Genomic DNA, 56,203 nt, shown 5'->3' with positions numbered 1-56,203 from the left:
GGCCTTCTACGTCTATCCGTCCTTCGCCCCGCTGATCGGCAAGACCACGCCCTCGGGCCGGCTGATCGACAGCGACGAGGCGTTCGTCGGCTATCTGCTCGACGATGCGAAGGTGGCGGCGGTGCAGGGCGCGGCGTTTGGCCTCTCGCCCGCGATGCGGATCAGCTATGCGACCTCTGACGCGCTGCTCAAGGAAGCCTGCACCCGTATCCAGACGGCCTGCGCCGCGCTGAAATAATCACGCTCCCAATTGGAGCGCGAAGCCAGTCGGTCCGGGCCCCGGATCGGCTGGCTTTTTCCTTTGCGGCCATCGCCGCGCCGTAATGTGACTAAACTGTGACCTGAATGACACGCTCACGTGCCGTTAATGCAGTGTTTCTATAATCACCATTGTCGGAACGGAGTCGATCGACCAGATGGCACCGGGAAGATCGCCAGCCCCTTTTGGATGGCGACCCATTTGAACAGGTGAAGACGATGCGCGCCCTCCTCAAGTCCAGCTTCGTATGGCAGTTCGCCGGCGGATTTGCGCTTGGTGCCCTGGGGCTCGTGATGCTTCACCCGGCCGAAGCCACCAGCCACGCCCCCCAGACCGCGCCGATCGAGGCCGTCCGCTAAAGAGGAAACGGGCGAGTCCGGCTCGCCCCCAGCGCGCTCTTCTTCAAGAGCATGCGTTTCTTCAGGCCGCAGGCACCGTCTTCGGCCCGACCTCCTGCAACAGCAGATCACGACACGCCCGGTTATAGGCGTGCGCGCGCCACCAGAACCAGCCGCCATTGCCCACGCTCCACGCCGCGACGCCCAGCGCCGCCCAGGGCAGGGCACGCGTCGCCCGGCCACCCCGCGCTGCAATCCGCCCGGCCTTGAGGCCACCCTGCCCGATCACCCGTGCGGTCTTCGCCAGCCGCCCCGCCGCCCGCGCCTGCGACAACAGGCCCGAACCGCCGCGCAGATCGCCCAGGATCGCCACGGGACCGACAAAGCCCTTGAGCTTGCCGACCACTTCCTGCGCCTCGATCGCCATGGCGGGCTCCAGCTCGCGCCGCTGCGCGCCGTTCAGCGCATAGGCATCGGCGATCTCGTCGATCGTCTCGGCCAGACTCTCGGTCCCGATGGTCAGCGCCTTCGCCCCGGCCTTCAGCGCGCGGCGACGGATCAGCTTTTCATTGGTTTCAAAAATCGATTCGATCGCGGCGCGGTCCATGGGCAGTCCTTGTTCGTTCCTATGCCGTTGAAGCCGCGAAACGGCCCCCGGGTTCCCTCAGCGTTCGCGCGTGGCGAGGAAGCGGACCTTGGGATAGCGATCGGCGACATAGCCGACTTCCCACGCGCTCTTGGCGAGGAAGACGGGGTTGTCGTCGCGGTCCTTGGCCATGGCGGCACGGTTCAGGTCCATGAACGCCTTGAGGTCGGCCGCATCGTCCGCCGCGATCCAGCGCGCGGTGTCAAACGGCGCCGGCTCCAGCCCGGCGGCGACCTTATATTCGGCATCGAGCCGCGACAGCAGCACGTCGAGCTGCAACTGCCCCACCACGCCGATGATCCAGTTCGAGCCGATCTCGGGATAGAAGACCTGCGTCACCCCCTCCTCGGCCATGTCGTCCAGCGCCTTGCGGAGCTGCTTGGTCTTGGTCGGGTCCTTCAGCGCGACGCGACGCAGGATTTCGGGCGCGAAATTGGGCAGGCCGGTGAAGCGGACATCCGCCCGCTCCGACAGGGTATCGCCGACGCGCAGCGTGCCGTGATTGGGGATGCCGATGATGTCGCCCGGAAACGCCTCGTCCGCGACTTCGCGGTTCTGCGCGAAGAACAGGATCGGCGAATGGACCGCGATCGGCTTGCCATGGCCGGTGGGGGTCAGCTTCATGCCGCGCTTGAAGGTGCCCGAGCAGAGCCGCATGAACGCGATCCGGTCGCGATGCTGCGGGTCCATATTGGCCTGCACCTTGAAGACGAAGCCGGTGACTTCCTTGTTGTCCGGCGACACCGGCGCAGGCTCGGCGGGCTGGGGACGCGGCGGCGGCGCATGGCGGCTGAGCGCGTCGATCAGCTCGGCGACCCCGAAATCCTTGAGCGCCGATCCGAAATAAACCGGGGTCAGGTCGCCGTTGCGATAGGCGTCGGCATCGAACGCCGCATAGCCCGCCTGCGCCAGCTCGACCTCTTCGGCGACCTCGGGCGGCAGGGTTGGCGCATCGTCCACCTTGCCCAGAAAGGCGCGGCTGTCACCCTCGGGACGGCTGACCTTGCCGGTGGTCAGGTCGAGCACCCCCTCGAACAGCCCGCCCATGCCGACCGGCCAGCTCATCGGCGCGACGTCGAGCGCCAGGATGTCGGCGATCTCGTCGAGCAGCTCGAAGGCGGGGCGGCCTTCGCGGTCGACCTTGTTGACGAAGGTGATGATCGGCACCGAGCGCAGGCGGCACACCTCGAACAGCTTGCGCGTCTGCGCCTCGATACCGCGCGCCGCGTCGATCACCATCACCGCCGAGTCGACGGCGGTCAGGGTGCGATAGGTGTCCTCCGAAAAGTCCTCGTGGCCCGGCGTGTCGAGCAGGTTGAAGGTCACGCCGTCCTTCTCGAACGTCATCACCGAGGAGGTGACCGAGATGCCGCGCTGCTGCTCGATCTTCATCCAGTCCGACCGTGCGCGCCGGTTTGCCCCGCGCGCCTTGACCTCGCCCGCCAGATGGATCGCACCGCCGAAATACAACAGCTTTTCGGTCAGCGTCGTCTTGCCGGCGTCAGGGTGCGAGATGATCGCGAAGGTACGGCGGGGGGAGGTCATGGGCGGCTCTGTCAGATAGGAAGAGCGGGCATCGAACGGCCCGCCATGCGGCGCCTGTTACAGCAAATTGTGGCACAAGACAGGCCCCGCTTTGCGGTCGCCATATCCGCTTGGCGGCTGAGATGCGCGCCCTCCCCTTCACCCTGTCTGTACCATCCCGGCGAAGGCCGGGGTCCAGTTGGGAAGGCATTCAAGATAGCACGACACCTTCGCCCCAGACCGCATGGCCCCTGGACCCCGGCCTTCGCCGGGGTCGTGCAGGAGAGGAGGGGCAGAAAGCGTCTTACCCCGCCAGCGTCACCGTCGTCCGGATCAGCTTCTCGCCCCCGACCGGCACGACGAACACACCGGGCTTCTCGGCGAAATCACCGTCGAATCCTTCCGGGTCGGCAATGCCGTGCCAAGGCTCGACACAGACATAGGCCGCGCCGGGCTTGGTCCAGATGCCGAGCTTGTCGGTATCGGGGAAGGCGATGCGCAACTGCGGCGCGCCATCCGCGCCATAGGTCAGGCTGCGGCTCTCGACCGGGTCCCAGACCAGCGCGTCCTGGGTGAACAGATCATCCGCCAGATGCAGCACACGGCCGTCGAGCGGACTGTCGCGGAGCCCTTGGGCGATCTGCCCATCCGGCGCGATGACGCGCAGCTTCGACGGCTCTTCGCGTTCAAAGGTGATGCGATGATCGGCCCGCGCGCGGCCATAGGGCAGCGGCCAGGCGAAGGCAGGATGGAAGCCGAAGCTGGCGGGCATCACCACCTCGCCCCGGTTGAGGATGCGAACGTCCATCACCAGGGTCGCGTCCTCCAGCCGGAACTCCGCCTCCAGCCGGAAGGCGAAGGGGTAGGAGGCACGTGTCTCCTCGCTATCCCCCAGCGAGAAGACCGCCCGGGTCGGCTCGACCGTCACCACCTCGAACATCGCGTGACGGGCGAAGCCATGCTTGGCCATCGGATAATGCCGCCCGTTCAGGCGGATGCCGTCGCGGGTCACGCCGATGACCGGAAAGAGCAACGGCGCGCGGCCGGTCCAGAACGCCGGGTCCGCATCGGTCATCAACTCGCGCCCCGCGGCGTCGCAGAGCGAGGACAGCTCCGCACCGAGCGGGTTGATCGCCGCCGACAGATGATCGTTGCCGATCCGGACCCAGTTTTCCGGTTGTTCAGCCACGCAATTGCGCTCCCTGCTTGGCGGCGGCGGCGACGATCCTGTCGGCCACGGCCTTCAACTCCTCGTCGGTGAAGCTCTTCTGCCCTGGCTGGAGCAGAACCTCGACCGCGACCGACTTATGGCCTTCGGGCACGCCGGTCCCGGCGAACACGTCGAAGACGCGCGCGGCGGTGATCGCGGCCTTGTCCGCCCCCCGCACCGCACGGATCAGCATGTCGGCGGCGAGGCTGTCGGGCACCAGAAAGGCGAAGTCGCGGCGGACCGATTGCAGCGCGGGCGGGGTGTAGGCGGGCCGCATGAAACCGGTCGCGCGCTTGGGCGGAATCGCGTCGAGATAGATTTCCACCGCCGCCACCGCGCCGTCCAGGTCGAACGCCTTCAACACCGACGGATGAACCATGCCGAACGCCCCCAGCACCGTCTTCGGCCCCAGCCGCAGCGTGCCCGACTGGCCGGGATGCCAGGCGTCGCCCGCCTCGCCCATCACTTGCAGGTTATCCACCGGCGCACCGGCCTGCGCGAGCAGCGCGATCGCCTCGGCCTTGGCGTCATAGGCGTCGAACGCCTGCGCCTTGCCCGAGCGCCAGTTGCGCAGGCGTTTGTCGCCCGCCAGCACCACGCCCAAGGTCGGCCGCTCAGCCTCCGCCAGATAGCGGCGGCCGATCTCGAACAGGCGGACGGCGGTCGCGCCGCGCTTGATATTGCGCTCGGTCGCGGCGAGCAGGCCGGGGAGGAGCGAGGGCCGCATGACCTTCAAATCCTCGCTGATCGGATTGGCAAGGGTGAAGGCGCCGCCGCCGAACGGCGCGGCCTGCGCCTCGCTGATGAAGCTCCACGTCACCGCTTCGTCGAGGCCACGCGCGGCAGCGGCGCGGCGGGCGCGGCGCTCCAGCTTCTGCTGCGGCGTGGCGGTGGGACGCGCGACGCCGGGCGCGCGGGGGAGCGCGACCGGGGGAACCTGGTCGATCCCCTCGATGCGGATGACCTCCTCGACCAGATCGGCGGGGCCGTCGATATCGCGACGCCAACTCGGCGCGCTCACCTGCCAGTCGGCGGTGACGGCGAAGCCCAGCGACTCGAGGATCGCCTTCTGCCGCGCAGGATCGACGGCGAGGCCACCCAGCGTCTCGGCGAGGTTAGGGTCATAGGCGATGGTCTTGCCGACAACCGGCGGCTGGCCCGCGCGCGTCACATTGCTGGCGGTACCGCCGCAATATTCCAGGACCAGCGCGGTCGCGATGGCGAGGCCGTCGTCGAGGAAGTCCGGGTCCACGCCGCGCTCGAACCGCTGGCGCGCGTCGGAGGTCAGGGCCAGCGCCTGGCCGGTGCGCGCGATCGCGTCAGGCGCGAAATAGGCGCATTCGATGATGACGTCGGTGGTCGCCTCCGACACGCCCGAATGCTCGCCGCCCATGATGCCGCCGATGTCGTGAACACCCGCATCGTCGGCGATGACGGTCATGCCCTCGGACAGGCTATAGGTCCTGCCGTTGAGCGCCGCGACCGTCTCGCCGTCACGGGCTTTCCGCGCGACCAGACCGCCCGAGAGCTTGCCCTTGTCATAGACGTGGAGCGGACGCCCCAGATCGACCGTCATGTAATTGGTGATGTCGACCAGCGCCGAGATCGGCTTCTGCCCGATCGCGGTCAGCCGCTGGCGCATCCATTCGGGGGCCTCGCCATTGGTCAGGCCCGTCACCCCTTGGGCATAGAAAGCCGGGCAGCCTTCAGCATCCTCGATCCGCACATCGGGACCGGCCCCCTCGCCCGCCACCGGCGGCACGGTCGGCGCGATCAGCGTGCCCAGCCCGGCCGCGGCAAGGTCGCGCGCGATGCCGTGGACGCCCATGCAATCCTGCCGGTTGGGGGTGATCGACACGTCGATGACCGGATCGTTGAGACCCGCATAATCGGGGAAGGAGGTGCCAATGACCGCATCCTCGGGCAGTTCGATGATGCCCTCATGCCCCTCGCCGATCTCCAGCTCGCGCGCCGAGCACATCATGCCGCTCGACTCGACGCCGCGGATCGCCGCGACCTTGAGGGTCACGTCGAGGCCGGGGACATAGGCACCCGGCGCGCCAAACACGCCGACCAGCCCGGCGCGGGCGTTGGGCGCACCGCACACCACCTGCATCGGCCCGTCGCCGGCATCGACCGACAGGACCTGCAATTTGTCGGCCTGCGGATGCCGCTCCGCCGACAGGATGCGCGCGACGCGGAACGGCGCCAGCGCCTCGCCCGGATTGTGGACGCCCTCGACCTCCAGCCCGATACGGGTCAGCCCCTCGACGATGGCGTCGAGCGAGGCGTCGGTGTCCAGATGGCTCTTCAGCCAGCCCAGGGTGAACTTCATGCGCCGACTCCTCCCGACAGCGTGGGTACGTCGAGGCTCGCGAACCCGTAATGCTTCAACCAGCGAATATCGCCGTCGAAGAAGGCGCGCAGATCGTCCATCCCGTATTTCAGCATGGCGAGGCGATCGATGCCGCAGCCAAAGGCGAAGCCCTGCCATTCATTGGGATCGAGCCCGCACGCCTCGATGACCTTGGGGTGGACCATGCCGCTGCCCAGCACCTCCATCCAGCCGCCGCCGGACCCGCCAATGACGCGCTTGCCCTTCTCGATCGTGTAGCCGACATCGACCTCGGCGCTCGGTTCGGTGAAGGGAAAATAGCTGGGGCGCAGGCGCAGCACGATGTCGTCACGCTCGAAGAACGCCTTGAGGAAGGTCTCCAGCGTCCATTTCAGATGGCCGAGCGTGATCCCCTTGTCGATCACCAGCCCCTCGACCTGATGGAACATCGGCGTATGGGTCGCGTCCGAGTCGGAGCGATAGGTGCGGCCCGGCGCGATGATGCGGATCGGCGGCTTGCTGTCCAGCATGGTGCGGATCTGCACCGGCGAAGTGTGGGTGCGCAGCACGCGGCGCACCGTGCGCTCGTCGCCCCCGGCCTCGACCCCCGCCAGATAGAAGGTGTCGTGCATGGCGCGCGCCGGATGCGTCTCCGGGATGTTGAGCGCGGTGAAATTGTGCCAGTCGGTCTCCACCTCCGGCCCGGTCGCGACCGCGAAGCCCAGATCGGCGAAGATCTCGGCCAGTTCGTCCATGACCTGGGAAACCGGGTGGACGGTGCCGAAGCTGGTGGTTTCGACCGGCAGGGTCATATCCAGCCGCTCGGACGACAGCCGCGCGTCGAGCGCCGCCTGCTCCAGCCCGGCCTTGCGCGCGGACAGCGCCTCGGTGACGGCTTCGCGCAAGCCATGGATACGCGGCCCTTCGACCTGACGCTCTTCCGGGCTCATCTTGCCCAGCGTCTTGAGCAGTTGCGTGATCCGCCCCTGCTTGCCCAGCGCGTCGACGCGGACCGTCTCCAACGCGTCCAGCGCGGAGGCATCGGCGATGGCGGCGAGCAGATGCCCGCGCATTTGTTCGAGTTCGTTACTCACATGTCACTCCGTCGGCCGTATCCACGGCCCCGCCGGGACCCGGCCCGTTGGCGGGATTGTGCCCGCCGTAGCGGCTGGGTGCCCATGGGATCAATCCTCCTCGCATATCCCCGCCCGCCGGCGGCCGCCGCAACCCGGCATTCCTGCCGAATGAGCAAAGACCGCCGCGGAAACAGGCCGGAGCAAACTTTTCCTAAACCTCTCGCCCGTTACGGGGAAGGATGCGGCCCCGTGCAGTCGGGGCCGGTCGCCCCCATGGAAACGCCATTTTGATCCTCGATGTTGTCACCGTCCAGATCGTTGCCGCCATCAGCCATTTCCTGATCGGGGCGCTGCACCTGATCCCTGGCCTGACGCGCGAAGGGAAACATGGATGGGCGCGGTCCTGGGGATGGGGAAAGATCCTGATCGGCCTGGCGAACGGCCTGACCCTGTTCTTCGACGGGTCGAACGTCGCGTTGGTCGAGCGCCTGCTCAACCTGATGCTCATCGTCGGAATGGCGCTCTGCGTTCGCAGCGTCGCGCTATTCGGCAGGCGGTCGCCGCCCCGCATCCTCCTCGCCATGATGGGCGCGACGGGCCTGGGCCTGATCGCGCTGATGCTGTTGCAGACGACCGATGTCCGCTGGACCGTGGCGATGCTGGGGTCGGCGCGCAACCTGTGCCTCATTGCCATCACCTGGCTGATGCTCGGCATCGCCAGGCGCGAAAAACTGTTCACCGCATGGGTCATGGGTGGCTTTTTCATCGCCGCCACGCCGCTGTTCGTGCTCCACATGCTGTTCAGCCTGCTGGCGTTCAGCGCGCCCGCCTGGGAACAGGAGGCGCAGTGGATCGCCGATTGGGCAGCGGGCGTCGGCATCATCGTGGTGACGCTGACGCATTTCTCGCTGCTGCTGGTCGAGGCGGAGCGCAACCAGCGCGAATTGCGGCAGCAGGCCTGCATCGATGGCCTGACGGGTGCGCTCAATCGCTTCGGGCTGGATCGGGTCGAGGAATCGCTGCACGGCGACGTCACGGTACTGCTGATCGATATCGACCGCTTCAAGGCGTTGAACGACCAGCATGGCCATGCCGCGGGCGACATGGTGCTGCGCCTGCTGACCGATCTGGCGCTGAGCGAGCTGGGCCAGCGCGGCCGGGTCGCGCGGATCGGCGGCGACGAATTCCTCTGCGTCCTGCCGAGCGGCACGGCGGCGGAGGCGGAGGCGCTGCGCAAGGCGCTGTCGCACCGGTTCGATCGCGCGGTGATCGCCGCGATCGATGTCAGCCCGCCGCCGACGCTCAGCATCGGCATCGCCGCCGGATCGATCGAGGACGGGCTGGACCGGCTGGTCCATCAGGCGGACGAGGCGATGTACAGGGTCAAGCGCGGCCGCCAGAGCCGGGATGCGCGCGCGGCGGTCGCCTGACCGGACAGACGCGGCGGTCCGCACACCACCGCGCCCGTCGCGATCAAGACCTCACGATCATAGGGCCTTGCCGCCCGCCGGCATGTTGACGCCCATGGATTGCAGGTAGCGCTTCACGTTGCGCGCCGCCTGGCGAAGCCGCTGTTCGTTCTCGACCAGCGCGATGCGGACATAGCCCTCGCCATTCTCGCCATATCCGACGCCCGGCGCGACCGCGACCTTGGCCTCGGTCAGCAACTGCTTGGAGAATTCCAGGCTGCCCAGATGCGCGAGCGCGGGCGGCAGCGGGGCCCAGGCGAACATCGAGGCACGGGGGCTGGGGATATCCCATCCGGCGCGGCCGAAGCTCTCGACCAGCACGTCGCGCCGCTTGTGATAAAGCTGCCGGTTCTTCTCGACAATGTCCTGCGGGCCGTTGAGCGCGGCGCAGGCCGCCGCCTGGATCGGCGTGAACGCGCCGTAATCGAGATACGACTTCACCCGCGTCATCGCCGCGATCAGCCTCTTGTTGCCGACCGCAAAGCCGATTCGCCACCCCGCCATCGAATAGGTCTTGGACAGCGAGGTGAACTCGACAGCGACGTCCTTGCCCCCCTTTACCTGAAGGATAGAAGGGGTCGGATTGCCGTCATAATAAAGTTCGGAATAGGCCAGGTCGCTCAGGATCCACAGCTGATGCTCCTTCGCGAACGCCACGAGCCGTTCGTAAAAGGCGAGGTCGACCGTCTCGGCGGTCGGGTTGGACGGATAATTGACCACCAGTACCGAGGGACGGGGCACGGTGAAGTGCATCGCGCGCTCGAGGCTCTCGAAATAGGCCTCGTCGGGCGTGGTCGGCACCGCGCGGATCGTCGCGCCCGCGATGATGAAGCCGAAGGTGTGGATCGGATAGGACGGATTGGGCGCCAGGATCACGTCGCCCGGCGCGGTGATCGCGGTGGCGAGGCTGGCCAGTCCTTCCTTCGACCCCATGGTGACGACCACCTCGGTCTCCGGGTCCAGATCGACGCCGAAGCGGCGGGCGTAGTAATTCGCCTGCGCGCGGCGGAGGCCGGGAATCCCCTTGGACTGGGAATAGCCATGCGCGTCGGGCTTCTTCGCGACCTCGACCAGCTTGTCGAGGACATGCTCGGGGGGCGGCAGGTCGGGATTGCCCATGCCCAGATCGATGATGTCCTCGCCGCCCGCGCGCGCCGCCGCCCGCATCGCATTGACTTCGGCGATGACATAGGGCGGCAGGCGCTTGATGCGGTAGAACTCTTCGGACATCGGTCCCTCTGTTGTAAAGATATGGGATACGAACCTTAGCGCCTTTCGTTTGCGGACGCGACCCGACATGACGGCGCAATATTCGGACACCAGAAGGGGCCACGTTGAACGAGAGGACGCGATGATGGACGCCGATGCGAAATCTCAGGACAAGACGCGGGATTCCGGGCCCGCCCGTCCCGCGACCGGCCTGCCGACGCTGGAGGAATTGCAGCACTGGACCTGGGTGATCGGCCGCGCGCAGCAGATGATGATGCAGGCCGCGCTCAGCACGCCGCCCGAGGGGATGCCGGTGGTGCCCGGGTTGAACGATCCCGCGACGCTGGGCCGGGTGCGCGATTTCTGGTCCGATTCGATGGCGCTGTGGCAGCGTTTCGTCGACCCCGCCGCCGAGCCCGGCATCGCCGCCAAGCCCGATCGCCGGTTCCGCGCCGAGCAATGGCAGTCCCCGCTCTTCGACTGGATCCGACAGAGCTATCAGGTAATCGCCGACCATCTGCTGCGCGGCGTCGATGCGCTGGAGGGCGTCGCGCCGAAGCAGAAGGAGCAGATCCGCTTCGCCGCGCAAGGGTTCATCGACGCGATGAGCCCGACCAACTTCCCCGCGACCAACCCCGAGGTGCTGGACAGGATCGTCGAGACGCGCGGCGAGAATCTGCTGAAAGGCTTGCAGAACATGCTGGCGGACATGGGCCGCGGGCAGTTGACGCACAGCGATGCGACCTCGTTCGAGGTCGGGCGCAACCTGGCCACGACGCCGGGCAAGGTGGTCAAGCGCACCGAACTGTACGAGTTGATCCACTATACCCCGACGACCGAGACGGTCGCCAGCGTGCCGATCCTGATCTTCCCGCCCTGGATCAACCGCTTCTACATCCTGGACCTAGCGCCCGAGAAAAGCCTGATCCGCTGGCTGGTCGACCAGGGATTCAGCGTGTTCATGGTGTCGTGGAAATCTGCCGACGCCGCGATGAAGGACGTGATCTGGGACGATTATGTCGCCGCACAGATCGATGCGACCGACACGGTGCGCGCGCTGCTGTCGGTCGAGTCGGTCCACGCCGTCGGCTATTGCGTGGCGGGCACCACATTGGCCGCGACGCTGGCGCTGCTGGCCGCGCGCGGCGACTCGGCCAAGGTCGCCAGCGCCACCTTCTTCACCGCACAGGTCGATTTCAGCGAGGCGGGCGAACTGCTCCATTTCGTAGACGACGAACAGTTGAAGCTGATCGCCACCCTGTCGCCCGACGGCTTTCTCGACGGGCGCTATCTGGCGGCGACGTTCAACCTGTTGCGCGGGCGCGATCTGATCTGGAATTACGTCACCAACAACTATCTGCTGGGGCGCGACTATGTGCCGTTCGACCTGCTCCACTGGAATGGCGACGTCACCAACCTGCCCGCCAAATGGCATCTGAGCTATCTGACCGACCTGTATCGCGACAATCTGCTGGTGAAACCGGGGGCGCTAGCGGTGGCGGGCGTGCCGCTCGACCTGACCAGGGTGACGACGCCCGCCTATGTCCAGGCGGGGCGCGAGGATCATATCGCCCCACCCGAAAGCGTCTGGAAGATCACCGAAACCTTTGCCGGCCCCTTGCGCTTCGTGCTCGCTGGATCGGGGCATATCGCGGGCGTGGTGAACCCGCCCGCCGCGGGCAAATATCAATATTGGACCAATGACGCCCCCGCCGCGACGCTGCAGGACTTCGTGGCGGGCGCGACCGAGACCAAGGGCAGCTGGTGGCCCGACTGGACCGCCTGGCTGATCGGCCGCGACTCGAATCGCGTCCCCGCCATGGGTGCGCGCATCCCCGGCGCCGGGGCGCTGCCCGCATTGGACGAAGCGCCCGGACAATACGTCCGGCAGCGGTGAAATCGATTGCCGGATGCCACAATGGCTGTTGATAACTTTGCCGGAAATGGCTATTGTGCAGCGCAGCAAAACGGGAGAGCGCTGGTGGACACGAACAAGCAGGTCACCCCCGCCGCAAAGTCGGCGGCCAAGACGCGTGGCATCGCCAAGCCCGCCCCTGCCCAGCCAGTGTCCCAGCCATTGAAGGGCCTTCCGTCCGAGCCCAAGCCGGTCGCGGCCGCCGCCAAGCCGGCCGTTGCGAAGGCGACTCCGCTGACGCCGGCGGTGGCCAAGCCGGTCAAGCCCGCCGCCGTGAAAGCCTCCGCCCCGGTCGTCGCGCAGCCCGTGAACCCGACCGCCGCGCCAGCACCCAAGCCGGCCAAGCCCGCGCCCGCGCCGGTGGCCAAGGCGAGCAGCCCCGCCGCCCCGGCCCCGAAGCCGCGCGCGGCCAAGGCTCCGGTCGCTCCGACCAGGCCCCTTTCTCCGACCGCCGCGGTTCCGGCGGAACCCAAGCCCAAGGAAATCACCATGGAAGCCACCAGCACCGTCGAGAACGCCGCCCACGACACCGCCGCCAAGACCCAGGCGCTGTTCGGCGAGGCCCAGGCCCGCACCCAGGCGACGATGGAAAAGAGCGCCAAGCTGTTCGAAGAGGCCGTCGCCTTCAGCAAGGAAAACCTGGAAGCGGTCGTCGAATCGTCGAAGATCGCCGCCAAGGGCGCCGAAACCCTGGGCCAGGGTGCGGCGGACTATGCCAAGCGCTCGTTCGAAACCGCGACCCAGACGCTGAAGACGCTGTCGTCGGTCAAGTCGCCGACCGAATTCATGAAGCTGCAGTCGGACTTCGCCCGCTCGGCGTTCGACTCGCTGGTCGCCGAGACCTCGCGTTCGACCGAGACCGTGATGAAGCTGGCCGGCGAGATCGCGCAGCCGATCAGCAATCGCTTCGCCGTCGCCGCCGAGAAGATGAAGACCGTCGCGTAATACGCCTCGGTTTCCATCGCGGAACAGGGAAAGGGCGGCCGCCGATGCGGTCGCCCTTTCTCGTTCGGGCTGCTATCGCCGGATACCCGCGCCCTCCGGCGGAGGCGCGATGGCGCGATGGTCCAATTCGATCCCCACTGGCATCCGGGACGCGTCACGCCTATCTTGCCCGCCATGTCGTTCTTCGGCCGCTTCTCCCCCGTCCGCGCCTATCGCGACCTGCGGTTCTTCCTGTCGCAGCGGCATCCCTATGAACTGGTCTTCCTGATGATCGCGATCGGGATCACGGGCTTCTTCGTCTACGCCTTTGCGCGCGACGATTATGTGCCCGCGCCGTACCGGCCCGACATCATCTATGTCGAACAATGGCCGGCCGACCGCACCGATGCCGAGATCCGCGCGCAGCAGAAGATCGACTATGTGAAGAAGAAGCGACAGCTGGCGGAGGAAAAGGCCGCGGAGGACGAACGCCGGGCGGAATTCAGGAAGGTCGACGAAGCGCTGAGCAAGTGGGGCATCTGACCGACCAGCGCTGGATGGATGCCGCGCTCGGGCTGGCGGGTCGGGGCGTGGGGCGAACCGCGCCCAATCCCAATGTCGGCTGCGTGCTGGTGCGCGAGGGCCGCGTCGTCGGGCGCGGCTGGACCCAGGCCGGTGGTCGCCCCCATGCGGAAGCCATGGCGCTGGCCCAGGCGGGCGACGCCGCGCGCGGTGCCACCGCCTATGTCACGCTGGAACCCTGCGCGCATGTCTCGCCCCGTGGCCCCGCCTGCACCGACCTGCTGATCGCCGCCGGGATCGCCCGGATCGTGGCGGCGATGGGCGATCCCGATCCGCGCACCGACGGGCTGGGCTTTGCCCGCGCGCGCGCCGCCGGGATCGCGGTCACGACCGGCGTGCGCGAGGCTGCGGCGCGCGCGATGATCGCCGGCTTCCTGACGCGCCGCGCGCAGGGCCGCCCCTTCGTCACGCTCAAGCTCGCCACCTCGCTCGACGGGCGGATCGCCCGGCCCGATGGCGAAAGTCGCTGGATCACCGGACCACAGGCCCGCGCGCATGCCCATCTGGCGCGCAGCCGCCATGAGGCGATCCTGGTCGGACGCGGCACGCTGGAGACCGATGCGCCCCGACTCGATGTCCGCCTGCCCGGTCTCGAAGATCGCGCGCCGCGCCGTATCCTGCTGTCGCGCAGTCCCGAGCCCGGCTGGGAGACCATCGCCTCGCCCCACGCGATCGCCGATCTGACCGGCATCGACCGACTGATGGTCGAGGGCGGCGCGCGGACGGCTTCGGCCTTCCTCGCCACCGATCTGGTCGACCAGCTGCTGCTCTACCGCGCACCGATCCTGATCGGCGAGGGCCACCCGGCGCTGCACGCCATCGGACTGACCGCGCTGGCCCAGGCGCATGGCCGCTGGCGGCTTGCGGATTCGCGAATGCTTGGCAGCGACCGGATGGAGGTCTACGAGCGCAACTGATATGTTTACCGGGATCGTCACCGACATCGGCTCCGTCACCGCCGTGGAAACCCGCGGCGACACGCGAGTCGTCATCGCCACCGCCTATGACACGGGCACCATCGACCTGGGCGCATCGATCGCCTGTTCGGGCGTCTGCCTGACCGTCGTCGAGAAGGGCCCCGACTGGTTCGCGGTCGACGTCTCGGCCGAAACGATCGGGCGCACCGCCGAGCAGTGGCATCCGGGTCGCCCGCTCAACCTCGAACGCGCGATGAAACTGGGCGACGAACTTGGCGGGCATATCGTCACCGGGCATGTCGACGGCGTCGGCACCGTCCTGTCGGTCGCCGAGGAAGGCGGGTCGCACCGCGTGTTCGTGACGGTGCCCGCCGACCTCGCCCCGTTCATGGCGACCAAGGGATCGGTAACGATCGACGGCGTCTCGCTGACCGTCAACAGCGTCGAGGACTCGGCCGAGGCCACCGTCATCGGACTCAACATCATCCCCCACACCGCCGCCGTCACCACGCTGGGCGGCATCGCGGGCGGGCAGCGCGTCAATATCGAGATCGACGTGCTGGCCCGTTACCTGCAACGCATGGAGCATTATCGTGGCCGCTAATCCCGACGCGCTTTCCGATCTGCGGCGCGGCTTTCTGTCCAGCCCCGAAGAGATCATCGACGAGGCGCGCAACGGCCGGATGTTCATCCTGGTCGATGACGAGGACCGGGAAAATGAGGGCGACCTGGTCATCCCCGCGCAGATGGCGACGCCGGAAAAGGTGAACTTCATGGCGCGGCACGGGCGCGGGCTGATCTGCCTCGCCATGACGCGCGAGCGGGTCGACACGCTCGGCCTGCCGCTGATGAGCCCCAAGAACGGGACGCGGCACGAAACCGCCTTCACCATCTCGATCGAGGCAAAGGAGGGCGTGACCACCGGCATCTCGGCGGCCGACCGCGCGCGGACGATCGCGGTGGCGATCGATTCCGCGCAGGGGCCCGATTCGCTGGTGACGCCGGGCCATGTCTTCCCGCTGGTCGCGCGTGACGGCGGCGTGCTGGTGCGCGCGGGCCATACCGAGGCGGCAGTCGATGTCGCGCGGCTGGCCGGGCTCAACCCCTCGGGCGTGATCTGCGAGATCATGAACGAGGACGGCACGATGGCGCGGATGGACAATCTGGTGTCCTTCGCGCAGTTCCACAATCTCAAGATCGGCACGATCCGCGACCTGATCGCCTATCGCCGCCGCTACGACCATCTGGTCGAATTGCAGTCGGAGGCGCATTTCGAGAGCGAATGGGGCGGTACCTGGACCGCGCGCGCCTATCGCAACAAGGCCACCGGGACCGAGCAGGTCGCGCTGGTCAAGGGCAAGCTCGATACCGCCAAGCCGGTGCTGGTGCGGATGCACGCCATGTCGCCCTTTGCCGACATGTTCGGCGAGGCGGGCCCGCGCGGCCATCTGCTCGCCAAGTCGATGGAGATGATCGCGCGCGAGGGATCGGGCGTGATCGTCGTCATCAACCGCCCGCGCGCGGACGCCTTCACCACCGCCGTTCGGCTGAAGGCGGGCGAGGAAGTGCAACTCGATATGGAGGAACTGCGCGACTATGGCGTCGGCGCGATGATCCTGGCCGAAATGGGGGTGCAGGACATGGTGCTCCTGACCAACACCCATCACACGCTGATCGGGCTGGACGGCTATGGCCTGTCGATCGTCGGCGAGCGGCGGATCGAGAATAGCGAGGGAGACGCCTGATGGCGCATGTGCTGATCGTCGAGGCCCGGTTCTACGAGCATCTGAACGACCTGCTGCTATCGGGCGCACGCGCCGCGATCGAGGAGGCGGGCCACAGCCATGAGACGATCACCGTCCCCGGCGCGCTGGAGATTCCCGGCGCAGTGGCGATGGCGGCGGACACCGGGCGCTATGACGCCTTTGTCGCGATCGGCGTGGTGATCCGCGGCGAAACCTATCATTTCGAGATCGTCTCGAATGAAAGCGCGCGCGGGCTGATGGCGCTGACCATGGACGGGCTGCCCATCGGCAACGGCATCATCACCACCGAGAACGAGGCGCAGGCGCTGACCCGCGCCAGGCCGACCGAGAAGGACAAGGGCGGCGAGGCGGCCAAGGCCGCGCTCGCCATGCTAGCGCTGAAGAGCCGGTTCGGGTGACGTCCCCCGTCCTCCACACCGAGCGGCTGATCCTCCGGGTCCCCTCGGCGGAGGATTTCGAGGCATGGGCGGCCTTCCATGCCGAGGAAGACACGATGCGCTTCCTGGGCGGGATACAGGCGCGTGGGACAGCGTGGCGTGGGCTCTGCACCATGGTCGGCGCGTGGCACGTGCGCGGCTTCGCGATGTTCTCGGTGATCGAGCGCGAGACGGACCGCTGGGTCGGCCGGATTGGGCCGTGGCAGCCCGAGGGCTGGCCGGGGCGCGAGATCGGCTGGGGCGTGGCGCGGGAATTTGCCGGGCGCGGCTATGCGCAGGAGGCGGCAGGCGCAGCGATGGACTATGCCGTCGATGTGCTCGGCTGGGACCATGTGATCCACACCATCGACCCGGAGAATGCGGGCTCGATTCGGCTGGCGCAAAGGCTGGGCGCGGTGAATCAGGGGCCGGTGAGCCTACCCGCCCCGCTGGAGTCGTTCCGTGTCGATGCCTGGGGCCAGAGCGCCGATCAGTGGCGCGCGCGGCGGGGGCGCCCGACGTCGTGACCGACATGCCGCCCACCCGCTTTCGTGTCGTGGAACGCGGTCGGCGGCTGGAGGTGATCGACACCCAGGCGGGACAAGCCGTCACCCGGCGCCCCGACACCCCCTCTTTCGTCGCCGATCGCAAGGCGCGGGAGGCGCGGCCTGCCTGGCTGGCGCGCAACGCCCGTCCCGGCGACGGCGTGGTCTGGACGACCCATCGCTTCTATGATGACAAGGGGCCGCGTCGCCTGACGCTGGATGCAGGCGCGATGCAGCAGTTGCAGATCATGGGCGCGGCGTTGGTGGTGGGGGCGGTCCTGTGGGTGGCCCTGGCGCTGGCCGTCCCGGCGCTCTGGGCGTTGCCGTTCATCCTCGCCTCGGGCAAGTCGCGTGCGGGTCTGCGTGGTCCGATCACCCGATGGCTGGACCGGATCGAGGCGGCGGGCTCCTGAACCCGCCGCGCCGATGCGAAGGCCAGGCATCACCGCTCGGGCGGCAAACGCTCCAGCACCCAGTCCTGGTTCACCATGATGATCGATCGGACCGGCCGGCCATCGGCGTCACGCGACGGATCGTAGCGATAGCGTTTCTCGATCAGCCGACAGGTGACTTCGTCCAGCGCGGCATTCCCGCTGCTCCGGGTCACCACGCACCCGCTGACCCGCCCGTCGATGTTGACGAAGTAGCGCACCTGCACCGTGCCGCTCGCCCCGGCATCGGCCGCCGCGGCGGGATAGTCCGAATCCTTGATCCGGCCCCGGATGCGGCGGGGCGGGGTCTCCTCGCCATAGCCGTCCCCGTCCCCCGATCCGCCGCTGCCCGTGCCATTGCCGATCCCGCCCGCGCCGGTGCCCGGCCCCGGCCGGTCCGATGCGCCCTGGCTGGCCTGCGTCCCCGTGCCCGCCACCGGCGCGGCGACGACGGGCGAGACGGGGGGCAGCACGACGACCGGCGGCGGTGCGACGACCGGGGTCGCCTGCGACCGGAGATTGGGCGGCGCGGCGGCCCCGCGCGGACGGTGGCTGGGAATCTTCTTCGGCTGGATGCGCGGCGCCGGGGTGGGCGTCGGCAAGGGCACGTCGAACGTCTCCAGCCCCTCTTTGGTCTCGGTCAGGAAGGACATGCTCAGACCGATCACCAGAAAGACACCCAGCCCCAGGACCATGATGCCGGTCAGGATCGCCGCGAACAGGCGGCCGCGCCAATCGGATCGGGCGAACGTCATGGAGAGACAGGTGGGAAGCCCGCGCCGCCATCGCAAGGCGCGACAATCCCCTGTCCCAACCTCCCGAACCGTGCCAGAGGGTATCGATTCCATCCCTCCACCGCGCCTGAAGGAGCCCGCATATGACCGAATCCGATATCCTGATCGTCGGGTCGGGCGCGGCCGGGCTGACCGCCGCGCTGAACCTGGCGGACCGGTTCAAGGTGACGGTGCTGGCCAAGGGCAAGCTGAACGAAGGCTCGACCGCCTGGGCCCAGGGGGGGATCGCCGCCGTGCTCGAACCCGGCGACACGTTCGAGAGCCATATCGAGGATACGATGATCGCGGGCGCGGGGTTGAACGACCGCGCCACCGTCGAGTTCGTCGTGGAGAACGCCCCCGCCGCGATCGAGCGGTTGCAGAAGCTGGGCGTTCCCTTCGCGACCGAGGGCAATATGCTGCACCTGACGCGCGAGGGCGGCCATTCGCATCGCCGCATCGTCCATGTCGCCGATGCCACCGGCTGGGCGGTGCTGGACGCGCTGCTGCGCGCGGCGAACGCGCACCCCAACATCACCATGGTGCCCGACCAGGTGGTGATCGACCTGGCGACCAGCCGCCACGAGATGCGCTATTCGGGCGCGGGCCATGTCTGGGGCGTCTATGCGGTTGATCGCCGCACCGGCCGGGTCCAGTTGCACAAGGCGCGCGCGACCATCCTGGCGACTGGCGGCGCAGGACGCACCTATCAATTCTCCACCGCGCCCAAGGGGGCGACGGGCGACGGCATCGCCATGGCGTGGCGGGCCGGTGCCCGTGTGTCCAACATGGAATTCATGCAATTCCACCCGACCTGCCTGTACAACACCCAGGTCAAGAATTTCCTGATTACCGAGGCGGTTCGCGGCGAAGGCGGCCAGTTGAAGATTCCCGAAACCGGGCACCGCTTCATGCCCGATTTCGACGCCCGCGCCGAACTCGCCCCGCGCGATATCGTCGCGCGCGCGATCGATCATGAGATCAAGCGGCTGGGCCTCGATTATGTCCATCTCGACATCAGCCATCAGTCGCCCGCTTTTATCCGCGAACATTTCCCCAACATCCACGAAAAGCTGCTGTCGCTCGGCATCGACATGACGGTGCAACCGATCCCGGTGGTCCCCGCGCAGCATTATACCTGTGGCGGCGTGATCGTGGATCGTGACGGACGCACCGACCTGCCCGGCCTGTACGCGGCGGGCGAAGTCACCCAGTCGGGGCTGCACGGCGCCAACCGCCTCGCCTCCAACTCGCTGCTCGAATGCTTCGTCTATGGCGAGGCGTGCGCCAGCCATATCGCGCGGCACTGGGACGACCTGCCGCCGCCGCCCGCCATCCAGGTCTGGGACGAAAGCCGCGTCACCGACTCGGACGAAGAGGTGGTCATCAAGCAGAACTGGACCGAAATCCGCCGCTTCATGTGGAATTATGTCGGCATCGTGCGCACCACCAAGCGGCTGGAGCGCGCGCAGCATCGCATCCGCATGCTGACCGACGAGATCAACGATTATTACGGCCATTTCCGGGTGACGCCCGACCTGATCGAGCTGCGCAACCTGCTCCAGACCGCCGAACTGATCGTCCGCTGCGCGCTGCACCGCAAGGAAAGCCGCGGGCTGCACTATACACGCGACTATCCCGACACGCTGCCCGAGGCGGTCGACACCATCCTGATCCCGTAAAGCCCCGATCCCAAAAGGGCCTGTTCCATAGGAGGTTGCGCATTCCATCGCGCGATCACGGCCATTCGTCGCAACGCCCCATGCCGGGGATTTCGCCAATCGAACCAGTGCGTAAGGGTTTTCCGGTGCAGCGGGGTATGGCGGTGACGAAGCGAGTATCGAGCGTTTTGCAAAGGGCGTTGCCGACGGGAGTCCTGCTGATGGCGCTGGCGGCGTGCGGCACCGATACGCGCCCCAGTTCCAGCCCGCGCGCGCCCTATCGCAACCCGCCCGAAGCACCGGCGGTGATTTCCATGCCCTTGCCCCCGCCCCGCCCCATCCATGCGACCGCCGCACCGGCCGGGCTGGTCAGCGCGATCAACAGCCTGTCGGCCAGTTTTTCGGGCAAGAAGGGCATTGCGGTTCGCGCGGTCGATGACGGCTGGACCGTCGAAGTCGGCGGGCGCCAGCGCCTGCCGCAGCAATCCGTCTCCAAGCTATGGGTCGCGATCACCCTGCTCGACCTGCGCGACCGGGGCCGCGCGCGGCTGGACGATCCGATCGTCGTACGGCGCGAGGACCTGACGCTGTTTCACCAGCCGATCGCGATGCTGGTCAAGGGCGATGGCTATCATACCACGGTCGGCGAATTGATGACCCGTGCGCTGACCCAAAGCGACAACACCGCCAATGACCGGTTGCTGACCTATGTCGGCGGTCCGCAGGCCGTCCGCGCGATGATCGCGGCCAAGCGGCTGGGCGATATCCGGTTCGGCCCCGGCGAGCGGCTGCTCCAGTCGAAGACGGCGGGCCTGACCTGGCAACCCGCCTTCGCGGCGGCGGGCGCGTTCCAGGCGGCCCGCGCGCGGCTCGATCCGGCGGCGCGCACGGCGGCGCTCAACGCCTATGTCAACGATCCGCCCGATGGCGCGGCACCGATCGCGATCGCCGATGCGATTGCGCGGCTGGCGCGCGGCGAATTGCTGTCGGAAACCTCGACCCGGATCCTGGTCGACACGATGGAGGCCTCGCGCACCGGCCATGCCCGCCTGCGCGCCGCCGTCCCCGCCGGGTGGCAGATCGCGCACAAGACCGGCACCGGACAGGATCTGGGTCGCCGCAACGCCGGCTTCAACGATGTCGGCCTGCTGACCGCCCCCGACGGCCGCCGCTTCGCCATCGCGGTGATGATCGGCGACACCACCGAGGATATCCGCAAGCGGCAACAACTGATCCAGAATGTCGCGGCGGCGGTGGCGCATTATGCCGGGCCGCCACGCGGACCGGTGGCGGTGGCGAACTGACCGGGGAGCGATAGGCGAAGGGGTGGAGCCGGTGTTTGGCAGGTGCCGCCTGTCCGGCGGCGGCATGTGCCAGGAGACATGACCGCAGCCGGAGGATATGAGCTCGGCATGGCCCGGCTGCTCCTGTTCAACAAACCCTTTGGGGTCCTGTCGCAATTCACGGATCGCGGATCGCCGACGGTCCGGTCGACATTGTCGGACTTCATCGAGGTGAAGGGCGTTTATCCCGCCGGGAGACTCGATCGGGACAGCGAGGGGCTGCTGCTGCTCTGCGATGACGGGCGGCTGCAGGCGCGCATTGCCGATCCACGCTTCAAAATGCCCAAGACCTATCTTGTTCAGGTCGAAGGCGATCCGCAGGAGCAGGACCTGGAGCGCTTGCGACGGGGGGTCCAACTGAAGGATGGCATGACCCTGCCGGCCGATGTCGCCCGGATCGACGCGCCGGACCTGTGGCCGCGCGATCCGCCGATCCGCCAGCGCAGGTTCATTCCCGACAGTTGGCTGAAGATCACCATCCGCGAAGGGCGCAACCGGCAAGTGCGCCGAATGACGGCGGCGGTCGGCTTGCCTACGCTGAGGCTGGTCCGCTGGTCGATCGGCGACTGGTCGGTCGCCGGGATCGCGCCGGGCCAGTTCGAGACCTTCTCTGGCCTCGGCACGGATGCCGGCGGCATGTCGGACCGATGACGCAGTTTGGCGCAGGATTGTAAAACGCCGGCGCGATTGCGGATAAGCGCTGCACCTGCGGCCGGTTGCCGTCGACCGCGAAAGCTGGTTTGAGGCGTCGCTCGGAGCCGCTTTGACACTATCCGCCCGCTTCTCATACCAGCGCCGGATTAATGGCTTCGCCCGTCTCGCGATCGGCGCCCTCGCCCGGTAGCGCCGGACGTGGCCCGGCCAAGCGCAAATCGGCAGGATTTTGGATTTCAATGAATTATCGTCATTCCTTCCATGCCGGCAACAGCGCCGATGTCGTGAAGCACAGCCTGCTGATCGCGCTTGTCCGCGCCCTGCAGCAGAAACAGGGCGCGTTGACCCTGATCGACACCCATGCCGGCTGCGGGCTCTACGATCTTGGCGGCGAGCAGGCCCAACGCACCGGCGAGGCCGCACAGGGCGTGATAAGGGCCCTTGCCGACCCGACCCCCTTGCTGGACGATTATCGCGCCGCCGTGGAGGCGGTGAATATCGGGGCAGAGCCGCACCTCTATCCCGGCTCGCCGCAGGTCCTGGCACAGCTCCTGCGCCCGCAGGACTTGCTGATCCTCAATGAAAAGCACCCCGAAGACGCACGCGCCCTGCGCGGCGCGATGCGCGGCACGCCTGCCGCCGTGCATCAGCGCGATGCCTATGAGCTTTGGCTGGCGATGCTTCCGACCCGCACCGGTCGCGGCGTGGTGGTGGTCGATCCGCCCTATGAGCAGACGGACGAACGCGCGCGCATCACCGCCACCCTCGCCGCGGCGCACCGCAAATGGGCGCATGGCGTGACGGTCATCTGGTATCCGCTGAAAGACCGCGAGACGCATGACCGGTGGAAGGACACACTGCGAAAGCTCGGCATCCCGAAATTCCTGTCGGTGGAGCATTGGCTGTATGATGCCGACCGCCCCGGCCTTTATAACGGCGCGGGTCTTTTCATCGTCAATCCGCCCTTTGCGTTCACGCAGGCGCTCCCGCCTCTGCTGGAAGCCCTGCGCGCCGCCCTGGCACCGGAAGGGCATAGGGGCGAGATCACCGCCGATTGGTTGGATGGTCACGGATGATCCTGGCACCTGATCCCGTCATCCCGGCCCGGGGGTGACGCTGGTCGGCTTTCAGGTGATCGGGGGGCGCTGCACTGGCGGACCCCAGGGCGCAATGCCGACCGGCGGCACCCACGTTGCCTCACCCGAGAGCAGTCCGGCAAGAACCGCCCGCGTTTCACGCCGCCACCGTCACCCCCGCCCCGGCGTGGCCCATCGGCCACAGGGCGGAAAAAGCGATAGCATCAGGGGCTGTTTAGCCTCCCCCGCTTCCGCTAAACCGCGCGCACCATGCCCCATCTCTATCTTGTCGACGGCTCCGGCTATATTTTCCGCGCCTATCACCGCCTGCCGCCGCTGACCAACACGCATGGCGAGCCGGTGGGGGCGGTCTATGGCTATACCACCATGCTCTGGAAGCTGGTGGACGAGGTCAACGCCGCCGATGGCCCGACCCATATGGCGGTGGTCCTCGACAAGTCGTCGAAGACGTTCCGCAACGCGATGTACGACCAGTATAAGGCGCACCGGCCCCCGCCCCCGCCCGATCTGGTCCCGCAATTCCCGATGATCCGCGACGCTACGCGCGCCTTCTCGCTGCCCTGCATTGAGGAAGAGGGGCTGGAGGCCGACGACCTGATCGCCTGCTACGCCCGCGCCGCGCGCGAACAGGGCTGGCAGGTCACGATCGTGTCGGGCGACAAGGACCTGATGCAGCTGGTCGAGGACGGGCATCTCGACATGCTCGACACGATGAACAACCGGCGGCTGGGCGAATCCTATGTCCAGGAGAAGTTCGGCGTCGGCCCGAAACAGCTGGGCGACGTGCTCGCCCTGATGGGCGACAGCGTCGACAATGTGCCGGGCGTCCCCGGTGTCGGGCCGAAGACCGCCTCCAAGCTGATCGTCGAGCATGGCGACCTCGAATCGGTGCTCGCCGCCGCGCCCGATATGAAGAAGGGCAAGCTTCGCGACAATCTGATCGACCATGCCGACAATGCCCGGCTGTCGAAGCGGCTGGTCACGCTGGAGTGCAACGCGCCGCTGCCGCAGTCGCTCGAGTCGCTGGCGCTGCATCCGGCGATTCCCGACGCGCCGCTGCGCGGGTTCCTTGAATATCACGGCTTCCGGTCGCTGATCGCCAAGATGGGCCAGATCACCGACGATGCCGCGCCCGCGCCGTCCGGCGATTCCGCGCCCGCCGCGCCGATGGACGATGACGAGCCCTGCAACCTCGACGGCTATGTCACGGTGCAGGACCTCGCCACGCTCGACCAGTGGATCGCGGAGGCGCGTCACCAGGGCTTCATCGCGATCGATACCGAGACCAGCTCGACCGATGCGACCCAGGCCGAACTGGTCGGCGTCAGCCTGGCGCTCGCCCCCAACAAGGCCTGCTATATCCCGCTGGGCCATGGCGGCACCGACCTGTTGTCGGAAGTGCCGGTGCAGATTCCGGTCGCGGCCGCGCTCGAGCGGATCAAGGCGCTGTGCGAGGATCCCTCGGTTCTCAAGATCGGCCATAACCTGAAATTCGACATGATCGTGCTGGGCGAACGCGGCATCGCCGTCGCCCCGCATGACGACACGATCGTGATGAGTTTCGATCTCGACGCCGGGCTGCACGGGCATGGCATGGACGAGCTCGCCGAACTGCACCTGTCGCACACATGCATCGCCTTCAAGGAGGTGGTCGGCACCGGCAAGAAGCAGCTCGGCTTCCACGAGGTCGATCTCAAGACCGCCACCCGCTACGCCGCCGAGGATGCGGACGTCACGCTGCGGCTGTGGAAGCGGTTCAAGGCGCGGCTGCCGATGGAGCAGGCGACGCGCGTCTATGAGATGGTCGACCGGCCGCTGGTCCCCGTCATCGCGGGCATGGAGCGGCGCGGGGTCAAGGTCGATCGCGAGCGGCTGTCGCAGCTATCGACCGAATTCGCCGGGCAGATCGCCGGGCTGGAGGGCGAAATCCACGCACTGGCGGGCACGCCCTTCACCATCGGCAGCCCCAAGCAGCTCGGCGAGATCCTGTTCGACCGGCTCGGCCTGAAAGGCGGGCGCAAGGGCAAGTCGGGTGTCTATTCGACCGACGTCACCGAACTCGAACGCCTCGCCCGCTACGGCGGCGAGGCGGCGGAGATCGTCCGCCAGATCCTGGAATGGCGCCAGCTTTCCAAGCTGAAAAGCACCTATACCGACGCCCTCCAGGCACAGATCAACCCGAAGACGGGGCGCGTCCATACCAGCTACAGCCTGACCGGCGCGCAGACCGGGCGGCTCTCCTCGACCGAGCCGAACCTTCAGAACATCCCGATCCGTACCGAGGTCGGGCGGCAGTTGCGCGAGGCGTTCATCGCCGAGGACGGCCATGTCCTGATCGCCGCCGACTATTCGCAGATCGAGTTGCGGCTGGCCGCGCACATGGCCGACGTCCCCGCGCTGCGCGATGCCTTTGCAAACGGCGACGACATCCACAGCCTGACCGCCAAGGAGCTGTTCGGCGAGGTCAATCGCGACACGCGCGGGCGCGCCAAGACGATCAACTTCGCCATCCTCTACGGCATTTCGCGCTGGGGCCTGGCCGGTCGCCTCGACGTGTCGGCGGACGAGGCGCAGGCGATGATCGACCGTTATTTCGAGCGCTTCCCCGGCATCAACCGCTATATCGCCGAAACCCTGTCGAGCGTGCGCGAGAAGGGGTTCACGGAGACGCTGTTCGGTCGCAAGACGCATTTCCCGCGCATCGCCTCGCGCAACCAGGCCGAACGGCAGGGGGCCGAGCGCGCCGCGATCAACGCGCCGATCCAGGGGACCAGCGCCGACATCATCAAGCGCGCCATGGTCCGCATGGAACCCGCACTCGCCGCCGCAGGGCTGGGCCATGTGCGAATGCTGCTTCAGGTGCATGACGAACTGGTGTTCGAAGCGCCCGAGGCCGATGCCGAAGCGGCGGGCACGGTCATCCGCGCGGTGATGGCGGGGGCGGCCGAACCGGCGGTCACGCTGTCGGTGCCGCTGGGGGTCGAGATCGGCGTCGGGCGGAACTGGGGGGCGGCGCATTGATCCTCGCCCCGCCCCGGCCGGGATCGCGCGCCCGCTGATGGCGCAAAGCCAGGACATCGACACGCTCGCCAAGGGTGGGCGCACCAATATCGCAGGCTTCGTCCTGCGGCTCGCGGCGCGCATCCCCTTCCTGTTCATCGCGGGCCGCATCTATGGTCCCGAACTGGTCGGACGCTTCGCCATCGCGGTCGTGGTGGTCGAACTCGCCGCGCTGATCGCGACGCTGGGCATGAAGCGCGGGCTGGCGCAGGCGCTGGCCTCGACGGAACGGCCGCATGTCCATGTCGTGTGGGACGCGATGGCGCTGGCCTTCCTCGCCTCGATGGCGGCCAGCAGCCTGTTGTGGCTGTTCCCCGAGCTTCTCTATCCCAACAGCGCGATCAGCGGACTCGACCGCTGGCTGCCCGGCATCATCGTCGCCATCGCCTGGTCGGACGTGAGTCTCGCCGCGCTCGCCTATCGCCTGAACGTCAAGGCGGCGGTGACCGCGCGCGCGGTGGTCGAACCCTGGACCATCTCGATCGCGGCCTGGGCCTTTTCCTTCTTCACCATCCGCGACGGGCTGGTCCTGTCCTATGTCGCGTCGATGACGGCGGCACTGATCGCCAGCCTGGTGCCCTTTCTGCGCAGCTATGGCCTGCCCTATGGCTGGAGCCCGCATCTGGCGCGGGTCTTCGCGCTGGCCCGCGCCAATGCGCCGCTCGCCGGCGCCGACGCGCTGGAATGGGGCACCCGCAATGTCGACCGCTTCATCCTGGGCGTGATGTTCGAGCCGCGCATCGTCGGCATCTATTACATGGCGCAGCAGGTCGCCTCGCTGCCGCAAAAGCTCAAGACCAGCTTCGACCCGATCCTGGGGCCCGTCATCACCCAGAGCCTGGCCAATGGTGATATGGGCGCGATTGCGCGGCAGGTGCGGCAGGTCGCCTTCTGGATCATGGCGGCGCAGGGGTGTCTGGCGCTGATGGGATCGATCCCCGGCGAAGGCGTGATGGGCGTGGTCGGCCCGCAATTCGTGTCGGGCACCGCCGCGCTCGCCTTCCTGCTCTTTGCCGAGGTGCTGGCCTCGACCGGCGCGGTCTGCGAATCGGCACTGGTCTATACCGCGCGGCACCGGAACCTGATGATCTCGATCGCTATGCTGGGGGTGCAGATCGCCCTGAGCTTCGCGCTGATCCTCGCCATGCGCAAGCTCGGCTGGCCGGTGGAATGGCAGGCGGCGGGTCCAGCCGTCGCGCTGGCGGCGAGCGTGACGATGACCTCGGTCATCAAGGCGCGGGTGCTGGCGGGGATATTGAAGGCTCCGGTCTCCCCCTTCCGCTGGCCGCTGGTCTGGGCGGCGGGGGCGGCGGTTCTGGTCGGGGGCGCGTTCACCCTGCTGCCCAAGCGGCTGGAATGGGCCGAACTGCTGTTCGGCGAACCCGCCATCGCGGCGACCTATCTGCTGGTCCTGTGGCGCTGGGCTTTTGGTCCGGCGGACCGGGCGCTGTTCAGCAAGGCGCCGACGGCGGAAGAGGCCACCCTGCCCCATGCGGGCGGGATTACGCGGTAAAATACTCTCCGACAGGGGGGAGGTGGCAGGCTGTCAGGCCCGGCGGATGGGGGATTCCGCAAAGGTCATCCCTTGCGGCGCTCCCCTTCCACCACGGCTTCGCCGCGGTTCTCCTCCCCGTGCCGGGTAGGATCCGATCAATGCCGGAAGTGGCGCATCCCGGTGAACACCATCGCCAGCCCGGCTTCGTCCGCCGCCGCGATGACCTCATCGTCGCGGATCGAACCGCCCGGCTGAATCACCGCGGTCGCCCCCGCCTCGACTGCGGCCAGCAGGCCGTCGGCGAAGGGGAAGAAGGCGTCCGAGGCCACCGCCGAACCGATGGTGCGGGGCTCCGCCCAACCCGCCTTGTCGGCGGCGTCCTTGGCCTTCCACGCGGCGATGCGGGCCGATTCCAGCCGGTTCATCTGGCCCGCGCCGATCCCGGCGGTCGCACCGTCCTTGGCATAGACGATGGCGTTCGACTTCACATGCTTGGCGACGGTCCAGGCGAAGCGGCAATCGGCCAGTTCCTGCGCCGTGGGCACACGCTTGGTGACGACCTTCAGCATGTCGTCGGTCAGGCGACCATTGTCGCGGCTCTGGACCAGCAGGCCGCCCGCGATCGACTTCATCATCAGTCCGGGCCGCGACGGGTTGGGCAGTTCGCCCGACAGCAGCAGGCGAAGATTCTTCTTGCGGGCGAAGATCTCGCGCGCCTCCGGGCTGGCGTCGGGCGCGACCACGACCTCAGTGAAGATGCCCGAGATCGCCTCCGCCGTCTCGGCGTCGAGCGGACAGTTGCAGGCGATGATGCCGCCGAACGCCGACACGGTGTCACAGGCGAAGGCCGCGTTATAGGCCTCCAGCAGCGTCGCGCCGCTGGCCACGCCGCAAGGATTGGCGTGCTTGACGATCACCACGGTCGGCGGCCCGTCGAGGAATTCGCTGACCAGTTCCAGCGCGGCGTCGGCGTCGTTCAGGTTGTTGTAGCTCAGCGCCTTGCCCTGCAACTGCTCGGCCTGGGCGATGCCCTGCCCGCCCCGCTGCGGCAGATAGAGCGCCGCGACCTGATGCGGATTCTCGCCATAGCGCAGCGGCTCGGGGTGGCGGGTGAAGGCGAGCGGCAGGGTCGCCGGAAAGGCCTCGCCCTGGTCGGCAAAGGCGAACCACTGCGCGATCGCCGCGTCATAGGCGGCGGTGGCGGCAAAGGCCTTGGCGGCGAGGCGCTGGCGGGTCTTCAGCGTCGAGGCGCCGTCATGCGCGGCGAGATCGGCCAGGAAGTCGGCATAATCGGCCGGGTCGGTCAGGATCGACACATAGCCATGGTTCTTGGCGGCCGAACGGACCATGGACGGGCCGCCGATATCGATATTCTCGATGATCTCGGGGCGTTCCGCGCCCTTCGCGACCGTCTGCTGGAAGGGGTAGAGATTGACCACGACCAGATCGATCGCGCCGATGCCATGCTCGGTCATCGCGGTGGCGTGCGCGGGGTCGTCGCGCACCGCGAGCAGCCCGCCATGGACCATCGGGTGCAGCGTCTTGACCCGGCCGTCCATCATTTCGGGAAAGTTGGTGACATCGGAAATGTCGCGCACCGGCAGCCCCGCATCGCGGATCGCCTTGGCGGTGCCGCCGGTCGAGACCAGATCGACGCCCCGCTCCGCCAGCGCACGGGCCAGATCGATGACCCCGGTCTTGTCGGATACCGACAGCAGCGCGCGGCGGACCGGCACCAGATCGACGGAGGGAGCGGAGGGAAGCGAAACGGCCATCGGTGCAGCAGATCCTATGTGGGGAGCGTTGCCGGACCCGATATACCCCGATGGGCCGAAGCGCAAAATGTGATTCGGGAATACGTCTTTCCTCCCCTGCAAGGAGAGGGGGACCAGCGAGCTGGTGGAGAGGGTCTGCCCCTCGATGGCGCGAAACATCCTCTTCCCGCCAAGCAATGCCCCCGCTCAGAGCGCTCGCTTGAACGCCCAGCTGACATGCGCGCCGCCCGCCGGGGTTTCGCCGGTCACCACCATCTGCTGCGTCGCGATGGGGCGGCCGGTGCCATCGATCCACAGCGACTCCTCGATCGCCAACGCGCCGCCGCGACAGCGGAACTGCCACAATGCGCCGTCGTCGAGCCGCAGGATCGCCTGCCCACTCTCCGCCGTGACCATCGCCTCCACCCCGTCGCCAAGGTGGAAACGGAGCGCGAAAGGCATGCTGACCGCCTGCCGCTTGCGCCCCTCGGGCAACAACGCGTCCTCGCCCCGCAGTTCGCGGCCGTCGCCGGTCAGCAGCAATTGCCGCCGATGGACAAAGCCATGGCGGCGGACATAGCCGTCATGGCTCGCCTCGATCCGGCTGGCGGCGTCCGATTCCTGACGGCTCAGTTCCACCTCCGCGACACCGCGCCCCAATGTGCCGTCGGCATGGATCGCGGTAGAGTTGGAATCGCCCAGCGTCAGCGTCGAATGCGCCGCCGTCGTGCGCAGCCCATGCGCCAGACTCGCGGGCACCTGCGCCACGGTCGCGCGCGCGCCGCCGCAATTGACGACGATCCGCTGCGCCCCGTCCGAAAACTCGAAGGCGAGCGTCGAGGCGCAACCGCCCTCCACCGCGCGCGCGATCGGCGGGGGGGCGGCGTCCATGATCAGTACGGTCTGCCCGGCGGCCAGCCGCTGATAGCCCCAGTCGCCCGCCTGGCGCAGCGGCCGGGTGCGCACACCCGACGCGTCGATGACCGCGGCGATCCGCTCGGGCGTCTCCGGCCCCGACCCCTGCCAGCTCGACAAGGCGCGATCGCCATGCATCACGCCGAGCAGCGCGGAGATCATCCGCTGCAACCGCGCCTGGAACGGCTCGGGAAAGGGCAGGCCGCGCGCGTCATAGACTTCGCGCATCATGGTCAGCAGCATGACCGCGTCGAGCTGCACCGCCGGGCTGCGCGCGATCACGCCGCCATCGCCGAACAGCCCGGTGTCGAGCGCACGGGCCAACCCCGCCTCACCGAACGCCTGACGCGGATCGCCGCCCGCGAGCAGCAGCCCGGCCGCGATCACCCCGCACCAGGCGGCGATGCGCGGAACGCCCGCCGGCGCCTTGTCCGCGCCGCGATCGAGATGCCGGGCCCCGCGCGCCAGCGTGTTCAGCACCCGCGAGCGATAGACCAGGTCATTGGACGACAGGATCAGCGGCGCATGCGCGGTCCAGAACAGGATGCGCCGCCCCCACAGGTCGGGTCGCCACGCGACCGCATCGACCGTCTCGGCAAAGGCATCGAGCCAGCGGCCCATCAGATATTCGGCGATCGGCGCCCCCTGCGCCCGCGTCGCCACGGTGGACAGGTCGCGCAGCCACGCAAAGCTGTGCAGATGGTCGGCAAAGCCGGTCGACCAGTCGGGATGCGCGAAATCGATCGATTCGACGCCGCGTTCCTCCGCCCGCCAGTCGATCACCCCGCCCAGCAGCTTATGCCCGCGTTCGATATCGCCCAGGATCGGGTCCTGCGGCACCGCCATCAATTTCAGCGGATGCCGCCCCTTGAGCCGCAGCGTGTGGAGCGGGGTGCGCCAGGTGAGCCGGTGGAGATGCTCGCTCAGGCGGTCGGCCAGCGACAAACCACCGCCACCGACCCGGACCAGCCTTTTGCCTTCTTCGATGCTGTCGGCGCCTTGCGGGGCCGAACCCCGTTCCACCCGATCGCGCATCGCGCTCAACCGCGCAGGGCGGCGATATTGGCGGCGTAGTGCGCCGGGCCTCCGCGAAAGGCCGCCGTTCCCGCGACCAGCGCATCGGCCCCCGCCTCGATACAGCATTTGGCCCAGACCGGGTCGACCCCGCCATCGACCTCCAGATCGATCGCCCGACCGCTATGGTCGATCATCTTGCGGATCGCCGCGATCTTGCCGAGCTGGCTCTCGATGAAGCTTTGCCCGCCAAAGCCCGGGTTCACGCTCATCACCAGCACCAGGTCAACCATGTCGATCAGATAATCCAGCATCTTGGCGGGCGTGGCGGGGTTCAGGACGACCCCGGCGCGCTTGCCCAGCCCCTTGATATGCTGGATCGTGCGGTGGATGTGCGGCCCGGCCTCGGGATGGACGGTGATCGTGTCCGCCCCCGCCTCGGCAAAGGCGTCCAGATAGGCGTCGATCGGCGAGATCATCAGATGCACGTCGAACGGCTTGGCGGTGTGGGGACGCAACGCCTTTACCACCGCCGGGCCGATCGTGATGTTGGGCACGAAATGCCCGTCCATCACGTCGATATGGATCCAGTCGGCACCGGCGGCGTCGATCGCCCGGACTTCCTCGCCAAGCTTGGCGAAATCGGCGGACAGGATGGAGGGAGCGATGCGGACAGGATGCATGGTTTCGCCTTATCGCGATATTGCGCGCAAGTCAGCCTTTGCGTTGCAGCATGGCGATGAAGAACCCGTCCAGCCGCCCTTCTTTCGCAAGCATCGTCGGCAGGGTGCGGATCGTGCCCGTCCCGGTCAGGCCCGGCCAGTCGCCGGTGATCGGCACCAGCGCGTAATCGGGCCGCGCCGACAGGAACGCCTCGATCTGCCGCTCGCCTTCCTCGGGCTCCAGCGAGCAGGTGGCGTAGACCATGGCCCCGCCGGGCTTCAGCCAGTCGGCGGCCCGTGCCAGGATCTGCGCCTGCAATTCGGCCATCTCGGCAATGACGGCCGGGCGGACGCGGTAGAGGACATCCGGGTGGCGGCGGAAAATGCCGCTCGCGCTGCACGGCGCATCGACCAGGATCGCATCGGCCGGGGCGTCGGGAGCCCATTCGCGCAGGTCGGCGGTGACGACCGTCGCCGCCTGGTTCGTCCGCTCCAGATTCTCGTTGAGCCGTCCCAGTCGCGCCTCGGACTGGTCGACCGCCGTGACGGTCCAGCCCGCGCTGGCGAGTTGCAGCGTCTTGCCGCCGGGCGCGGCGCACAGGTCCAGCACATGGCCCGGCCCCTTGCCCAGCAACCGGGCCGGGATGGAGGCAGCCAGATCCTGCACCCACCACGCGCCCTCGTCAAAGCCCTGCAATTCCATCACCGCGCTGCCCGACGGCAGGCGGACATGGCCGGGCATCAGGCTGACGCCGCCCAGCCTGTCGGCCCATTCGGCGGTGGCGGCCGGATCGGCCAGCGTGAGGTCGAGCGGCGGCGGCGCGGCGATGGCATGGCCGGCGGCCTCGACCATCTCCTCGCCCCAATTGTCTTCCCAGCGCTGTTCGGTATCGCCGGGCAGCGCCGGGATTTCGGGGAGCAGCACCCCGCTCTTGGTGATCGTGCTGAACACGCCATGGACCAGCTTGCGCGGTCCGCCATCGACCAACGGCAGCACGGTGGCGATCGCGGCATGCGGCGGCGTGCCCAGCGCCAGCACCTGGACCAGCGCGATGCGCAGGGCGAAGCGCGCCTTGGCATCGTCGGGCAGCCGTTGCTTGGTCGCCGAGTCGATTAGCGCGTCGAGATCGGGCAGGCGGCGCAGCGTTTCCGCCGCGATGGCATGGGCGAGCCCGCGATCGGGCCCGCCGGTCAGCGCACGGGTGGCGGAGGCGAGCGCGGCCTCCAGCGGTTCGCCCCTGCGCAGCACCGCGTCGAGCAGGCGGATCGCGGCGCGGCGCGTGGCGGTGCCCAGCGGCTCGGGCGGACGCTGCGCGCCCCCGCGCCGATCCCCACCCGGTCCACCGGGGCGGCCCCCGCGCCGGTCGGTGCGGCCGCGAGGCGGGGAGGATTGGGGGGGACGTGTCACTTGGCAAAACTCCTGTCAGCCCCGACATGGGCTGCAATCATTGCCCCTTAGTCGAAAGGACCGCTTATGGGCCAGCGCCCCGACCATGTGAAACCGCCCGCCTATCTCTCCCGCAATCCGCCCGTGCCCCAGCCCGAGGCGAAGCCCGAGCCGCAGGACGATCCGCTGGGCCAGAATCCGGTGCGCTATGGCGATTGGGAATTGAAGGGAATCGCGATCGATTTCTGATCGGGCCGTGTCATCGCGGACGGGGCGAGGCCAGGACGGCCGCGCCCCGGCTGTCCCTCAAGGCCGGAGGATCACCGGCGTACTAACGTCCCCGCGCCCTGCCGGGTGAAGATCTCCAGCAGCATCCCGTGCGGCACGCGGCCGTCCAGGATCACCGCCGCGTCGACCCCCGCCTCGACCGCCGAGACGCAGGTTTCCAGCTTGGGGATCATCCCGCCCGAAATCGTCCCATCGGCGCGCAACTCGGCGATCCTTGCGGGGTTCAGGTCGGTCATCAACTCGCCCTGCTTGTCCAGCACGCCCGCGACGTCGGTCAACAGGAAGAAGCGCGCCGCACCCAGCCGGGCGGCGATCGCGCCCGCCATGGTGTCGGCGTTGATGTTATAGGTGTGGCCGTCCAGCCCGATCGCGACCGGCGCGATGACCGGGATGATCCCGTCGGCCGACAGGCTTTCGATCAGGCGCGGATCGACCGCCACCGGCTCGCCGACGAACCCCAGATCGACATGGCGCTCGATGCCTTTCAGCGGATCGGCCTCGCGCCCCTGCACCTTCTCGGCGATGACGAGCCCGGCATCCTTACCCGAGATGCCGACCGCGCGGCCCCCGGCGGCGGCGATCCAGCTGACGATCTCCTTGTTGATGGACCCGGCCAGCACCATTTCGGCAATCTGCGCGGTGGCCGCATCGGTGACGCGCAAGCCGTTGACGAACTGCGATTCGACGCCCAGCCGCTTCAGCATCGCGCCGATCTGCGGGCCGCCGCCATGGACGACGACCGGATTGACGCCGATCGCCTTGAGCAGCACCATGTCCTCGGCGAAATCGCGCTGGCGCTCGGGATCGCCCATGGCGTGGCCACCATATTTCACCACGAACGTCTTGCCCGCGTAACGCTGAAGATAGGGCAACGCCTCGGTCAGCGTCTCGGCCTTGGCGAGCAAGGCGGCGTCGGGATCGTGGTTGGTCATGGTCGCCCCCTTATCGCGCGCGGGCCGGTGGGAAAACTGGCAATCGTTACGCCCGGTCGAGACGCCGGCCCAGCCCGACGAACAGATAGATCAGCGGCGGCACCAGGATCGCCGACAACGACACCTTGGCGATCATCTGCCCGACGATCAGCCGACCGATCGGGAACGCGCCGTAAAAGGCGATGGTCACGAACAACAGCGTGTCGACCACCTGGCTGAGCATGCTGGCCACCGCCGCGCGCAGCCAGAGCAGCTTGCTGCCTTCGCGGCCCTTCAGCGCGGCGAAGATGGTGACGTTCAGCGTCTGCGACACGCCGTAAGCCACGATACCGCCCAGCCATATCCGCCAGGTGGAACCGAGGATCAGCTGGATCGCGTCGCGATTGGCCGGGATCATCTCGGGCGAGGGTGGCAGCATCCACACCACCCAGGACAGCGCCAGCGACACCAGCAACGGTACGAAGCCGACCCGCACCAGTCGCCCGGCGGTCGCCGCGCCATGGAGTTCGGCCACCGCGCTCGACGTGACGACCAGCAGGAGGAAGGCGAAGATCCCCGCCTCGACCGCCAGCGGCCCCACCAGCGTCACCTGCTTGTTGCCCAGCACGCCCGCGATACAGACCATGCCGCCATAGAAGATCGACAGGGCAAAAAGCGAAGGCGGGATCAGGCGGGGGCGGGCGGCGACGTCATCATGGTCCATCGTCAACCGCTAGCGCGAAATGGTCGCGTGGCAAAGGATTAGCGCCGCGTTCCCGTGCCGGCGCGGATTGTCGTGCGACCGCTTGCACCGCTCGCCGCGAGCGGCTCTACTCGTTGCGACACGGATAACAGGGGGAGCATCGATGCGATTGGCGAAATGGATCGGCGGGGCGCTGGCGGCCTGCACGCTGCTGCCGGGGCTGGCGGCGGCGCAGAACCGGCCGGACCAGAAGGCGTTCTTCGACCTCTACAAACAGCTTGTCGAAACCAACACCACGCTGTCGAGCGGCAGTTGCACCCAGGCTTCGGCGCAGATCGCCGACCGGCTGAAGGCCGCGGGCTATGGCAACGCCGACATCACGCTGTTTTCCGTGCCCGACCATCCCAAGGATGGCGGCATCGTCGCGATCCTGCCCGGCACCGACAAGGCGCTGAAGCCGATGCTGCTGCTCGGCCATCTCGACGTGGTCGAGGCCAGGCGCGAGGACTGGACGCGCGATCCGTTCAAGCTGATCGAAGAGGATGGCTATCTCTACGGGCGCGGCACCGTCGACGACAAGGCGATGAGCGCAATATGGGCCGATACGCTGATCCGCCTGAAGAAGACGCCGCCCAGGCGCACGATCAAGATGGCGCTGACCTGTGGCGAGGAAACGACCTTCGCGTTCAACGGCGCGGAATGGCTGGCCAGGAACAAGCCCGACCTGATCGCGGCCGAATTCGTCCTGAACGAGGGCGGCGGCGGGCGGCTGGACGCCAATGGCCAGCGCGAATTGCTCGCGGTACAGGTGGGCGAAAAGGCGGCGCAGAACTATACGTTCCTGGCCACCAATCCGGGCGGGCACAGCTCGCAACCCGTGCCGGAAAACGCGATCTACGAACTGGCCGACGCGGTGAAGGCGGTGCAGGGCTATGAATTCCCGATCATGCTGACCGACACCACCCGCGCCTTCCTGACCGCGACGGGGCAGAAGGTCGGCGGCCAGCTGGGCGACGCCATCGCGCGTCTGCTCGCCAATCCGAATGACAAGGCGGCGGATGCGATCGTCAGCCGCGACAAGGCGCTGCATGCGACGCTGCGCACCACCTGCGTCGCGACGCTGCTTCAGGCAGGCCATGCCGAAAACGCGCTACCGCAGCGCGCGACCGCCAATATCAATTGCCGCATCTTCCCCGGTGAGACGGTGGAGGGCACGCTGGCCAGGTTGAAGGCGCTGGCGGGGCCCAAGGTCACCGTCACCGTCAACGAGCCCATCCGCCCGACCGCGATCCCGCCCAGGCTCGATCCCAAGATCCTCGGACCGATGAAGACGCTGGCCGCCCGGCATTTCCCCGGCGTACCAATGGTGCCGATGATGTCGACCGGCGCGACCGACGGCATCTTCTTCCAGGCGATCGGCATCCCCGTCTACGGCGCGCCGGGCCTGTTCATCGACAAGGACATGTCGGGCATTCACGGCCTGAACGAACGGGTTCGCGTGGCGTCGCTCTATGACGGCCGCGACTATCTCTACGATCTGGTGCGCGCCTACGCCTATTGACCGGGACCGGGCGTGTCGCGGCAAAAGGCCGGGCACGCCCATCCCGCGCAAGGGGTCAGACGGACAGATGCTGCGCCAGGATCGACGCCCCGATCCCGATCAGGACGAAGCCGCCGATGATCCCGGCATAACGGCCCAGATAGGGCCCGATATGCTTGCCCAGCATCACCCCGACGGTCGCCATCAAGGTGGTCGTGCCACCGATCACCAGGCACGCGATCCAAATGTCCACGTTCATCAGCGCCAGCGTCACGCCCACGGCCGCCGCGTCGATGCTGGTGGCGATGGCGGTAACGGCCAGGCGCAGCACGCCGTTGCCGCCCGGCATTGCCTCGCCCGCCCCGGTGCCATCGTCCCGCCAGGCCTCCCGCACCATATAGGCGCCGACCGCGAACAACAGGCCGAACGCGACCCAATGGTCGTACTCGGCGATCCAATCGTTGAGCATGAAGCCGAGCAGCCAGCCGAGCGCCGGGGTCAATGCTTCGAAAAAGCCGAAGACGATCCCGACCTTGATCGCATCGGGCAGGCCGGTCCGGCGCTCCGTCGCCCCCCTGCCCAGCGCGGCGGCAAAGGCATCGACCGACAGCGTGGCACCCAGCGCGCCAAGGGTCAGAATTCCAGGCATCCGATCAACCTTCAGGGCCATGAACCGAACGATGCGCGCACCCGTGCCCACAAACCGTGGTGCGGCACCGTTGGTCTCGCCGGGCAGGTCGATCCTGCTGTCATCGCCACGGACTGGTCAGCCCGATCATGTTGACGAAGACCCTGCCATACAGCAGGTAGCTACTCCCCAATGGTTGAACCCCCATATATGGTGTCCTTCCACCATGCTAAACGATAAATCCGATCAAATCCATCCGATTGATCGGCTGCTCTCGTTGCACAGGGCGATCAAGCTGCCTGCCCGATGAACGCGCGCGCCACGCGCGGTTCAGCCTGTGGGGGGCATCCCCGATTCTCCGGGAGCCGATGATCGTTTTTTTGAGGGTATTCCAATGACCAAGTTCAGGACCGGCCTTCTGCTTGCCCTGGCCGGAGGTGCCATGCTCTCCGCGACCGCCGCCAACGCCCAGGACTGGCGCTATGACAATTACATGGCGGACAGGGCCTATCACAGCGCCGACTCGCATGCCTATCGCGCGGGGCGCGACCAGCGCGCGGCGGACGAGGCGGCCTATTATGGCGATTACCGCGCGGCGGATGCCTATGCCCATGCCGCCGCCGTCCGGCGGGCCGAGGCCCGGAATGACATGCATTTCGCGCGGCATGAACGCCATGCCGCGCGCTGGGACTATTGGCATGGGGGTTGGGGCGGCTGGGGCTATTGAGCCTTTGCCCGCCCGCCAAAGCAAAGGGGCCGGACGAGAGCCGGTCAGCCCTCGTAATCGGCACCCAGATTCTGGTTGCGCGGCGGCGCGGCGGCGGTCAGGCGCAGCGCCTCGGCCGAGGCCTGCAGGCTGCCGACATCGTCCGCCTCGTCCTCGTCGTCGATCTGGACGCGCTGCAGGCTGTTGACCACGGATTCTTCCAGATGGGTCGGACGAACCGTTTCTTCCGCGATCTCGCGCAGCGCGACGACCGGGTTTTTGTCGCGATCGCGATCGACGGTAAGGTCGGCCCCGCCCGAAATCTGACGAGCCCGCTGCGCCGCGAACAGCACCAGATCAAAACGGTTGGGAACCTTGTCGACGCAATCCTCGACGGTGACGCGCGCCATGCGTGTGTCCTTCGCAAATAATGCTGGGATGAAAGCAGGCCGCGTACCAGCAAAGCGCGCATAAGTCAAAAGCGTTAGGGGATGTGCAACACCGCATGGGCTGGATCGTTACGGATCCGAGAGGATGATGTGCGCCAGGAGCCCGATATTTCGCAGTCCGCCCCGCCCGAACAGCCGGTCTTCACCGTCGATGGCCAGGCGCTGACGCTGCTCGACACCGGCCCCCGGCGGCTGGAGGCGTTGCTGGCGCTGATCGACGGCGCGGCGGAAAGCCTGCGCATCCTCTATTATATCTACGCCGACGATACCGCCGGTCGACGGGTCCGCGACGCGATGATCGCGGCGGCGCGGCGCGGTGTGACCGTCTCGGTCATCATCGACGGGTTCGGCGCCGGCGCAGACGAGGATTTCTTTCGTCCCCTGGTCGCGGCGGGGGCGATGCTGTCCCGGTTCGAACCGCGCTTCGGCCGCCGCTATCTGTTGCGCAACCATCAGAAGCTCGCGCTCGCCGACGCCGATGGCGACGTTCCGCGCATCATCATCGGCGGTTTCAATATCGAGGACGACTATTTCGGCACCCCCGCGGACCAGAGCTGGCGCGATCTGGGCCTGTTGCTCGAAGGCCCGGCGGCGGCGCGGATGGCGGGCTATTTCGATGCGCTGTTCGCCTGGACGCAAGACTTCAGCGGGCGCCTGCGCGACCTGAACAAGGCATTGGCGCATTGGAGCGAGTCGGCGGGTCGGCTGCGCTGGCTGATCGGCGGCCCGACACGGCGGCTGTCGCCCTGGGCGCGGACGGTGCGCGACGACATGCGGCGCGGGCGGCGGATCGACGTGGTCGCCGCCTATTTCACCCCCAGCCCCTCCATGCTGCGCCGCCTGGATCGTGCGGGGCGGCGCGAGGCCGAGGTGCGGATCGTCACGGCGGGCAAGTCGGACAATGAGGCGACGATCGCGGCGGCGCGCTTCACCTATGCCGGCCTTCTCCGCAAGGGCGTTCGGATTTTCGAGTATCAGCTGACCAAGCTGCACACCAAATTATATGTGATCGACGATTCGGTACATATCGGCTCGGCCAATTTCGACATGCGCAGCCTGTTCGTCAATCTGGAGCTGATGCTCCGGATCGAGGACAGGGCCTTTGCGGCCCATGTCCGTGCCTATGTCGATGGCGAGGTCGCGCGGTCGGAGGCGATCACCCCCGACTGGTACAAGCGCCAGACCGGCTGGTTCCAGCGGCTGCGCCAGTTCGTCGCCTATCTGCTGATCGCGGTGATCGACCCGTCGGTCTCGCGCGGGCTCAACTTCGGGATCGAGTCGCCGGACGGGGAATGACGGACCGCATTCCTCTCCTTTCCAAGGGGAGGAATGCGCGACGCTCAGTCCTTCCAGGCCCAGTAGAGCTGGGCCGGCGGCACGTTCCACCATTCCATGTCATGGTCGATCTTGTCCCAGTGCGGCACCAGGAAGTCCTTCACCTTGGGGCTGAACTGATAGACCAGGAACGCGCCGCCGGGTCGCAGCACGTCATGCGTCGCCTGCGCGATCGCGGGACCGACGCCGGGCGGCAGCGTGGAGAAGGGCAGGCCCGACAGGACATAGTCGGCATGATCGAAACCATGGTCGCGCACGATCTTCTGCACGTCCGCCGCCGATCCGTTCACCGCGGCAAAACGCGGGTCGATGATGGTGTGGCGCAGATAATCGCAGAAATCGGCATTGGTATCGATCGCGATCAGCTTCGCGTCGGGCGCCATCCTGTCCAGAACCGGGCGGCAGAAGGTGCCGACGCCGGGGCCATATTCGACGAACAGCTTGGTGTTGGCCCAGTCGACGGGCGCCAGCATCTTGCGAATAAGCTTGCCCGAGGATGGGATGATCGAGCCCACCATCACCGGATGCTTCAGGAATTGCTGGAAAAACATCTGGCCGGGCGACGGATAACCCGTGGCATCGGTACGGGACTTGCGCGCGGCGGTGGTCGAGCTGGGCATCGAGTTCCTGTCGTTCGTGATCCCCGCGAGGAGGAAACGCGAGGGAAACCCCTCGTCGCACAGGTGCCGAACGACTTTCAAGCTATTGGGTTGCGCGGCAATGGCGCATTCCTTCGCAATCGGGACGGAGGGCAAGGGCATGATGGACGATCGCACGGAGCAGGTGGCGGTGATTTTCCTGTCACAACGCACGGCGGACGATGCCGAAGGCTATGCCGCGGCGGCCGACGCCATGGCCGATCTGGCCGCACGCCAACCCGGCTATCGCGGCGTCGACAGCGTGCGCGGGGTGGACGGCGCGGGCATCACCGTCAGCTGGTGGGCGGACGAGGCGAGCGCGCTGGCATGGCGGGCCCATCCCGACCATGCCCGGATTCGCGAACAGGGTCGCGCGGGATGGTATGCTGGCTATGAAGTCGCGGTGGCGACGGTGGCGCGGAGCTATCGCTGGGCCAAGCCATAGCTCCGCGCGCGCCGGTCGCGATCACTGTCCGTGCTCAGGCCGGCTTGTCCCCGCGCGGCGTCAACTGGCCCGGCGCGATGAAGCCGATCGGCTGGATCGCCGCCGCGTCCTGCTTCAACCTGGCCGCGATCTGTTCGTAATCCCGCTCCATCTCGGGGGTAACGCTGGCGCGCGCCTCGGTCAGCGCCTCGTCGAACGCGGCCATGTCGACCTCCTGCGCGCCCAGCGAGCGGCGCAGCGCGACCAGCCCGGCGCGACGCACCACATCGCCCAGGTCCGCGCCGGTGAAGCGATCGGTCCGCGCGGCGACATCGTCCAGGTCGACATCGGCCGCGAGCGGCATCCTGGCGGTCTGGATTCCCAGGATCCGCCGCCGCCCGGCCTTGTCCGGCACGCCGACATAGATGAGTTCGTCGAACCGACCGGGGCGAAGCAACGCGGGATCGACCAGATTGGGCCGGTTGGTCGCGCCGATCACGACGACCGATTGCAGTTCCTCCAGTCCGTCCATCTCGGCCAGGATGGTGTTGACCACCCGCTCCGTCACCTGCGGCTCGCCCAGCCCGCCGCCCCGTGCGGGGACCAGCGAATCGAGTTCGTCGATGAAGATCACCGTCGGCGCCACCTGCCGCGCGCGGGCGAACAGGCGGGTGATCTGCTGCTCGCTCTCGCCATACCATTTGGAGAGCAGGTCGCTCGACTTGGTGGCGATGAAATTGGCCTGCGCCTCACGCGCGACCGCCTTGGCGAGCAGGGTCTTGCCGGTGCCGGGGGGACCATAGAGCAGGAAGCCCTTGGCGGGCCGGATGCCGAGTCGCCGGAACGCGTCCGGGTCCTTCAGCGGCAGTTCGACGCCTTCCTTCAACTTCATCTGCGCGGTGTCGAGGCCGCCGACATCCGCCCAGCGGACGGTCGGCGCCTGGACCATCACCTCGCGCATCGCCGAGGGCTGGACGCGCTTCAACGCCTCCAGAAAATCCTCGCGCGTGACCGACAGCGTATCCAGCACCTCGGCCGGAATCGTCCGCTCCTCCAGGTTGAGGCGCGGCATGATCCGCCGGACCGCCTCGATCGCCGCTTCCCGGGTCAGCGCGGCGAGGTCGGCGCCGACAAAGCCGAAGGTGGTGCGCGCCAGTTCGGCCAGATCGACCTTGTCGCCCAGCGGCATGCCGCGCGTGTGAATGCCCAGGATCTCGCGCCGCCCGCGCTCATCGGGGACGCCGACCACGATCTCGCGGTCGAAGCGGCCCGGCCGCCGCAGCGCCTCGTCGATCGCCTCGGGCCGGTTGGTCGCGGCGATGATGACGAGGTTCGCCCGTGCTTCCAGCCCGTCCATCAGCGTCAGCAACTGCGCGACCAACCGCTTCTCCGCCTCGCCCTGCACCCGGTCGCGCCTGGGCGCGATCGAGTCGATCTCGTCGATGAAGACGATCGAGGGGGCGGACTTGGTCGCCTCCTCGAAGATGTCGCGCAGCCGCTGTTCGGACTCGCCATAAGCCGAACCCATGATCTCCGGCCCGTTGATGAGGAAGAACTGCGCATCCGATTCGTTCGCCACCGCACGCGCCAGCCGTGTCTTGCCGGTGCCGGGCGGGCCGTGGAGCAGCACGCCCTTGGGCGGCTCGACGCCGAGTCGCTCGAACAATTCGGGGTAGCGCAGCGGCAGTTCGACCATTTCGCGCAACTGGTCGATGGTCGCGGCCATGCCGCCAATATCGTCATAAGTCACATCGGCGCGGCGGGCCTCGCGCGGTTCCTCATATTCGGGGCGCAGTTCGACCTCGGTATTCTCGTCGATATGCACCACGCCCTTGGGGCTGGCGGCGACGACCGCGAGACGGATTTCCTGGAGCGCATAGGCAGGCGCGTTCATGAACTGCGCGACGCCCGGCGGCATGTTGGTGACCCGCTGCTGCCCCGCCGTCGCCACCACGTCGCCCTGGCAGAGCGGCCGGTTGAAGAAGGTACGCTTGAGCGCCTGCGCCGAGCCCTGAAGCCGCAGATTCTGTTGCGCCGGGGCGAAGACCACGCGAGTCGCCGGCTTCGATTCGACCTTGCGCACCTCGACGAAATCGCCCGAGCCGACGCCGGCATTGGCACGCTGCAACCCGTCGATCCGCAACAGGTCCAGCCCTTCGTCCTCCGGATAGGGGGCCACGGCGCGCGCGGGTGTCGCCTGCTTGCCCACGATTTCGATGACATCGCCTTCCGCAATGCCCATCGCGCCCATCAGGCTGCGCGGCAGATGCGCCAGCCCCCGGCCCGAATCCTCCGGGCGGCTATTGGCCACTTGTATCTTGCGGGTCGGCGCGTCGCTGTCGGCCATGATCGTCCCTTGGCTATCCGTTTCAACACGAAAGCGCGGGAGGTGGGGGCGGGTTCCGGCCAGCGAAAGGCCGCACCGCCGAACGGAGACAAAAAAAAGGGCCGATCGAAACGACCAGCCCGAAAAGTTTTTAGGAGAGGATGCCTGAAAGGCCCGTTCCTTTTGCGCCGCAGCACGCTATGTTGCAAGTGCGAAAAGCTTGGCTGTGATTGCACTTTATGCAATTCTTTGGCCGGGTACGGTGTTCAAACGACAGGTGCGAGATGCGCAGGCTGCCCCCGTTAGGTGCGATCGAAGCCTTCGTCCAGGTGGTTCGCCTGGGCTCCATCAAAGCCGCCGCCGAGGAACTGGCCCTGTCCGCGCCCGCGCTCAGCCGACGGGTCCAGACGCTGGAGCGCTTCGTCGGCAAGCCGCTGTTCGCGCGGCGGCATCAGGCAATGGTGCCCAACGAGGATGGCGAGACGCTGATGGAGCAGATCGCGCCCCTGCTCGACCAATTGTCCGACGCGGTCGAAGCGATGACCAGCGGGCAGGAGGTGTTGCGCCTGCGCCTGGGGGTCCTGCCGCTCTATGCAGCGCAGCGGCTGTTCCCGCATATGGGGCTGTTGCGCGCGGCGCATCCCGAACTGCATCTCGATATCGACACCGCCGGCCACGGCATCGCCCGGCTGGGCGAAGGGCTGGACGCGGTGATCGCGCTCGGCCGCGAGATCGACCCGTCGCTCTATGCCAAGCGGCTGGATTTCAACAAAGTCTATGTGATCGGATCGCAGCGGTTGCTCGAAGGGCCCGATCCCCTGCTCCGCCCCGAACAGATGAACAGCATGACCGCGCTGCTGCACCGGGAAATGCCCGATGCCTTCACCGCCTGGTGCCAGGCGGCGGGGCTGACCAACATCAAGCCCAAGGCGATCGACTTTTTCGACTCGGGCGGGCTGATGCTGGAGGCGGCGGCGCAGGGGATGGGCGTGGCCTTCATGCACGCCAGCCATTTCGAACATGCGCAGGATCCCCGGCTGGTCCGTCTGTTCGATATCGAACTGGACAGCCCCTACAGCCATTGGTTCGTCTGTCGCCCGCGCGCGCTGCAACAAAAGTCCGTGCGGTTGTTCCATGACTGGCTGATCCGCACGCTCTACCCGGCGGCGGCATAGCCTTTCGCGCGCATCCGCCAAGCCATCGCGCGCGCCATGACGACAACAGAAACACGGCCAACGACAAAAGCCGCACGTCCGTCAGGACGGCGGCTTCACGCCCGCAAGCCATTCACGGGGCGGCGCACAAGGCCGCCCGGCCGTGAATTACTTGATCTTGGCTTCCTTGAACTCGACATGCTTGCGCACGACCGGGTCGTACTTGTTGAAGCTCAGCTTCTCGGTCTTGGTGCGCGGGTTCTTCTTGGTGACGTAAAAGAAGCCGGTATCAGCCGAGCTGACGAGCTTGATCTTGACGGTGGTCGGCTTGGCCATGACCTTGTTCCTGTATGCGTGAAAAAGCGAAAGCGGCAGCCGGAGCCGCCGCTGTATAAGGGCCGCGCATGGCCGATGTGACGGCGCGAGTCAAGTATTGCGCCCCATTTAAGCCGCTCTTTACGGCCAGGCGCGTAGCTTTACACCCCCATATCACGGGGTACCCGGTCCCTCTGCCGGGTGACGCATCGGGTGGGGAGGCCATGGGACGAACGGCAATGGGCGCGAACGACTCGCACGGGACAGGCGAATCAGCGGCCGATATTCGGTCGCAACTCTGGGCGCGAATCGCCGCGCTGGATGTCGCCGTTCCCTATGCCGCGCCCGCCGATCTGGCGCGCGAGGTGGAGGTGATCCGCCGCATCGCCCATGCGCACGGCCTGAGCCCCGCGGTCACCGTCACCCACTTCATCGACCGCGCGCTGGCCCGCGCCGAGACTATGGGCGGAAAAGAGATAGGCGGCGGGACGATGCCGCCCGTCCATGGCTGGCTGGCGATGCTCCACGACGCGGTGGCGAGCGAACGACAGGATTATGACGCCGCGGACCGTTTCGCTACCGCCTGCTCGATGCGACTGGCGCACTGATGGATGCCTTGATGATCGCGCTGGTCGTCGCGCTGCTCGGCCAGGCCGGGGATCGTACCGGATGGCTGGCGGCGCGGCTGGCGGATCGCGATCGCCGCCCCGGGCAATTGGCGGCGGGGCTGATGCTCGCGATGGCCCTCGTCGCGGCGCTGGCGGTGGTGGCGGGGCGGTCACTGGCCGCGTCGCTGACGCCCGAGGCCAAGTCCCTTCTGCTCGCGGTCGCGCTGGTCCTGCTCGGGATTGGCGCGTTTCGTGCCGTGAAACCGCCCGCGATGCGGTGGAGCCCGGCGCGACTGGGCTCGCTGGGTGGGGCGTTGCTAGGCGGCGGGGTGCTGATCGCCGGCGGCGGGGTCGGCTTCGTCCTCGCCGCCGCCGCCGCACGTTCCCCCCTACCCTGGGCCGCGTTGCCGGGCGCGCTGATGGGCACGCTGGGGGCGGTGGTGCCGCCGATCGTGCTGGGCGAGCGCGAATGGCTACGCCTCCCACTGCGCGCGGTGCGGATCGGCACGGGCCTGGTGCTGGTGCTGGCGGGGCTGGTCATCGGCCTGTCGAGCCGGGGGCTGATCTAACCCGTCGATCACTCAATACGGGCTTTGTCCTTGGACGGCGTGGAGCTATTCCGTCATCGGGTCGTTTGCACAACGATCCAGACAGCGGGAGCATGTCCATGTCCGATATCAATCCGGCGCTCGATACGCCGACCGATCTGAACCGCAATGCGACGGCAAGCGTCGCCGATGCGCTGAACGGCGCACTGGCCGACTGCTATGCCCTGTATCTGAAGACCAAGAATTTCCATTGGCACGTCTCGGGCCCGCATTTTCGCGACTATCACCTGATGCTCGACGATCAGGCGACGCAGATCCTGGCCGTGACCGACGCGATCGCCGAGCGCGTGCGCAAGACCGGCAACGTCACGCTGCGATCGATCGGCGATATCGCGCGCCGCCAGACCATTGCCGACAATGACCAGGAATTCGTGGCGGCCGCCGATATGCTGGTCGAGCTGCGCGACGACAATCTGAAGCTGGTCGAACGTTTCCGCACCGTGAAGGATGCGGCCGAAGAGGCCAGGGACAATGCCACCAGCGGCGTCGTCGACGACTGGACCGATCAGGCCGAGGAACGCGCCTGGTTCCTGTTCGAGGCGGCCCGGAAGGGCTGAGCCCCGCTCCCGGCGTCCATAGCAAAGCCCCGGTGAAAGCCGGGGCTTTTTCTTTGCCGGGAGGGATTGATCGGTTGGGGCGGAGATACCCGGCCCATTGCACCTTCGATTGCCATGTTCGACAGGGCGATGCTAATGCATGTCAACCTTGTCATGTGCTTGCCGGATCCGCATCATCCATCGCCCGGACCAAGCAGAACGGAATAGCCGGAGGATCGTCGAATGCGTTGTGCCGTCCTAGCGTCCGCTGTCCTGCTCGCCGCCTGCGGATCGAGCGAGAAATCCGCCACCATCGGCGGATCGACCTTCTCGACGGACGAGAGCAAGGGCACCGCCTCCATCACCACGGACAAGGGCACGATCCGTACCGCCGAGGGCGAGGCGGCGGCCAAGGTGGAGATGCCCGCCTATGCGCCGCGCTATCCGGGTGCGACCGTGACCGGCGTGATCGAGACCGACGCCGAGGGCAGCAAGCACAAGATGGTCACGCTCAGCACACCCGACGCGATCGGCAAGGTGGCCGACTTCTACAAGGCGTCGCTGACAAAGGCGGGCTGGAAGATCCCCGCCTCCTTCATATCGGGCGACGGCGGAATGCTCTCCGGGCAGAAGGACGGCAAGGAGGTGTCGATCGCGATTTCGCGGGACGAGGATGCCAAGACCAACCTGGTCGTGACCTTTCCCAATATCTGACGATCGATGATGGTGCCGGATCGAACCCGGTCCGTCCGCCATCGTCGTCCGTGACGCCGGAACACCAACCCTCCTGGCCGGTTAAGCCCTTATCAGGTCAGGAGGATTACCCATGCTCAAGCTTGCCATCACCTTTCTCGTCGTCGGATTGATCCTCGGTGCGCTCGGTTTCGGCGGCATCGGCGGCGCCTTTGTCGGGATCGCCAAGATCCTGTTCTTCATCGCGATCGCGCTGTTCGTGATCTTCCTCGTCCTCGGGCTGCTCGCGGGCAAGTCGGTGAAGAACGCGATCGACTGAGCCCGCGATGCGCGACTTCGCCGCGTTGCTCGACGCGCTGATCTACACTCGGTCGCGCAACGCCAAGCTGAAGCTGGTCGCGGATTATCTTGCCGCCACGCCCGACCCCGACCGGGGCTGGGCGATGGCGGCCTTGACCGGCGATCTCGACCTGCCCGGCGTCAAGCCCGCGCTCATCCGCGCGCTGATCGAGCAGCGGGTCGATCCCGTCCTTTTCCGGATGAGCCGCGACTATGTCGGCGATACCGCCGAGACGGTCGCCCTCCTCTGGCCCGCCCCCGAACCGCCGCTCGATCCCGCCCCCTTGTCGCTCGGCGCGGTGGTCGAGCGGTTGCGGCACCTCTCGCGCGCCGACGCGCCCGTGGTGCTTGCCGCCATGCTCGACCGGATGACGGCGGAAGAACGCTTCGCGCTGTTGAAAATGGCCACCGGCGGCCTGCGCATCGGCCTGTCGGCACGGCTCGCCAAGACCGCCTTCGCGCAAGCTTTCGGCCTGGATGTCGAGGCGGTGGAGGAGGTTTGGCACGGCCTCTCCCCGCCCTATGCCGCGCTGTTCGCCTGGGGCGAGGGCAAGGGGGCGCAGCCGACTCCCGTCGATGTGCCGGTATTCCGCCCCTTCATGCTGGCGCATCCGCTGGAGGATTTGCGGGTCGACCTGACGGACTATGCCGCCGAATGGAAATGGGACGGCATCCGGGTGCAGATCGTCCATGTCGCGGGGCAGACCCGGCTCTATAGCCGCACCGGCGACGATGTGACCGGCGCCTTTCCCGACGTCGCGAGCGCCTTCGACGCGGTCGGTGCGGTCGATGGCGAGCTGCTGGTCAAGGGCGAGCATCAGGGCGGCACGCTGGACGATGGCGGCGGCGCGGCCAGCTTCAACGCGCTCCAGCAAAGGCTCGGGCGCAAGACCGTGTCGGCCAGGATGCTGGCCGACTATCCCGCCTTCGTCCGGCTCTACGACATATTGGTCGACGGGACCGAGGATGTCCGCCCCCTTCCCTGGACCATGCGGCGCCAGCGGCTGGAGGCGTTCGCCGCGAAGCTCGATCCCGACCGGTTCGATGTCAGCGCAGTGATCGAAGCAGAGGATTTCACCGCGCTGGAGGCGTTGCGCGCCACTGCCCGCGATGCCGCGATCGAAGGCGTGATGCTCAAGCGGCGCGACTCCCTTTACAGTGGCGGGCGGCGCGCCGGGCTATGGTATAAATGGAAGCGCGATCCGCTGACCGCCGATTGCGTGATGATGTATGCGCAGCGCGGCAATGGCCGCCGGTCGAGCTATTATAGCGACTACACCTTTGGCTGCTGGACCGAGGCGGGCGAGTTGCTGCCGGTCGGCAAGGCCTATTCGGGTATCACCGACGAGGAATTGCGCCAGCTCGATCGCTTCGTGCGGGCGCATACCGTGCAGCGCTTCGGCCCGGTGCGCGAGGTCGAGAAGACGCTGGTGCTGGAGATCGCGTTCGACTCGATCCACGAGTCGAAACGCCACAAATCGGGAGTCGCGATGCGTTTCCCCCGGATCGCCCGCATCCGCACCGACAAGCCTGCCGCCGAAGCGGACCGGATGGAGATGCTGCGGCGGCTGGTGACGTAACTCCCCCCTCCCTCCCGTCGCAAGGGGGGAGGGAGAGACCGTCAGTCGCCGACCCGCTCGATATCGGCCCCGACCGCCGAGAGCTTTTCCTCCAGCCGTTCATAGCCGCGGTCCAGGTGATAGACCCGGCTGACCGCGGTTTCGCCCTCCGCCGCCAGTCCGGCCAGGATCAGGCTCATCGAGGCGCGCAGATCGGTCGCCATGACGGGCGCGCCGGTCAGCTTCTGCACGCCCTTCACCATCGCGGTGCGGCCATGGACCTGAATGTCCGCGCCCATCCGCGCCAGTTCGGGCACATGCATGTAGCGATTCTCGAAGATCGTCTCGGTCAGCGTGCTGGTGCCGTCGGCCTTGCACAGCATCGCCATGAACTGCGCCTGCATGTCGGTGGCGAAGCCCGGGAAGGGCGCGGTCGACAGGTTCAGCGGCTGGAGCGGGCCATGGGCGACGACGCGGATCGAATCGCGGCGTTCCTCGACCGTCACCCCGGCCTCGGTCAGCGCGGCGAGCGTCGCGCGCATGTCATCGGCACAGGCGCCCACCAGCTCCAGGTCGCCGCCGGTGATCGCCGCGGCACAGGCATAGGACCCGGCCTCGATCCGGTCGGGCATCACCGAATAGGTCGCGCCATGCAGCCGGTCGACACCCTCGATGGTCAGCGTCTCGGTGCCGACACCATCGATCCGCGCGCCCATCGCGATCAGCAGCCGGCACAGGTCGACGATCTCGGGCTCGCGCGCGGCGTTGCCGAGAACCGTCGTGCCACGGGCCGTCACGGCCGCCATCAGCGCATTCTCGGTCGCACCGACCGAAACCACCGGGAAGGTGTAGCGGCCACCCGACAGGCGGCCACCCGGCGCGCGGGCCTTCACATAGCCCGCCGTCAGCTCGATTTCCGCGCCGATCGCTTCCAGCGCCTTCAGATGCAGGTCGATCGGGCGATTGCCGATCGCGCAGCCGCCGGGCAGCGACACCCGCGCCTCGCCCGCGCGCGCCAGGATGGGGCCGAGCACCAGGATCGACGCGCGCATCTTGCGCACGATGTCATAGGGCGCCTCGGTCGAAAACAACTGGCCGGCGCGGATCGTCATGACCCGGCCGAAATCCTCCGGTCGCGTCCCCTCGATCCGGGTCGAGGCGCCGATCTGGTTGAGCAGATGGCCAAAGCCGTCGACATCCGCCAGTCGCGGCAGGTTGCGCAACGTGACCGGCTCGTCGGTCAGGATCGCGCAAGGCATCAGGGTGAGCGCGGCGTTTTTCGCGCCCGAGATCTTCAGGCGGCCCGACAGCCGGTTGCCGCCGCGAATGAGGATACGGTCCATAGACCCGCCCTCCTAGACGAGCCGTGCGCCACCGCCAAGGGGCCGACCCGTCGATCCGCGACGTTCTCCCGCGATCCGAAACGGGCTTAAAGTCCGGGCCACCAAATGGTCCGCACACGCCGGTCCCGCCCCGCCGAACCGGCGTCAGGCCGCAGCCATGCTCGTCGCAAACCACGGACGGGACGGAAGAAAACGCAATTGATCGACATTAATGCCCTCGGCCCGCTCGATGGGTAAGGCATTCCCCCCCAAGCGGGGAATGGAGTGTCAGTGTCAAATTGCGGCCTTGCCGATCGCCTGGAATGTTGGATCGCACTAACGCCCGCCGAAAGACGGGCCCTGGCCCGATTGGAGGAAAAACCCCGGCCCATAAGGCGCGGCATGGTGTTGCTGGACGAACGCGGACGGAGCGAGGATCTGTTCGTCGTCCGGGACGGCATGTTGATGTGTTATGTCCTGCTCGACGATGGCCGCCGCCAGATCGTCCGCTTCCTGTTTTCGGGCGATCTCTTTTCCCTGTCGGCGCTGGCCTATGGGCGCTCGCCCGACACGGTGGTGGCGATGTCGAACGCGACCGTCTGCGCCTTCGATCGTAGCGAGGTCGCGCGGCTGGCGACCGACCATCCCCGGCTGATGAGCCTGCTCCTTGTCCTCAACCAGATCGAGCGCGTCATCACTACCGACCGGCTGGCGGGACTGGGCCGCACCTCGGCCCGGACGCGGGTGGCGACGCTGCTGCTCGCGCTGCGCGCGCAGATGCGACAGGCGGGGATGGATGTCGACACCGCCTTCTCGCCGGGGCTGACCCAGGAGGAGATGGGCGACGCGATCGGCCTGACCGCCGTCCACGTCAACCGGATGCTGCGCCAGCTCGAGGAAGAGGGGATGATCGCGCGCGAGGGCGGGCGGGTGATCCTGCACGACGAGGAACGGCTGGCGCGCCAGGTCGGCTATGTCGACCGGTACGAGGGGCTGGACCTCAGCTGGTTGCCACCGGGGCGCTGATCCGCCCGGCCCCTCGGCACCGGGCTCAGCGCAGGGCGATCGTCACCCCGTCGATCACGAACTGTACCGCCAGCGCCGCGAGCAGCACGCCCAGCAGGCGGGTGATCACCGCCTCGATCTTGGCGCCCAGCAACCGCATCAGCGGCCCCGCCGCCAGCAGCGCCGCCAGCGTCAGGATCAGGATCGTCCCCATCGCCGCCAACACCACGGCCGAGCGTTCCCAACCCTGGTTGCGGCTCATCAGCAACATCACCGTCGCGATCGACCCCGGCCCGGCGATCATCGGCATCGCCATCGGGAAGATCGACACATCCTCCGCATCATGCGGATCGTCGGCGACCTTGGCCGCGCGATCCTCGCGCCGCTGGGTCCGCTTCTCGAACACCATCTCCAGCGCGATCAGGAACAGCATGATGCCGCCCGCGATGCGGAACGCCGCCATCTCGATGCCCAGCCCGTGCAGCAGGGCCTCGCCGAACAGCGCGAAGACGAACAGGATGATCGCGGACACGGTGACCGCACGGATCGCCATCGCCCGGCGATGCCGCGGTGTCGCACCGGCCGAAAGGCCCGCATAGATCGGCGCGCACCCCGGCGGATCGATCACCACGAAAAAGGTGAAGAGAGACGAAATATAGAGTTCGAGCACCGGGTTACAGCGCCGCTTCGTTGATCGCGACGCCCGCGCGCCGTCCCGCCGACACCAGCGTGTTGCGCAGCAACACGGCGATGGTCATCGGCCCGACTCCGCCCGGCACCGGGGTGATCGCGCCCGCGCGGGTCGCCGCCACGTCGAACTCGACATCGCCGACCAGCCCCGCCTCGGTGCGGTTGATGCCGACATCGATGACGCTGGCGCCGGGCTTGATCCACGCGCCCTTGACCAGGCCGGGCACGCCCACCGCCGCCACCACGATGTCCGCGCGGCCGACCACCTCGGCCAGGTCGCGGGTCCGGCTGTGCGCGACCGTCACCGTGCAGCTTTCGCCGAGCAGCAGCTGCGCCATCGGCTTGCCGACGATATTGGACCGGCCGACGACGACCGCGTTCATCCCCGACAGGCTGGGGTGGATGCTCTTCAGCAGCATCAGGCAGCCCAGCGGCGTACAGGGCACGAAGCCCTCGACACCCGTGGCCAGCCGCCCCGCATTGACGGGGTGGAAGCCATCCACATCCTTGTCGGGGTCGATCGCCTGGATCACCGCCTGCGCATCGATCTGGCGCGGCAGCGGCAACTGGACGAGGATCCCGTCGACCGCCGGATCGGCGTTCAGCCGTTCGACCAGCGCCAGCAGCGTCGCCTGATCGGTATCGGCGGGCAAGCGATATTCCAGGCTTTCCATCCCCGCCTCGCGCGTCGCCTTGCCCTTGGACCGGACATAGACGCTGGAGGCGGGGTCCTCGCCCACCAGCACGACCGCGAGTCCGGGCGCGCGGCCGGTCGCTTCGCGGAAGGTCGCGACCTGGGTGGCAATACGGGTGCGGAGGCCGGCGGCAAACGCCTTGCCGTCGATAATCGTGGCGCTGGTCATGGCGCATCGCCATAAAGCGCCTCGGCGACGCGCGCCAGCATTTGCGGGTCCCCCACGATATGCAGGCGCTTGATCCGGGCCGTTTCTCCCGCCACGATCGTCACCGCGCGCTTGGCCACGCCGAACCGCTTGGCGACCAGCGGCACCAGCGCCGCATTGGCCGCGCCGTCGACCGGCGGGGCCGAGAGGCGCGCGGCGAAATGCTCCTCGGTCCCCGCCACCAGCGCGTCACGCCCCCCGCGTGGCGTCACGCGCACCGCGATCTGGATACCGTCGTCGCGCAAGGTCCAGGCCGGCATGGCGCGTCAGCCGACGACGACCGAGCCACCATATAGCTGCTGCGCGATCGCCGCGTTCAGGACCTTGTCGAGGATGATGACCGCCAGCAGCACGACCATCGGCGACAGGTCGAGCGCGCCGAAATCGGGCAGGATACGCCGGATCGGGCGATAGAGCGGATCGGTCATGCGTTGCAGCGCGTACCAGACCGAACGGATGAAATCGTTCGAGGTGTTGATGACGTTGAAGGCGATCAACCAGGACAGGATCGCCTGCACGATGATCACCCACCACACGACATTGAGAAGAATCTGCAGAATCTGAAGGATGAGGATCAACGGAGGGCGCTCCCGATTGCGGATGCCCCCTTATCTAGGGCGCGGGGGGCGGAGGGGCAACAATCCACCCCCGGCCGCGTCGCCGATCCTGACGCAGGCGGAACGAACCCGCTTTCCCGAGCGTCCTTGCCGTCATGGGACAGGAGAATCGCCAGGCACGGCAAGAGGGGAAACGGCGCTGGCCCTGGGGCCGGATCGCACTCGGTCTGGCGTTCGGCCTGCCGGTGCTGCTGCTCGTGATCCTGGCGGCCTTTCCCTGGGGCATACTGAAGGACATGGTCGCGCGACAGGCGACGGCGCGCTTCGGACGACCGGTCACGATCGAATCGGCCCGCCGGGTGGACGGGTTCGGTTTTCATCCCGTCCTCGCGGTCGAAGGGCTGCGCATTCCCCAGTCGGATTGGGTCGGGGCCGGACAGGGCGACTTCGCGCGGCTGCGACGCGCCGAGATCCGCTTTTCCGTCTGGCCGCTGCTGATCGGGCGGTTCGAGCCGGAGGATATCCGTGTCTCGGGGCTCCGGCTGGCATTGGTGCGCGACAAACAGGGGCGAACCAACTGGTCGCGCCCCGGCGAAACGAAGGAAAAGGACGAAGGCGGCGGCGGCAGCGCGCTGCAGGGGCTGATCGTCACCGACAGCGTGATCGCCTATCGCGACGCCAAGCAGGATCGCGACGCGGTGCTGCGCTTCTCCGCTGATCCGGCCAGGGGCGTGCTGGCCGAGGGGACCGGCACGGTGCGCGGGGCGCCGGTGCGATTGCGCTTCACCGGCGCGCCGGTGAAATCCGGCGCCTGGCCCTTTACGGCGGCGATCACCGGCGACCAGCTGACCATGAAGGCGCGCGGTACGATGGACCGACCGCTCGACACCGATGCGATGACGCTCGACCTGACCGCCCGCGCCGATGACCTCAAGCGGATCGACGCGGTGATCGAGGCCGGCCTGTTCCAGACGGAGGCCGTCACCCTGGCAGCACATGTTCGCCATGATCGGCCGCGCTGGACGATCAGCGACCTGAAGGGGCGGATCGGCCGCTCCGACTTCGCCGGGCGGTTGACGGTCGACAAGAAACAGGGCCGCACACTGCTCGATGGGGAGGTTTCCGCCGGACAGCTCGATTTCGACGATCTATCCTCGGCCGAGGCGCGCGCGCAGGCGGTCGCGCTCGAAAAGCGGATCGGCCCCCGGCTGGTGCCCAATATGCGGATCGATATCGGCAAGATCGATTCGACCGACGGCACCCTCGCCCTCCGCGTGGACCGGGTGGTCAGCGCGCAAGGCCCCTCGCCGATCACCGGACTGACGGGGCGGATGGTGATGGATCACCAGCGGCTGACCCTCGACCGCATCCGCATGACGCTGCGCCAGGGCGCGGTCACCGGACAGGCGGTGATCGACCAGCGGGGCGGGCGGCCGGTGCCGACGCTGACGCTCGACCTGCGGCTGACCGGGGCGAGCGTCCTGGCGCTGTCGGGACAGGACAAGATCAGCGGCCGGGTCGCGGCCCGCGCCTATCTGCAAGGCGCGGGCGAGACGGTGCGGGCCGCGATCGGGCGATCCGATGGTCGGATCGGGCTGGTCGTCGATAACGGTTCGCTACCCGATCGCTATGCCGCCGCGCTCGGTTTCGACGCGGGTGGGGCGTTGATGGCGGGCAAGAACGCACGGGCCGGCCTGCGCTGCCTGATCCTGGGCGTTACGATGAAGGACGGCACGGGCCGCGCCGATCCGCTGATCGTCGATACCTCGCGCAGCCGTCTGGACGGGACGGGGACGGTGCGCTTCCCCGACGAAGCGCTCGCGCTGCGCCTGACCGGCGCGCCCAAACAGGGTGCCGTGGTGCGGCTCGCGGGCGCGGCGACGGTTGGCGGGACGATCCAGAGGCCCGACCTGGTCATCCCGCAAGAGGTCAAGTCGGTCGGCAACATCTTCAAATCGATCGGCCGCGCAATCACGCGCCGTTCGGGTCCCGAGGCGCAAGATGCCGATTGCGCCGGACTGGCGCGGCGGGTGCTGCGATAGCGCGCTCGGTCGCCGGACATCCCCGTGACGTCATTGCCGCGAAGGTCGGGATCGGTTCGCGGCGGAGCGGGCGGTTCGTTGCGTGCCAGATGATATGGAGAGAGGCCACGGCCTGGGTCAGGGTAAGGATGGGGTTTCGGGACAAGCACCGTGCCGGAAGGCGCCCCTCCTGATTCTCGACCCCGGCGAAGGCCGGGGCCCAGTTTCGGTGTCCCTCGTGGCCCGCGAGCCGATCGCCCCACCATCGCCCGCCCCCCGGCTTTGCGCCGGGGGTGCGGGGCGGGTTGAGGCTCAGACCTTGCTGGTCAGTTCGGGGACGATGGTGAACAGGTCGCCGACCAGGCCGATATCGGCCACCTGGAAGATCGGCGCGTCCTCGTCCTTGTTGATCGCGACGATGACCTTGGAGTCCTTCATCCCAGCCAGATGCTGGATCGCCCCCGAAATGCCGATCGCGACATAGACGTCCGGCGCGACGATCTTGCCCGTCTGCCCGACCTGATAGTCGTTGGGCGCATAGCCCGCATCGACCGCCGCGCGGGACGCGC

General features: G+C 67.6%; 56 protein-coding genes and 1 riboswitch (1 of these 57 cut by a window edge). Of the genes, 32 read left to right on the top strand and 24 right to left on the bottom strand.

Annotated features, from left to right (window positions below; genetic code table 11):
* Positions 1–238, top strand: the final stretch of a protein-coding gene (locus tag RN629_RS06570) for a pyridoxal phosphate-dependent aminotransferase (RefSeq protein WP_407034475.1). 962 nt of this gene lie to the left of the window's left edge; 238 of the gene's 1,200 nt are visible here — the last part of the coding sequence; its start codon lies beyond the left edge, outside the window; the stop codon is at positions 236–238.
* Positions 239–477: 239 nt separating this feature from the next.
* Positions 478–618, top strand: a complete 141-nt coding sequence (locus tag RN629_RS06565) for a hypothetical protein (RefSeq protein WP_407034474.1) — start codon at positions 478–480, stop codon at positions 616–618.
* 61 nt (positions 619–679) lie between these two features.
* Here the strand turns inward: RN629_RS06565 and RN629_RS06560 are convergent, their stop codons facing one another.
* The 5 genes from RN629_RS06560 to pheS all read right to left on the bottom strand — a co-directional run bounded on the left by RN629_RS06560 (position 680) and on the right by pheS (position 7,385).
* Positions 680–1,204, bottom strand: a complete 525-nt coding sequence (locus RN629_RS06560; RefSeq protein ID WP_407034473.1) for a hypothetical protein — start codon at positions 1,202–1,204, stop codon at positions 680–682.
* A 57-nt stretch (positions 1,205–1,261) separates the two neighbouring features.
* Positions 1,262–2,788: a peptide chain release factor 3 gene (locus RN629_RS06555; protein WP_407034472.1), complete on the bottom strand. Its 1,527-nt coding sequence runs from the start codon at positions 2,786–2,788 to the stop codon at positions 1,262–1,264.
* A 283-nt stretch (positions 2,789–3,071) separates the two neighbouring features.
* Positions 3,072–3,956 (bottom strand): aldose 1-epimerase family protein, encoded by an 885-nt coding sequence (locus RN629_RS06550; protein ID WP_407034471.1) that lies wholly within the window; start codon positions 3,954–3,956, stop codon positions 3,072–3,074.
* Positions 3,949–6,312, bottom strand: coding sequence for a phenylalanine--tRNA ligase subunit beta (gene pheT, locus RN629_RS06545; RefSeq protein WP_407034470.1), 2,364 nt, complete (start codon positions 6,310–6,312; stop codon positions 3,949–3,951). Before pheT ends, RN629_RS06550 begins: the two co-directional genes overlap by 8 nt.
* Entirely contained in the window at positions 6,309–7,385 is a 1,077-nt protein-coding gene (pheS, locus tag RN629_RS06540; RefSeq protein WP_407034549.1) for a phenylalanine--tRNA ligase subunit alpha, read from the bottom strand. Before pheS ends, pheT begins: the two co-directional genes overlap by 4 nt.
* A gap of 290 nt (positions 7,386–7,675) precedes the next feature.
* On the opposite strand from pheS, the gene RN629_RS06535 reads away from it, so the two are divergent.
* Entirely contained in the window at positions 7,676–8,818 is a 1,143-nt protein-coding gene (locus RN629_RS06535; RefSeq protein WP_407034469.1) for a GGDEF domain-containing protein, read from the top strand.
* A gap of 57 nt (positions 8,819–8,875) precedes the next feature.
* Here RN629_RS06535 and RN629_RS06530 read toward each other — a convergent pair whose 3' ends face one another.
* A complete protein-coding gene (locus RN629_RS06530) occupies positions 8,876–10,087 on the bottom strand; it encodes an LL-diaminopimelate aminotransferase (protein ID WP_407034468.1) in 1,212 nt (403 codons plus the stop codon).
* 121 nt (positions 10,088–10,208) lie between these two features.
* Here RN629_RS06530 and phaC point away from each other — a divergent pair, with 121 nt between their 5' ends.
* The 9 genes from phaC to RN629_RS06485 all read left to right on the top strand — a co-directional run bounded on the left by phaC (position 10,209) and on the right by RN629_RS06485 (position 17,544).
* Positions 10,209–11,963 carry a class I poly(R)-hydroxyalkanoic acid synthase gene (gene phaC / locus RN629_RS06525; RefSeq protein ID WP_407034467.1) on the top strand — a complete coding sequence of 585 codons (1,755 nt, stop codon included), beginning with the start codon at positions 10,209–10,211 and terminating at the stop codon, positions 11,961–11,963.
* 84 nt (positions 11,964–12,047) lie between these two features.
* Positions 12,048–12,926 carry a phasin family protein gene (locus RN629_RS06520; RefSeq protein ID WP_407034466.1) on the top strand — a complete coding sequence of 293 codons (879 nt, stop codon included), beginning with the start codon at positions 12,048–12,050 and terminating at the stop codon, positions 12,924–12,926.
* Positions 12,927–13,043: 117 nt separating this feature from the next.
* A complete protein-coding gene (locus RN629_RS06515; protein WP_407034465.1) occupies positions 13,044–13,448 on the top strand; it encodes a hypothetical protein in 405 nt (134 codons plus the stop codon).
* 14 nt (positions 13,449–13,462) lie between these two features.
* Entirely contained in the window at positions 13,463–14,404 is a 942-nt protein-coding gene (gene ribD, locus RN629_RS06510; RefSeq protein WP_407034548.1) for a bifunctional diaminohydroxyphosphoribosylaminopyrimidine deaminase/5-amino-6-(5-phosphoribosylamino)uracil reductase RibD, read from the top strand.
* Between the two features lies 1 nt (position 14,405).
* A complete protein-coding gene (locus RN629_RS06505) occupies positions 14,406–15,008 on the top strand; it encodes a riboflavin synthase (RefSeq protein WP_407034464.1) in 603 nt (200 codons plus the stop codon).
* Positions 14,998–16,149 (top strand): 3,4-dihydroxy-2-butanone-4-phosphate synthase, encoded by a 1,152-nt coding sequence (ribB, locus tag RN629_RS06500; RefSeq protein ID WP_407034463.1) that lies wholly within the window; start codon positions 14,998–15,000, stop codon positions 16,147–16,149. Before RN629_RS06505 ends, ribB begins: the two co-directional genes overlap by 11 nt.
* A complete protein-coding gene (ribH, locus tag RN629_RS06495) occupies positions 16,149–16,568 on the top strand; it encodes a 6,7-dimethyl-8-ribityllumazine synthase (RefSeq protein WP_407034462.1) in 420 nt (139 codons plus the stop codon). Before ribB ends, ribH begins: the two co-directional genes overlap by 1 nt.
* Positions 16,565–17,113, top strand: a complete 549-nt coding sequence (locus RN629_RS06490) for a GNAT family N-acetyltransferase (protein WP_407034461.1) — start codon at positions 16,565–16,567, stop codon at positions 17,111–17,113. Before ribH ends, RN629_RS06490 begins: the two co-directional genes overlap by 4 nt.
* Positions 17,110–17,544, top strand: coding sequence for a hypothetical protein (locus RN629_RS06485; protein ID WP_407034460.1), 435 nt, complete (start codon positions 17,110–17,112; stop codon positions 17,542–17,544). Before RN629_RS06490 ends, RN629_RS06485 begins: the two co-directional genes overlap by 4 nt.
* Before the next feature lie 29 nt (positions 17,545–17,573).
* On the opposite strand, the gene RN629_RS06480 is transcribed toward RN629_RS06485, so the two are convergent.
* Positions 17,574–18,317 (bottom strand): TonB family protein, encoded by a 744-nt coding sequence (locus tag RN629_RS06480; protein ID WP_407034459.1) that lies wholly within the window; start codon positions 18,315–18,317, stop codon positions 17,574–17,576.
* Between the two features lie 122 nt (positions 18,318–18,439).
* On the opposite strand from RN629_RS06480, the gene nadB reads away from it, so the two are divergent.
* The 6 genes from nadB to RN629_RS06450 all read left to right on the top strand — a co-directional run bounded on the left by nadB (position 18,440) and on the right by RN629_RS06450 (position 27,663).
* A complete protein-coding gene (nadB, locus tag RN629_RS06475; RefSeq protein ID WP_407034458.1) occupies positions 18,440–20,017 on the top strand; it encodes an L-aspartate oxidase in 1,578 nt (525 codons plus the stop codon).
* A gap of 137 nt (positions 20,018–20,154) precedes the next feature.
* Positions 20,155–21,300 carry a serine hydrolase gene (locus RN629_RS06470; RefSeq protein ID WP_407034547.1) on the top strand — a complete coding sequence of 382 codons (1,146 nt, stop codon included), beginning with the start codon at positions 20,155–20,157 and terminating at the stop codon, positions 21,298–21,300.
* 108 nt (positions 21,301–21,408) lie between these two features.
* A complete protein-coding gene (locus RN629_RS06465) occupies positions 21,409–21,990 on the top strand; it encodes a pseudouridine synthase (protein ID WP_407034457.1) in 582 nt (193 codons plus the stop codon).
* A 242-nt stretch (positions 21,991–22,232) separates the two neighbouring features.
* On the top strand, positions 22,233–23,069 hold the full coding sequence (locus RN629_RS06460; protein WP_407034456.1) for a 23S rRNA (adenine(2030)-N(6))-methyltransferase RlmJ: 837 nt from the start codon (positions 22,233–22,235) through the stop codon (positions 23,067–23,069).
* A gap of 270 nt (positions 23,070–23,339) precedes the next feature.
* Positions 23,340–26,111 carry a DNA polymerase I gene (gene polA, locus RN629_RS06455; RefSeq protein ID WP_407034455.1) on the top strand — a complete coding sequence of 924 codons (2,772 nt, stop codon included), beginning with the start codon at positions 23,340–23,342 and terminating at the stop codon, positions 26,109–26,111.
* A gap of 37 nt (positions 26,112–26,148) precedes the next feature.
* Positions 26,149–27,663, top strand: a complete 1,515-nt coding sequence (locus RN629_RS06450; protein WP_407034454.1) for a lipopolysaccharide biosynthesis protein — start codon at positions 26,149–26,151, stop codon at positions 27,661–27,663.
* A 137-nt stretch (positions 27,664–27,800) separates the two neighbouring features.
* Here RN629_RS06450 and purH read toward each other — a convergent pair whose 3' ends face one another.
* From purH to RN629_RS06430, 4 genes are all read right to left on the bottom strand, one after another.
* Positions 27,801–29,420 carry a bifunctional phosphoribosylaminoimidazolecarboxamide formyltransferase/IMP cyclohydrolase gene (gene purH / locus RN629_RS06445; protein WP_407034453.1) on the bottom strand — a complete coding sequence of 540 codons (1,620 nt, stop codon included), beginning with the start codon at positions 29,418–29,420 and terminating at the stop codon, positions 27,801–27,803.
* Positions 29,421–29,606: 186 nt separating this feature from the next.
* A complete protein-coding gene (locus RN629_RS06440) occupies positions 29,607–31,349 on the bottom strand; it encodes a heparinase II/III family protein (RefSeq protein WP_407034452.1) in 1,743 nt (580 codons plus the stop codon).
* Positions 31,350–31,354: 5 nt separating this feature from the next.
* Positions 31,355–32,011, bottom strand: coding sequence for a ribulose-phosphate 3-epimerase (rpe, locus tag RN629_RS06435; RefSeq protein ID WP_407034451.1), 657 nt, complete (start codon positions 32,009–32,011; stop codon positions 31,355–31,357).
* A 31-nt stretch (positions 32,012–32,042) separates the two neighbouring features.
* Positions 32,043–33,284 (bottom strand): RsmB/NOP family class I SAM-dependent RNA methyltransferase, encoded by a 1,242-nt coding sequence (locus RN629_RS06430; RefSeq protein ID WP_407034546.1) that lies wholly within the window; start codon positions 33,282–33,284, stop codon positions 32,043–32,045.
* 180 nt (positions 33,285–33,464) lie between these two features.
* Between RN629_RS06430 and RN629_RS06425 the strand changes: the two genes are divergently transcribed.
* The gene (locus tag RN629_RS06425; protein ID WP_407034450.1) at positions 33,465–33,626 is read left to right on the top strand and encodes a DUF1674 domain-containing protein; all 162 of its coding nucleotides are present in this window, start codon (positions 33,465–33,467) and stop codon (positions 33,624–33,626) included.
* 71 nt (positions 33,627–33,697) lie between these two features.
* Here RN629_RS06425 and argB read toward each other — a convergent pair whose 3' ends face one another.
* Complete coding sequence (gene argB / locus RN629_RS06420; protein ID WP_407034449.1) at positions 33,698–34,597, bottom strand: acetylglutamate kinase; 900 nt, start codon at positions 34,595–34,597, stop codon at positions 33,698–33,700.
* Positions 34,598–34,643: 46 nt separating this feature from the next.
* Positions 34,644–35,300: a queuosine precursor transporter gene (locus tag RN629_RS06415; RefSeq protein WP_407034448.1), complete on the bottom strand. Its 657-nt coding sequence runs from the start codon at positions 35,298–35,300 to the stop codon at positions 34,644–34,646.
* Positions 35,301–35,442: 142 nt separating this feature from the next.
* Here RN629_RS06415 and RN629_RS06410 point away from each other — a divergent pair, with 142 nt between their 5' ends.
* Entirely contained in the window at positions 35,443–36,840 is a 1,398-nt protein-coding gene (locus RN629_RS06410) for a M20/M25/M40 family metallo-hydrolase (RefSeq protein ID WP_407034447.1), read from the top strand.
* A 55-nt stretch (positions 36,841–36,895) separates the two neighbouring features.
* Here the strand turns inward: RN629_RS06410 and RN629_RS06405 are convergent, their stop codons facing one another.
* Complete coding sequence (locus RN629_RS06405; protein WP_407034446.1) at positions 36,896–37,468, bottom strand: manganese efflux pump MntP; 573 nt, start codon at positions 37,466–37,468, stop codon at positions 36,896–36,898.
* A 13-nt stretch (positions 37,469–37,481) separates the two neighbouring features.
* Positions 37,482–37,661, bottom strand: a riboswitch (yybP-ykoY riboswitch).
* 180 nt (positions 37,662–37,841) lie between these two features.
* On the opposite strand from RN629_RS06405, the gene RN629_RS06400 reads away from it, so the two are divergent.
* Positions 37,842–38,174, top strand: coding sequence for a hypothetical protein (locus tag RN629_RS06400; protein WP_407034445.1), 333 nt, complete (start codon positions 37,842–37,844; stop codon positions 38,172–38,174).
* Positions 38,175–38,218: 44 nt separating this feature from the next.
* On the opposite strand, the gene rpoZ is transcribed toward RN629_RS06400, so the two are convergent.
* Positions 38,219–38,563 (bottom strand): DNA-directed RNA polymerase subunit omega, encoded by a 345-nt coding sequence (rpoZ, locus tag RN629_RS06395; protein WP_407034444.1) that lies wholly within the window; start codon positions 38,561–38,563, stop codon positions 38,219–38,221.
* Positions 38,564–38,692: 129 nt separating this feature from the next.
* Between rpoZ and RN629_RS06390 the strand changes: the two genes are divergently transcribed.
* Positions 38,693–39,898 (top strand): phospholipase D-like domain-containing protein, encoded by a 1,206-nt coding sequence (locus RN629_RS06390; RefSeq protein ID WP_407034443.1) that lies wholly within the window; start codon positions 38,693–38,695, stop codon positions 39,896–39,898.
* A gap of 44 nt (positions 39,899–39,942) precedes the next feature.
* Here RN629_RS06390 and RN629_RS06385 read toward each other — a convergent pair whose 3' ends face one another.
* Positions 39,943–40,557, bottom strand: a complete 615-nt coding sequence (locus RN629_RS06385; RefSeq protein ID WP_407034442.1) for a class I SAM-dependent methyltransferase — start codon at positions 40,555–40,557, stop codon at positions 39,943–39,945.
* Between the two features lie 139 nt (positions 40,558–40,696).
* Between RN629_RS06385 and RN629_RS06380 the strand changes: the two genes are divergently transcribed.
* Positions 40,697–41,020 (top strand): antibiotic biosynthesis monooxygenase family protein, encoded by a 324-nt coding sequence (locus RN629_RS06380; RefSeq protein ID WP_407034441.1) that lies wholly within the window; start codon positions 40,697–40,699, stop codon positions 41,018–41,020.
* 34 nt (positions 41,021–41,054) lie between these two features.
* Here the strand turns inward: RN629_RS06380 and RN629_RS06375 are convergent, their stop codons facing one another.
* On the bottom strand, positions 41,055–43,346 hold the full coding sequence (locus RN629_RS06375; RefSeq protein ID WP_407034440.1) for a CDC48 family AAA ATPase: 2,292 nt from the start codon (positions 43,344–43,346) through the stop codon (positions 41,055–41,057).
* 263 nt (positions 43,347–43,609) lie between these two features.
* Between RN629_RS06375 and RN629_RS06370 the strand changes: the two genes are divergently transcribed.
* Complete coding sequence (locus tag RN629_RS06370) at positions 43,610–44,500, top strand: LysR substrate-binding domain-containing protein (RefSeq protein ID WP_407034439.1); 891 nt, start codon at positions 43,610–43,612, stop codon at positions 44,498–44,500.
* Positions 44,501–44,647: 147 nt separating this feature from the next.
* On the opposite strand, the gene rpmG is transcribed toward RN629_RS06370, so the two are convergent.
* On the bottom strand, positions 44,648–44,815 hold the full coding sequence (rpmG, locus tag RN629_RS06365) for a 50S ribosomal protein L33 (protein WP_007407030.1): 168 nt from the start codon (positions 44,813–44,815) through the stop codon (positions 44,648–44,650).
* 218 nt (positions 44,816–45,033) lie between these two features.
* On the opposite strand from rpmG, the gene RN629_RS06360 reads away from it, so the two are divergent.
* The 6 genes from RN629_RS06360 (at position 45,034) to RN629_RS06335 (ending at position 49,158) form a co-directional block, all read left to right on the top strand.
* The gene (locus RN629_RS06360; protein ID WP_407034438.1) at positions 45,034–45,402 is read left to right on the top strand and encodes a hypothetical protein; all 369 of its coding nucleotides are present in this window, start codon (positions 45,034–45,036) and stop codon (positions 45,400–45,402) included.
* Positions 45,403–45,413: 11 nt separating this feature from the next.
* Positions 45,414–45,971 carry a TMEM165/GDT1 family protein gene (locus RN629_RS06355; protein WP_407034437.1) on the top strand — a complete coding sequence of 186 codons (558 nt, stop codon included), beginning with the start codon at positions 45,414–45,416 and terminating at the stop codon, positions 45,969–45,971.
* A 98-nt stretch (positions 45,972–46,069) separates the two neighbouring features.
* Positions 46,070–46,567, top strand: coding sequence for a Dps family protein (locus RN629_RS06350; RefSeq protein ID WP_407034436.1), 498 nt, complete (start codon positions 46,070–46,072; stop codon positions 46,565–46,567).
* A 222-nt stretch (positions 46,568–46,789) separates the two neighbouring features.
* The gene (locus tag RN629_RS06345; RefSeq protein ID WP_407034435.1) at positions 46,790–47,260 is read left to right on the top strand and encodes a hypothetical protein; all 471 of its coding nucleotides are present in this window, start codon (positions 46,790–46,792) and stop codon (positions 47,258–47,260) included.
* 112 nt (positions 47,261–47,372) lie between these two features.
* Complete coding sequence (locus RN629_RS06340) at positions 47,373–47,558, top strand: DUF1328 domain-containing protein (RefSeq protein ID WP_407034434.1); 186 nt, start codon at positions 47,373–47,375, stop codon at positions 47,556–47,558.
* A 7-nt stretch (positions 47,559–47,565) separates the two neighbouring features.
* Positions 47,566–49,158, top strand: a complete 1,593-nt coding sequence (locus RN629_RS06335; protein ID WP_407034433.1) for a cisplatin damage response ATP-dependent DNA ligase — start codon at positions 47,566–47,568, stop codon at positions 49,156–49,158.
* A 41-nt stretch (positions 49,159–49,199) separates the two neighbouring features.
* Here RN629_RS06335 and murA read toward each other — a convergent pair whose 3' ends face one another.
* Positions 49,200–50,480 carry a UDP-N-acetylglucosamine 1-carboxyvinyltransferase gene (murA, locus tag RN629_RS06330; protein ID WP_407034432.1) on the bottom strand — a complete coding sequence of 427 codons (1,281 nt, stop codon included), beginning with the start codon at positions 50,478–50,480 and terminating at the stop codon, positions 49,200–49,202.
* Between the two features lie 264 nt (positions 50,481–50,744).
* On the opposite strand from murA, the gene RN629_RS06325 reads away from it, so the two are divergent.
* Entirely contained in the window at positions 50,745–51,485 is a 741-nt protein-coding gene (locus tag RN629_RS06325; RefSeq protein WP_407034431.1) for a Crp/Fnr family transcriptional regulator, read from the top strand.
* A 25-nt stretch (positions 51,486–51,510) separates the two neighbouring features.
* Here the strand turns inward: RN629_RS06325 and RN629_RS06320 are convergent, their stop codons facing one another.
* Genes RN629_RS06320 through RN629_RS06305 form a run of 4 tightly spaced genes read right to left on the bottom strand, consistent with a single transcriptional unit; the run spans position 51,511 to position 53,634 of the window.
* Positions 51,511–52,134 (bottom strand): MarC family protein, encoded by a 624-nt coding sequence (locus tag RN629_RS06320; protein ID WP_407034430.1) that lies wholly within the window; start codon positions 52,132–52,134, stop codon positions 51,511–51,513.
* 4 nt (positions 52,135–52,138) lie between these two features.
* Entirely contained in the window at positions 52,139–53,017 is an 879-nt protein-coding gene (gene folD, locus RN629_RS06315; RefSeq protein WP_407034429.1) for a bifunctional methylenetetrahydrofolate dehydrogenase/methenyltetrahydrofolate cyclohydrolase FolD, read from the bottom strand.
* Entirely contained in the window at positions 53,014–53,316 is a 303-nt protein-coding gene (locus RN629_RS06310; RefSeq protein ID WP_407034428.1) for a DUF167 domain-containing protein, read from the bottom strand. The genes folD and RN629_RS06310 overlap by 4 nt, the downstream gene beginning before the upstream one ends.
* 6 nt (positions 53,317–53,322) lie before the next feature.
* A complete protein-coding gene (locus RN629_RS06305) occupies positions 53,323–53,634 on the bottom strand; it encodes a YggT family protein (RefSeq protein ID WP_407034427.1) in 312 nt (103 codons plus the stop codon).
* A gap of 134 nt (positions 53,635–53,768) precedes the next feature.
* Between RN629_RS06305 and RN629_RS06300 the strand changes: the two genes are divergently transcribed.
* The gene (locus RN629_RS06300) at positions 53,769–55,655 is read left to right on the top strand and encodes an AsmA family protein (protein WP_407034426.1); all 1,887 of its coding nucleotides are present in this window, start codon (positions 53,769–53,771) and stop codon (positions 55,653–55,655) included.
* 291 nt (positions 55,656–55,946) lie between these two features.
* Here the strand turns inward: RN629_RS06300 and RN629_RS06295 are convergent.
* Positions 55,947–56,203, bottom strand: a 257-nt coding sequence (locus RN629_RS06295) for an electron transfer flavoprotein subunit alpha/FixB family protein (protein WP_407034310.1), incomplete at its 5' end; no start/stop codon positions are given.

Source organism: Facivitalis istanbulensis, from assembly GCF_040560405.1.
In the GTDB taxonomy this organism is placed as follows: domain Bacteria; phylum Pseudomonadota; class Alphaproteobacteria; order Sphingomonadales; family Sphingomonadaceae; genus Sphingomonas; species Sphingomonas istanbulensis.
Note: the sequence above shows the minus strand (reverse complement) of the source record. Positions and strands in the feature narration are given on the sequence as shown.

What these genes read in the sequence shown, in the direction of transcription:
- RN629_RS06565 (WP_407034474.1), top strand. Translation starts at nt 478, where the DNA reads ATGCGCGCCCTCCTCAAGTCCAGCTTCGTATGGCAGTTCGCCGGCGGA.
- RN629_RS06560 (WP_407034473.1), bottom strand. Translation starts at nt 1,204, where the DNA reads ATGGACCGCGCCGCGATCGAATCGATTTTTGAAACCAATGAAAAGCTG.
- RN629_RS06555 (WP_407034472.1), bottom strand. Translation starts at nt 2,788, where the DNA reads ATGACCTCCCCCCGCCGTACCTTCGCGATCATCTCGCACCCTGACGCC.
- pheT (WP_407034470.1), bottom strand. Translation starts at nt 6,312, where the DNA reads ATGAAGTTCACCCTGGGCTGGCTGAAGAGCCATCTGGACACCGACGCC.
- pheS (WP_407034549.1), bottom strand. Translation starts at nt 7,385, where the DNA reads ATGCGCGGGCATCTGCTCGCCGCCATCGCCGATGCCTCCGCGCTGGAC.
- RN629_RS06530 (WP_407034468.1), bottom strand. Translation starts at nt 10,087, where the DNA reads ATGTCCGAAGAGTTCTACCGCATCAAGCGCCTGCCGCCCTATGTCATC.
- phaC (WP_407034467.1), top strand. Translation starts at nt 10,209, where the DNA reads ATGATGGACGCCGATGCGAAATCTCAGGACAAGACGCGGGATTCCGGG.
- RN629_RS06515 (WP_407034465.1), top strand. Translation starts at nt 13,044, where the DNA reads ATGGTCCAATTCGATCCCCACTGGCATCCGGGACGCGTCACGCCTATC.
- ribD (WP_407034548.1), top strand. Translation starts at nt 13,463, where the DNA reads ATGGATGCCGCGCTCGGGCTGGCGGGTCGGGGCGTGGGGCGAACCGCG.
- RN629_RS06505 (WP_407034464.1), top strand. Translation starts at nt 14,406, where the DNA reads ATGTTTACCGGGATCGTCACCGACATCGGCTCCGTCACCGCCGTGGAA.
- ribH (WP_407034462.1), top strand. Translation starts at nt 16,149, where the DNA reads ATGGCGCATGTGCTGATCGTCGAGGCCCGGTTCTACGAGCATCTGAAC.
- RN629_RS06480 (WP_407034459.1), bottom strand. Translation starts at nt 18,317, where the DNA reads ATGACGTTCGCCCGATCCGATTGGCGCGGCCGCCTGTTCGCGGCGATC.
- nadB (WP_407034458.1), top strand. Translation starts at nt 18,440, where the DNA reads ATGACCGAATCCGATATCCTGATCGTCGGGTCGGGCGCGGCCGGGCTG.
- RN629_RS06470 (WP_407034547.1), top strand. Translation starts at nt 20,155, where the DNA reads ATGGCGGTGACGAAGCGAGTATCGAGCGTTTTGCAAAGGGCGTTGCCG.
- RN629_RS06465 (WP_407034457.1), top strand. Translation starts at nt 21,409, where the DNA reads ATGGCCCGGCTGCTCCTGTTCAACAAACCCTTTGGGGTCCTGTCGCAA.
- RN629_RS06460 (WP_407034456.1), top strand. Translation starts at nt 22,233, where the DNA reads ATGAATTATCGTCATTCCTTCCATGCCGGCAACAGCGCCGATGTCGTG.
- polA (WP_407034455.1), top strand. Translation starts at nt 23,340, where the DNA reads ATGCCCCATCTCTATCTTGTCGACGGCTCCGGCTATATTTTCCGCGCC.
- RN629_RS06450 (WP_407034454.1), top strand. Translation starts at nt 26,149, where the DNA reads ATGGCGCAAAGCCAGGACATCGACACGCTCGCCAAGGGTGGGCGCACC.
- purH (WP_407034453.1), bottom strand. Translation starts at nt 29,420, where the DNA reads ATGGCCGTTTCGCTTCCCTCCGCTCCCTCCGTCGATCTGGTGCCGGTC.
- RN629_RS06440 (WP_407034452.1), bottom strand. Translation starts at nt 31,349, where the DNA reads ATGCGCGATCGGGTGGAACGGGGTTCGGCCCCGCAAGGCGCCGACAGC.
- rpe (WP_407034451.1), bottom strand. Translation starts at nt 32,011, where the DNA reads ATGCATCCTGTCCGCATCGCTCCCTCCATCCTGTCCGCCGATTTCGCC.
- RN629_RS06425 (WP_407034450.1), top strand. Translation starts at nt 33,465, where the DNA reads ATGGGCCAGCGCCCCGACCATGTGAAACCGCCCGCCTATCTCTCCCGC.
- argB (WP_407034449.1), bottom strand. Translation starts at nt 34,597, where the DNA reads ATGACCAACCACGATCCCGACGCCGCCTTGCTCGCCAAGGCCGAGACG.
- RN629_RS06415 (WP_407034448.1), bottom strand. Translation starts at nt 35,300, where the DNA reads ATGGACCATGATGACGTCGCCGCCCGCCCCCGCCTGATCCCGCCTTCG.
- RN629_RS06410 (WP_407034447.1), top strand. Translation starts at nt 35,443, where the DNA reads ATGCGATTGGCGAAATGGATCGGCGGGGCGCTGGCGGCCTGCACGCTG.
- RN629_RS06405 (WP_407034446.1), bottom strand. Translation starts at nt 37,468, where the DNA reads ATGCCTGGAATTCTGACCCTTGGCGCGCTGGGTGCCACGCTGTCGGTC.
- RN629_RS06400 (WP_407034445.1), top strand. Translation starts at nt 37,842, where the DNA reads ATGACCAAGTTCAGGACCGGCCTTCTGCTTGCCCTGGCCGGAGGTGCC.
- rpoZ (WP_407034444.1), bottom strand. Translation starts at nt 38,563, where the DNA reads ATGGCGCGCGTCACCGTCGAGGATTGCGTCGACAAGGTTCCCAACCGT.
- RN629_RS06385 (WP_407034442.1), bottom strand. Translation starts at nt 40,557, where the DNA reads ATGCCCAGCTCGACCACCGCCGCGCGCAAGTCCCGTACCGATGCCACG.
- RN629_RS06380 (WP_407034441.1), top strand. Translation starts at nt 40,697, where the DNA reads ATGATGGACGATCGCACGGAGCAGGTGGCGGTGATTTTCCTGTCACAA.
- RN629_RS06375 (WP_407034440.1), bottom strand. Translation starts at nt 43,346, where the DNA reads ATGGCCGACAGCGACGCGCCGACCCGCAAGATACAAGTGGCCAATAGC.
- RN629_RS06370 (WP_407034439.1), top strand. Translation starts at nt 43,610, where the DNA reads ATGCGCAGGCTGCCCCCGTTAGGTGCGATCGAAGCCTTCGTCCAGGTG.
- rpmG (WP_007407030.1), bottom strand. Translation starts at nt 44,815, where the DNA reads ATGGCCAAGCCGACCACCGTCAAGATCAAGCTCGTCAGCTCGGCTGAT.
- RN629_RS06360 (WP_407034438.1), top strand. Translation starts at nt 45,034, where the DNA reads ATGGGCGCGAACGACTCGCACGGGACAGGCGAATCAGCGGCCGATATT.
- RN629_RS06355 (WP_407034437.1), top strand. Translation starts at nt 45,414, where the DNA reads ATGATCGCGCTGGTCGTCGCGCTGCTCGGCCAGGCCGGGGATCGTACC.
- RN629_RS06350 (WP_407034436.1), top strand. Translation starts at nt 46,070, where the DNA reads ATGTCCGATATCAATCCGGCGCTCGATACGCCGACCGATCTGAACCGC.
- RN629_RS06345 (WP_407034435.1), top strand. Translation starts at nt 46,790, where the DNA reads ATGCGTTGTGCCGTCCTAGCGTCCGCTGTCCTGCTCGCCGCCTGCGGA.
- RN629_RS06340 (WP_407034434.1), top strand. Translation starts at nt 47,373, where the DNA reads ATGCTCAAGCTTGCCATCACCTTTCTCGTCGTCGGATTGATCCTCGGT.
- RN629_RS06335 (WP_407034433.1), top strand. Translation starts at nt 47,566, where the DNA reads ATGCGCGACTTCGCCGCGTTGCTCGACGCGCTGATCTACACTCGGTCG.
- murA (WP_407034432.1), bottom strand. Translation starts at nt 50,480, where the DNA reads ATGGACCGTATCCTCATTCGCGGCGGCAACCGGCTGTCGGGCCGCCTG.
- folD (WP_407034429.1), bottom strand. Translation starts at nt 53,017, where the DNA reads ATGACCAGCGCCACGATTATCGACGGCAAGGCGTTTGCCGCCGGCCTC.
- RN629_RS06310 (WP_407034428.1), bottom strand. Translation starts at nt 53,316, where the DNA reads ATGCCGGCCTGGACCTTGCGCGACGACGGTATCCAGATCGCGGTGCGC.
- RN629_RS06300 (WP_407034426.1), top strand. Translation starts at nt 53,769, where the DNA reads ATGGGACAGGAGAATCGCCAGGCACGGCAAGAGGGGAAACGGCGCTGG.